Genomic DNA, 56,581 nt, shown 5'->3' on the forward strand with positions numbered 1-56,581 from the left:
CCCCTTGTCAGCACCTCAAAAAAACAAACCTTGCGAACCGCCCTCTTTCGAGTCTGGCAGCTTTGCAAGGCATCGTGCTGTCGATAGACGCTATTGTATAGGCGTTTTCCGACAGCACTTCACGAAATTGCAATTTTTTTCAACTGCAGAGGCGGCTCAGACCTTCCACTTCTCCAGCAGCTTCTCCGGGCGCAACGTGTCGTAGCCTTCGAATGGCTGGTGGATCCAGGGGTTGGTTGCCAGGAAATCCACCGAGTAATCCGGGGTGAAGGTGGAGACACCCTTGGTCCAGATCACCGCACTGCGCAGCTCGGTGATGGGCGCGTAGTTGTTCTTGAGCATGTTGATCACGGCCTTGAGCGTGTGGCCCGAGTCCGCCAGGTCATCCACCAGCAGCACGCGCCCGGCAATCTCGCCCTTGGGCGTCGTGATGAAGCGCGCGATATCGAGATGCCCCTGCTGCGTGCCGGCTTCGGCGCGGTAGGAGCTGGTCGACATGATGGCCAGGGGCTTGTCAAAAATACGGCTCAGGATGTCGCCAGGACGCATGCCTCCACGCGCAAGGCACAGGATGGTGTCGAATTCCCAGCCGGATTGGTGAATCTTGATGGCCAGTTTTTCAATCAGGCCATGGTATTCGTCGTAGCTGACATACAGGTGCTTGCCGTCTTCAGTAAGCATGGGTTTCCTCAATCAAAAGTAGCAACCAGGGCTCAGGCCTGGTAGGGGTTGTGCATCAGGATCGTGTGGTCGCGATCTGGGCTGGTCGAGACAACGGCGATCGGCACGCCGGTGACTTCGGCAATGCGGTCCAGATAACGGCGCGCATTGACAGGCAGCTTGTCGTATTCGGTGACACCCACGGTCGTGTCGGTCCAGCCAGGGATGGCTTCATAGATGGGTTTGCAACGCTCGATGTCGTCTGCACCCAGTGGCAGCAGGTCGATGCGTTCGCCGTCGAGCTCATAGCCCACGCACAGTTGCAGCTCTTCGATGCCATCAAGCACATCCAGCTTGGTGATGCACAGACCGGACAGGCCGTTGATTTGGGCGGAGCGCTTGAGCAACGCTGCATCAAACCAGCCGCAGCGGCGATAGCGACCGGTGGTGACGCCCTTCTCCGCGCCCACGGTGCTCATCACCCAGCCTGGCGTACCTTCCTTTTGCCATTCCAGCTCAGTCGGGAATGGGCCACCGCCGACACGGGTGCAGTACGCCTTGGTGATGCCCAGCACATAGTGCAGCAGGCCCGGGCCGACGCCCGCACCGGCGGCGGCATTGCCAGCCACGCAGTTGGACGAGGTCACATAGGGGTAGGTGCCATGGTCCACATCCAGCAGGGAGCCTTGCGCGCCCTCGAACAGCAGGTTGCTGCCTTCGGCGTGCAGTTGGTTCAGCTCGGACGACACATCGGCAATCATCGGCTTGATCAGCTCGGCGTGTTGCATCGCTTCGTTGTAGACGGCATCGAACTGGATCTCGCCATTCTTCATGTACGGAGCCAGTTGCGGACCGAAGTCAAACTTCTGCGAACCCAGCACGCTCACCAGAATATGGTTGTGCAGATTCAGCAGTTCGCGCAGCTTGGTGGCAAAACGCTCTGGGTGCTTGAGGTCCTGCACACGCAGTGCACGGCGGGCAATCTTGTCTTCGTAGGCGGGGCCAATGCCCTTGCCGGTAGTGCCAATCTTTTGCACACCGCCTTGTTCACGGGCTGCCTCACGGGCCACATCCAGCGCTTGGTGGAAAGGCAGGATCAGCGGGCAGGCTTCGGACACACGCAGACGATCACGGACCTGAACGCCGGCCTTCTCCAGGCCTTCGATTTCTTCAAACAGCTTGCCCACCGACAACACCACACCGTTGCCAATGAAGCACTTGACGCCGGGGCGCATGATGCCGCTGGGGATCAGATGCAGTGCCGTCTTCACGCCATTGATGACGAGGGTGTGGCCCGCGTTGTGGCCGCCCTGGAAGCGCACCACACCTTGTGCGCTCTCCGTCAGCCAATCGACCAACTTACCCTTGCCTTCGTCACCCCATTGAGTGCCAACCACAACAACGTTGCGACCTTTGGAGATAGCCATGTCTTTTCCCATCCAAGAACAAAATACGGTTAAATGCTGCGCACGATCCACTGGCCATCTACTTCGGCCAGTTCGCGGTCGCAATTGAATTCGTCGACTTCATCGTCATGCCCCGGCAACGCGCAGACCACGGTTTCGCCGGTCTGGCGCAAGCGGGCGATGACCTCACGCATGTCGTGGCGGTCCACCCAGGGCGCACGGATTGCGGCCTTCAGCGGGCGCGGCTCGACCACCGGCACCAGCTGCTTGATATCGAGACTGAAACCGACAGCGGGACGGCTGCGGCCAAAAGCAGCGCCCACTTCGTCATAGCGGCCACCACGCACCAGCGCGTCGGTCACCCCTTGCGCATAGATCGCAAAGCGCATGCCGCTGTAGTACGAGTAGCCACGCAGATCAGCCAGGTCAAACGTGACGGCCGGGCTGTCGATGCGGCTGGCCAACTGGCGCAGGTCGGCCAGAATGGGTGCTACACCCGGGATGGCCGCCAGCGCCTTTTCAGCCTCGGCCAGCACCTCCACATCGCCGTACAGCTGGAGCAAGGCGCGCAAACCGTCACGCTGTGCCTGCGGGAAATCGCGGGTCAGCGAGGCAAGCTCGGACGCATCCTTGACCGCGAGCGCCGCATGCACGCGGCGCAGGGTCGGCAGATCCACCAACAGGCCGGCGAGCAGACGCTGAACGATGCGCACATCGGCCAGATCCACGGAGAAGTCATGCAGCTGGGCGACGCGCAGCGACTGGGTCGCCAGCGCAATCACCTCCACATCCGCCTCCACCCCTGCATGGCCGTAGATTTCGGCACCGAACTGCAAAGGCTCGCGGGTGGCATGGGGACGGTCGGGCTTGGCATGCAGCACCGGTCCGCAGTAGCACAGACGCGTGACACCCTTGCGGTTGAGCAAATGGGCGTCGATGCGCGCGACTTGTTGGGTGGTGTCAGGGCGAATGCCCAGGGTGCGGCCCGATAGCTGGTCCACGAGCTTGAACGTCAGCAGATCCAGCGCTTCGCCGGATCCGGATAACAGAGAGTCCAGATGCTCCAGCAGCGGAGGCATCACCAGTTCGTAGCCGTAAGCACAAGCCGTGTCGAGCAGGCCACGCCGAAGCTCTTCGATGTGTCGCGCTTCAGAAGGCAGCACATCGGCAATGTGATCCGGAAGGATCCAAGCAGACATGGGGAATTGGGAGGGCTGTTAAAAACGTGATTCTACAGGGATGACAGCAGGCGATCCGCATTTCCTGCTCTCGGCACTGCGCCTTTGCGGCCATTACCCGGCTGAGTTCCTCGGGGTGCTATAAGAAACCCCAATGAAAAAAGCCACTTTGCGAATGCAAAGTGGCTTGATGAAGGCGCTATGCCGCGCTTACTTGGAGCCCGACGAGCGATAGCCCTTGAAGAAGTCCGAAGACGATGGATCGACCACGATCACGTCCGACTTCTTGTTGAAGCTGGACTTGTAGGCCTCCAGGCTGCGGTAGAACTGCGCGAACTGCGGGTCTTTGCCAAACGCGTCGGCATAGACCTTGGCCGCTTCGGCATCGCCCTCGCCCTTCAGGGCCTGGGCATCCCGGTAGGCATTGGCCACGGTCACTTCGCGCTGGCGATCGGCATCGGCGCGGATCTTTTCACCCACGGCGCCACCGGTCGAGCGCAGCTCATTGGCCACGCGCTTGCGCTCGGCTTCCATACGGCTGTAGACCGATTCGGTGATGGCCTCCACATAGTCGACACGCGTGATACGCACGTCGACAATGTCGATACCCCAGGGCTTGCTGCCCTTGACGGCTTCGAGCACTTCACGCTTGACGTCAGCCATCGTCTGCTCGCGCTTGCCGGAGATCATGTCCTGCACGGTACGGCGGTTGACTTCCTCCTGGAAGGCATTGCGCACCACACGGTTGAGCTGGATCGCGCCCTGGCCTTCGGTCGTACCCACATTGCGGATATAGGCCGATGGGTCGGTGATGCGCCAACGCACATACCAGTCAATCACCACACGCTGCTTTTCAGCAGTCAGCATCGATTCGGTGTCGGTGCTGTCCAATGTCAGCAGGCGCTTGTCCAGGTAGGTCACGTTCTGCAGCGGCGGCGGCAGCTTGAAGTTCAAGCCCGGCTCCGTGATGACTTCCTTGATCTGGCCAAGTGCATACTTGATGCCGAACTGCCGCTGATCGACCACAAACACGGTGGAGCTGAGCAACGCCAGCACCACCAGGACGGTTGAAGCTAAAAATCCCATTCGATTCACAAATCACTCCTAGCGCGACTCGCGGTCACGGGTACGGCTGGTATCACGGGCACGGGCATCGGGCACCGATGGTGCGGGCGCAGGTGCGCTGGTCGTGGACGCGTTCGAGCTGGCAGCAGCATCGCCTGCAGCAGCCCCGCCCTGGGTCTGTTGCATGATCTTGTCCAGCGGCAGGTACAGCAGGTTGGAGCCTTGCTTGGAATCGACCACCACCTTGGTCACATTGCTGTAGACCTGTTGCATGGTCTCCAGGTACAGACGATCACGCGTGACCACCGGCGCCTTCTGGTACTCGGCATAGATCGACGAGAAACGCTGGGCATCACCCTGCGCCTGTGCCACGATCCGCGCCTTGTACGCCGCAGCCTCTTCCATCAGACGCGAAGCCGTACCGGTGGCACGGGGCACCACATCGTTGGCATAGGCTTCGGCCTGGTTCTTGGTGCGCTCACGCTCCTGACCGGCCTTGAGCACATCATCGAATGCCGCCTGCACCTGCTCGGGCGGACGCACGCCGCCTTGTTGCAGATTGACGCCGACCACTTCGACACCGATCTTGTAGCGGTCCAGAATCACCTGCATCAGCTCGCGCACACGGGGCGCAATCTGGTCGCGCTCTTCCGCCAGTGCGGCGTCCATCTTCATCTTGCCGACCACCTCACGCACAGCGGTTTCAGCCACCTGGATGACGGTGTCTGCAGGCGCCTTGCTCTCGAACAGCCAGGCTCGGGCATCGCTCAGGCGGTATTGCACGGCAAACTTGATCTCGACGATGTTCTCGTCTTCGGTCAGCATCGCCGATTCGCGCAGGCCGGTGGTCTTGATGATGCTGTCGCGGCCCACATCGGCAGAGCGGATCTGCGAGACATAGACCAGCTCATGGCGCTGAACCGGGTACGGCAGGCGCCAGTTGATACCGGCATTGACGGTCTTGTGGTACTTGCCGAACTGCGTGATGACCGCCTGCTGGCCTTCCTGCACGATGAAAAAGCCGGTGCCCAGCCAGATCAGCGCAGCGACACCCACGATCAGGCCCAGGCCGACACCGGCGCCCTTGAACTCTGGCGGCTGGCTGGCATTGCCTCGTCCCGAGCCACCGCCTTTGCCACCGCCGAACAGACCACCGAGCTTCTTGTTCAGGTCCTGCCACAGCTCGTCCAGATCCGGCGCACCATTGGTGCTGGGTCGCTGGGCGTTGGGCCGGTTGTTTTGCTCGGGTGGGTTGTAGGGCGGACGGGAAGGCTCTTGACCTGCATTGCTGCTGTCGTCCTTGCCATCATCACCCCGCCCCCAGCGAGGATCGTTCAGGTTGAACATTCCGCGCAGGCCTTGCGGCAGCAAGGCCAGGCGCGGAAAACGTGAATGAAGTTTCATTAGCGATGTCTCTATGAATCAGCGTTACAAGCGCATGCAAGCAACCATTGTGGCACCCTAAGGAGCATTTCCCAGCAATTCGTCATCGGCATCTGGGGCTATCTCCCAGTTGCCGGCTGCATCAAGCGATGCCTGCCGCGCCAGCAAAGCCTGGGCCAGGTGCTCACGCACGGCCTCCAGCCCCTGCCCCTTGGCGGCACTGACAAAGAATCGTGGAACCTGCACCCCATCGAGCTCATAGCTGTCTGCAAGCGCTGGTGGCCGCCGGTCTGGCTCAATGGCATCCAGTTTATTGAATACCAGAACCTGCGGCACGTTTTCTGCCCCAATTTCCCGAAGAACCTTTTGGACTTGTTGTATTTGTTCCGGGTGGGCAGGGTTGGAGGCATCGACCACATGCAGCAGCAGATCTGCATCTACCGCCTCTTGCAGCGTTGCCTCGAAAGCATTGACCAGCCCGTGGGGCAGGTCCCGAATGAAACCGACCGTGTCGGAGATGGAGATGGAGCGCTGTGCCGACTCCAGGTACATCTGCCGCGTCGTCGTATCCAAGGTCGCAAACAACTGGTCAGCGGCATAGGCGCGTGCCTTGACCACGGCATTGAAGAAGGTCGATTTACCCGCATTGGTATAGCCGACCAGCGACACATTGAAGGTGTCATTGCGCTGCCGCTGGCGGCGCTGGGTACTGCGCTGCTTCTTGACCTTGACGAGCCGGTCCTTGGTCCGCTTGATCGCATCGTTGATCATGCGGCGGTCCAGCTCGATCTGCGTCTCACCCGGGCCGCCGCGCGTGCCAATGCCACCGCGCTGCCGCTCCAAGTGCGACCAGCGGCGCACCAGGCGGGTGCTGACGTACTGCAGCTTGGCCAGCTCGACCTGGAGCTTGCCCTCATGGCTGCGCGCGCGCTGGGCAAAGATCTCCAGGATCAGCAAGGTACGGTCATTGACCGGCATCTGCAAATGGCGCTCCAGATTGCGCTGCTGGGCCGGGCTGAGCGCCTGGTCGAACAGAATCTCGGTCGCGCCATAGGTCTGCGCCACCATGCGGATCTCATCGGCTTTGCCACTGCCCACAAACAGTGCGGCATCGGGCACCTTGCGCTTGCACACCAGGCGCGCCACCGGGTTCAAGCCGGCCGTTTGCGCCAGCAGACCCAGCTCTTCGAGTTCCGAATCGAAGTGCGGAAAACCAAAATCCACCCCGACCAGCATGACCGGGGTGGATTTATTGTCGTTGGAATTTTGTTGATTACTCAATGATGTAGAGCTTTCACCCGCGATTGGCGCGAGTGTGTTGCTATCAAAAGCGTTAGGCTGCAGCTTCGTTGTCTTGCGAGTCAGGTGCCGCGAAATTCACAGCACGACCGGGGACAATGGTCGAGATCGCATGCTTGTACACCATCTGGGTAACGGTGTTGCGCAGCAGCACAACGTACTGGTCAAAGGATTCGATCTGGCCTTGGAGCTTGATGCCGTTGACCAAGTAGATGGACACAGGCACATGCTCGCGGCGCAGAGCGTTGAGGAAGGGGTCTTGCAGAAGTTGGCCTTTGTTGCTCACGATATTCTCCGTGTTCGGACAGTGTTGTTGTAAAACGCCACCTTACCACAGTGGCAACCTAACTGAACGATAAATGGTTGTTTCATGTGATGGGTCTGTGGATCAGACCTCATCTCACTTGTACGCTATCAATCTTTGTCAGCGTAAGGGTTATGTGAGGTCTTGAATTCAATCCGCAAGGGGGTACCGATCAAATTAAATTCCTTGCGGAAACGCCCTTCCAGAAAGCGCTTGTAGGCATCGGTGATGTGTTCGAGCGAGTTGCCGTGGATCACGATCACCGGTGGGTTCATGCCCCCCTGGTGTGCGTAGCGCAGCTTGGGGCGGTAAGGCCCGATCTTCTTGGGCGTCTGGTACTGCACCGACTCCAGCAGCACACGCGTGAGCACCGGCGTGGGCATCTTGCAGAGGGCCGACTTGTGCGCCTGGGTCATCGAGGTCCACAACGGGCCCAGACCCTGGCGCTTCTTGGCCGAGATGAAATGCAGCGGGGCAAACTTGAGGAAGGACAGGCGCAGCTCGATCGAGCGCTCCAGCATCTGGCGGCCATAGTCGTCGAGCGCATCCCATTTGTTGACGGCCAGCACCACGGCGCGGCCGCTTTCCAGAATGTAGCCGGCGATGTGGGCATCCTGGTCGGTCACGCCTTGGGTGGCATCGAGCAGCAGCAACACGACGTTGGCGCCTTCAATGGCCTGCAGAGTCTTGACCACCGAGAACTTCTCGATCGCCTCGAACACGCGGCCCTTGCGGCGCAAGCCAGCGGTGTCGATCAGCTGGAACTTCTGGCCATTCTTCTCGAACGGCACCGCGATCGCATCCCGCGTGGTTCCAGCCATGTCGAAGGCCACCAGACGCTCTTCGCCCAGCCAGGTGTTGATCAATGTGGACTTGCCCACATTGGGGCGCCCTGCCACGGCCAGCTTGATGACCTGTTCGTCTTCTTCGGCTTCGGCATCCTCGTCCTGGTTGAGCCAGGGCAACTGCTCGAGCGCCATGTCGATCATCGTCCGGATGCCTTGGCCATGCGCAGCCGAGACCGGGAACACCTCGCCCAGACCCAGCTCGTAGAACTCGGCCAGCTGGCCGCCATCCTTCATGCCTTCGGCCTTGTTGCCCACCAGCATGGCGGGCTTGCCCAGGCGGCGCAGGTAGCCGGCAATTTCATGGTCCTGGGCCGAGAGGCCCAGACGCACATCGACGACGAACAGCACCACATCCGCCTCGGCCACGGCCTGGCGGGTCTGCTTGGCCATTTCCTTGAAAATGCCACTGGTCGCATCGGGCTCGAAACCACCGGTATCGATCACGATGTATTCGTGCTTGCCCTGACGGCCTTGGCCGTAGTGGCGGTCACGCGTCAAACCGGCAAAGTCGGCAACGATGGCGTCGCGCGACTTTGTCATCCGGTTGAACAAGGTGGATTTGCCCACATTGGGGCGCCCCACCAAAGCAATAACTGGCTTCATTCCTGACTACTTTTTCTTTTCTTACTCGGGCCGAAAGCCATACACCGCGCCATCATTCGTCTGCACCACCATGGTGTTGCCCGCCACGACCGGCGCCACGGAAATACCAGAGCTGTTGGTCGAGAAGCGGTTCAGTGGCGAGCCGTCTTTCTTGGACAGCATATGCACCGTACCCGAACTATCACCAAAAATCACAGAGCGGCCCAATACCAGCGGCTGGCTCAGCTTGCGGTAGCGCAGGCGATTGCTCGTCCACACCACGCTGCCGCCATCGTGCGCCCAGGCCGTGATCACGCCGTTGCCATCGGCACCAGCCACCACATCGGCATCACCGGAGATGCCATTGATACCGTCGGCACGCACGGTCCAGCGCAGCTGCGCCGTGGATGCGTCAATACAGCCCACCGCCATCTGGTAGGCACGGGTGCACAGCACCGAGCCCTGGCGCGCAACGCCGCCCACCAGCTCCACCAGACGCTCGACATCATTGGTGCCTCGGGGGCTGGCGATCGGCACTTCCCAGCGCAATGCACCGCTGTTGGGGTCGATACCGACAAAACGGCCCGACACGCCAGCGACCAGCGTGTCCTGGTAGGCGGTCAGCACGCCGCTTTGGCGCAGCACCAGCGCTTCCGTGGTCTTGGCCTGGCTCCACAGCGCCTGGCCGGAGGTCGCATCAAAGGCCTGGACCGAGCGGTCCGCGCTTTGCACAAAGATGCGCTCGCCCGCCACCAGCGGCGCGGTATAGACACGCGCTGTCAGGCGCTTGCGCCACATTTCCTTGCCCTGGCTCAGCGCGACGAGGTTGCCGTCTTCGGTCACCACCGCAGCCCATTTGCCATCGCTGCCTACGCCGGCCGAGAGCTTCTGGCCCACATTGACGCGCCACAGATCAGCACCCGTGTCCGCATTGACGGCGGCCACCTGGCCATCGGCAGAGGCCAAGGTCACCACATTGCCACTGACATTCATCACCAGGGTGGGATTGCTCTTGCCCATACGCTGCGTCCACACCTGCTGCACCGACAGCAGTGCGACATTGGGCTCAAGCTCGGCAGGCTTGCGCTTGTCCGACGAGAACAAAGAGCAGCCCGCAATGGCCAGGGCCACCGCCGATACCGTCAAAACCTTGGCTGCAGCAGCCGCTGCAGCATATGCCTGTTGTTGTTTCATGCGCACTGCCTTCTGCCATCCATCACTTCAGATCTTCGCCCAGCGCATTGAGCTTGACGGAGATCACGTTGCGGTATTCCACGCCCGGTTCGGTCTTTTGCAAAGCCGCCTTGTACGACTCAATGGCTTGCGCCTTGTCGCCCTTGGCCAGATAAACATCACCCTTGTGGTCTGCCACCACGGCATCGAACTCGGTCGGCATCTTGGTGCCCAGCACCTTGAGCGCCTCATCGTAGGCCTGGCTGTTGAGCAGCACCGCAGCCAAACGCACGCGGGCAGTGGCCTTGAGGCCCTCATCCGAAGCATTTTCTGCCACCCAGGTGAGCGCGGCCTTGGCATCGTCCATCTGGCCCTTGTCACCCGCAGCCTTGGCCACCAGCAGGCCGGCATGTGCCGCTTGCATGGTGCTGCCATAGTTGCTGCGCAGGTCGCCAAAGGCCTGGTCGATGCGGGTCTTGTCACCGGAGTTGACTGCAGCCTCGACCGCAGACGACAGCGCACTGGCTTGCGAGGCCTGGCGGTTCTGCCAGTACTGGTAGCCGTTCCAGGCGGCAAAGCCACCCAGCACAATCACCAGCACCGTGGTGATCAAGGTGCCCCACTTGCTCCAGAAGTGCTTGAGCTGGTCTATCTGTTCCTGTTCTTCCAGATCTAAATGCGTAGCCATATTGTTCTAAGGGAGTTGGTTCAAAAAATTGCTTGCAGCCGAGGCTGCACTTATGCGCGCAGTTGCGCTGCCCAGTGGGCCACGGCGTCGATCGCATGTTCGGCCTGGGCCCCCTCGCCATCGCGCAGTTGCTTGACGGTCACCATGCCGCGCTGCATCTCGTCGCTGCCAAAGATCAGCGCGCACGCGGCGCCGCTGGCATCGGCCTTCTTGAACTGCGACTTCATGCTGCCCAGGCTTCCTGCCACGGCCGAGCCATGCATCTGCACCCGCACCCCTGCTTGTCGCAAGGTCTGGATCACACGCATGGCTTGCGGCAGCAATGCTGCGTCCGGCAGGATAGCGTAGGCATCAATAGACGGGCGATCCCACTGGATATTCAGCTCCTTGATCAGCTCCAGAACGCGCTCGATGCCCATGCCCCAGCCCACGGCGGGCGCGGGCTTGCCGCCGATCTGCTCGATCAGGTAGTCATAACGGCCGCCGCCACAGATCGTGCCTTGCGAGCCGAGTTTGTCGGTGATGAACTCGAACACCGTCAGGTTGTAGTAGTCCATGCCGCGCACCAGGCGCGGGTTGACCGACCAGGCCACACCATTGGCGTCCAGAATGTCCTGCACGGCCTTCAAGTGGGCCTTGGAATCCTCACCCAGAAAGTCCAGCAGTTGGGGCGCAGCATTGACCATCGCCTGCATCGCCGGGTTCTTGGTATCGAGCACGCGCAGCGGATTGCTGTACATGCGGCGCTTGCCTTCTTCGTCCATCACATCGGTGTGCTGCTCAAAATAGGCCACCAATGCCTCGCGGTGGGCGCGGCGCTCCTCGGGCTGGCCCAGGCTGTTGAGCTCCAGGCGCACGCCTTCAATGCCCAGGTCCTTCCACAGCTGCGCCGCCAGCAGGATGACTTCGGCATCGAGCTCGGCGCCGCCAAAGCCCATGGCTTCAACGCCGACCTGGTGGAACTGGCGGTAGCGGCCTCGCTGCGGCTTCTCACGGCGGAACATGGCGCCGATGTAGAACAGGCGCTTGCCGCCGTCATAGAGCATGTTGTTCTCGACCACGGCGCGCACCACACCGGCGGTGCCTTCGGGGCGCAGGGTCAGGTGCTCGGCCTGGCCATGCTTGTCGGCCCGGTCTTCGAAGGAATACATTTCCTTCTCGACAATGTCGGTGACCTCGCCCAGACCGCGCACAAACAGCGCCGTGTGTTCCGCCAGCGGCGTGCGGATGTTGCGGTACGCGAAGCGCCCCATCAAGTCGCGCACCTTGCCTTCAAACCATTCCCACATGGCCGAATCGGGCGGCAGGATATCGTTCATGCCTTTGATGGCGGCCAGCTTTTCATTCATGCCCATGGGCTTCAATCTCTCTGTTCAGTATGCTTGCAAACACTTGCCAGGCCAGCAAGTGCAGCTATCAATTATCTACCTTGGCAGCACCGTAGCGGCGCTCCACATAGGCCTGCACGATATCGTGGAACTCCTGCGCAATGCGGTCACCGCGCAAGGTCATGGCCTTTTCGCCGTCAATGAAGACGGGCGCTGCGGGCGATTCGCCATTGCCCGGCAGGCTGATGCCGATATCGGCATGCTTGCTTTCACCAGGGCCATTGACGATGCAGCCCATCACGGCCACCTTCATCTTCTCGACGCCGGGGTACTTCACACGCCATACCGGCATCTGCGAGCGCAGGTGCTGGTCGATGTCGCGCGCCAGCTCCTGGAACGTGGTGCTGGTGGTGCGGCCACAGCCCGGACAGGCGGTGACGCTGGGCACAAAGCTGCGCATGCCCATCGCTTGCAGAATCTCGCTAGCGACCACCACCTCCTGCGTGCGGGCCTCGCCCGGCTGCGGGGTCAGCGACACGCGGATGGTGTCGCCAATGCCATCTTGCAGCAGGATCGACAGCGCAGCGGCCGAGGCCACCGTGCCCTTGGTACCCATGCCCGCCTCGGTCAAACCCAGGTGCAGGGCATAGTCGCAGCGTGCGGACAGGCCGCGGTAGACCGCCACCAGATCCTGCACGCCACTGACCTTGCAGGACAGAATGATCTGGTCGCCGTTCAGGCCCATTTCCTCGGCACGCTGCGCTGAGGAAATGGCCGAGGTGATCAGCGCCTCGTACATCACCTGGCGCCCATCCCAGGGTACGGCGCGGCGGTTGTTCTCGTCCATCAGCTCGGCCAGCAGCTCCTGGTCCAGGCTGCCCCAGTTCACGCCAATGCGCACGGCCTTGTCGTACTGCATGGCCGCCTCGATCATCTGGCCGAACTGCTTGTCCTTCTTGTCGCCCTTGCCTACATTGCCGGGGTTGATGCGGTATTTGGACAGCGCCTTGGCGCAGTCAGGAAACTCGGTCAGCAGGCGGTGGCCGTTGTAGTGGAAGTCGCCCACCAGCGGCACGTTCTCACCCATGCGGTCGAGCTGCTCGCGCACATAGGGCACCGCAGCTGCGGCCTCTGGCGTGTTGACGGTGATGCGCACCATCTCCGAGCCCGCCTGCGCCAGCTCCTTGACCTGGATGGCCGTCTCGATCACATCCACGGTGTCGGTATTCGTCATCGACTGTATGCGCACGGGCGCATCGCCCCCCACCGTCACCACACGGTCACCCCAGACCACACGGGCCTGGCGACTTTTGCGGGCGGCCGGCGCCACCATGGGCACGGGCAACAGGATGTTCTCTTCTTGCACTTAATTCACCTCAAAGCGGGCGGTGCTGCCCTTGGTCACTTTTTTCAGATCAAAAACCGACCCGCGCAGCTGCATCTCCACACCCACCGCATTGCCCACGATGAGCTTGAGCGGCGGCGTGGCCGCGATATCTTCGGTCGCGCCGGCTCGGATGGTCTTCTCAAACACCACCTTGCCACTGGCCTCCTTGACCTGCACCCAGCTGTCCTGGCTGGCCTTGAAATGCAGCAATGGCGCGCCTTCTGCAGGCGCTGCAGCCACCGGTGCCGCTGCTGCCGGGCTGGGCGGGCCTGCCAGCGCAGCGGTGGCGCCGGCTTCGGCTGCGCCATTGGCCGGCGCCTCGGGCACCGGATCGGTCGAGTTGCCCCCCAGCGCAACGGGCTCGGACTGGTCAGCCACACCGGCGACGTTGTTGGAACGCGCTGGCGCCGGAGCGGAAGCTGCGGACCGGCTCTTCCAGTACTCCGCCAGTTGCGGATAGAACAGCACGCCAACGGTCGCCACCATCAGAAGCACGACCACCCCCATCCAGGGGAAGGGCTTGCTGCTGGGGAAGTCATTTTTCTTGCTCTGCGCCGGGCCCACGGCCACGCGGGTCTTGACGCTTTCCACGCCTGGGCTCAGGTCCTTGCCAGGTGGCTTGGGCAGCTGGGCCAGCACGGGCGCGGGGTCGATCTTGAGCACACGGCACACGGCGGAGGCCAGCGCGCGCACAAAGACCACATCCGGGAAGGCGCTCCAGTCGCCCGCTTCCAGCGCTTCGAGCTTGTGGACGGACACCTTCAGGTGCGCTGCCACGGCGGGCAGGTGGTAGCCCAGCTCCTCGCGCGCCTGGCGCAGCATCTCGCCCGCGCTGAGGGGTGCACCCGTGGCTGCATGGTTTGCGTTGGTTGCTTCTTGGATATCAGACTCGATCACAGCACGCCTCCACCAGCAATACGTGCCGCCTCTTTGGAGTCGGGGAAACGCTTTTGCAATTGGGCTGCCAGCGAACGCGCGCTCGCTCCATCACCCAGGGCTTTTTCAATTTGGATACCGAGGAACAAGGACTCGGAGTTGGCCAGCTCGCCATTGTTGAGGCGGCGGATATAGAACTGGGCGCGGCGCGGGTCGCCACGCTGGTTCATCAGCTTGGCCAAATTGAAGCTGACTACCGGGTTGCCCGCATCGTACTCATAGGCCTTGAGCAAGCTCGCCTCGGCCTCGGCAGGCTTGCCGGCGGCCTCATGGCACAGGCCCTGCGCCATCAAGGTCTTGGCTTGTTGAAAATACTGGCGCTGCACCAGAGCCTGGTTGAAGTAGCGGTCTGCCGCGTCGTATTTTTTCTCTTGGCAGAGCAACCAGCCATGGTTGTGCATGATGTTCGCATCAGTGGGCTTGAGCGACTGTGCCTTGCTGAAGCTCTCGTCGGCAATGTCCGGCTCGCCCAGCTGCATGTAGATGAGCCCGCGCATGTTGTAGGCATCGCCATTGGAAGGATCCAGCGCCAGCACCTGCTTGATCTCGTCGAGCGCGATCGTGGCGCGGCCGGTCTGGAAATAGCTCGCTGCCAGTTCCAGCCGGATGCGTGCGCGCCGGTGGATCTCGGTCTCATCGGATTGCGTGACATAGGCGGCATCCTCGCGGGCCGTGTTACTGGCGGTACCGCAGCCCGACAAACCACCTATCAGGGCCAAGCCTAAAAAGGTGGCAGCCGTGAGGCGATGCACCCTCGGTTGCCCTGTTGTCACAGCCTCTTGCATGCACACCCTCCTCAAACTGATTGGACTATTTCTAGACTTGTGCCAGCGGTATGACCCGGTTCTTGGCCATGCGCTCCGCCGCTTTGGTGCGGTCTTTCACATCGCCAGCGAGCTGGCCACAGGCCGCATCGATGTCATCGCCCCGGGTCTTGCGCACGGTGGTCACGACACCGGCATCCGAGAGCATCTTGGCAAATTCGGTCACCCGGTTGGCAGGTGATCGTAACAGACCCGATGCCGGAAAAGGGTTGAATGGAATCAAATTGAACTTGCACCATGCCCCGCCGTTGCCCGCATACTCTCGCACCAGTGCTATCAATTGCTGGGCATGCTCGGGTTGGTCGTTGACGCCATCGAGCATGCAGTACTCAAAGGTGATGAAGTCACGCGGCGCAAACTCCAGGTAGCGGCGGCAGGACTGCATCAGCTCGTCGAGCGGGTATTTCTTGTTCAGCGGCACCAGGGCATCGCGCAGGGGATCGTTGGGCGCATGCAGCGAGACCGCCAGAGCCACCGCACAGTCCTGCGACAGGCGATCCATCATCGGCACCACACCTGATGTGGAAACGGTGACGCGGCGGCGCGACAGGCCATAGCCATGGTCATCGAGCATGGTGCGCAGCGCGGGCACCAGGGCCGTGTAATTTTGCAGGGGCTCGCCCATGCCCATCATCACCACATTGGAGATGATGCGCTCATCGCGCCCCAGGCGCTTGCGCAGCGCGTGTTCAGCAAACCACAGCTGCGCCATGATTTCACCGGTGGTCAGGTTGCGGCTGAAGCCCTGGTGCCCTGTCGAGCAAAAGCGGCATCCCACCGCGCAACCTGCCTGCGAAGAGACGCACAAGGTGCCACGGTCATCTTCGGGAATGAATACGGATTCGACGGCGTTGCCGTCACCCACGTCGAACAGCCACTTGACCGTTCCGTCGGAGGACACATGCTCGGTAATCACGGGCAAGGCCGTGACATGGGCCGTGCCCTTGAGTTTTTCGCGCAGGGACTTGGCCAGATCGGTCATCTGGTCGAAATCGGCTGCACCGCGCTGGTGGATCCAGCGAAAAAGCTGCGTGGCCCGGAAGCGCTTCTCTCCCAGCCCTTCGCAAAAGGCGGTCAAACCAGCCAAATCAAAATCAAGCAAATTGGTGGTCATGGATATACGCTCGGGCCACTTAGCTATGCCACGCGGCCTGAAGGCCGCGCACAAGTCAATTAACGGGAGTAAACGTTCATGCCGGGGAAGAAGAACGCCACTTCCACAGCAGCGGTCTCAGCGGCGTCGGAGCCGTGCACGGCGTTGGCGTCGATGCTGTCAGCGAAGTCAGCGCGGATCGTGCCCTTGTCGGCCTTCTTGGGGTCGGTAGCGCCCATCAGCTCACGGTTCTTCAGGATGGCGTTTTCGCCTTCCAGAGCCTGGATCATCACAGGACCGGAGATCATGAAGTCCACCAGATCCTTGAAGAAAGGACGGGCAGCGTGCACAGCATAGAACTGCTCAGCGTCTTGACGCGACAGTTGCACCAGCTTGGCGGCCACAATCTTCAGGCCAGCAGCTTCAAAGCGGGCGTAGATTTGACCGATAACATTCTTAGCCACTGCATCGGGCTTGATGATCGAGAGGGTACGTTCGATTGCCATAATAAATTTCCTGTTGATGGTTTTTTTGCTCTGAAAGCAAACCTTTGATTGTACGGTGTCCTGGAAGTCAGCGGCGTGACTACGACCTTCCACCGCGCTTGAATCCGCCACCGCTCTTGCGTTGGCCCTGGCGCTGACGCGTCAGGCTGTCATGACCGATGTAGCCCAGCGAGGTCTTCATCGGATCGGGCTGGGTATTGCGCTTCTCGGGTGCCTTGCGCAAGCCGCCACCGCGGGTGTTCTTGGCCGGGCCGACCGATGGGCGCGGGCCGTTGTGCTGGGGACGGTTGTCACTGCGCCCTCCCCGGCCAGCCGCATTCTGCTCACGGGGCTTGCGCTCGACCACACCGCCGGCAGCCACCGTCAGCGCCTGGATGTCGCGCTGATCGAGCTCCACCCAGGAGCCCCGGCGCAAGCCGCGCGGCAGCACCATGGCACCGTAGCGGATACGGATCAGGCGGCTGACCGCGTGACCGACCGACTCGAACATGCGGCGCACTTCGCGGTTGCGGCCTTCGGAGATGGTGACCCGGTACCAGCAGTTGGCGCCCTCGCCACCGCCATCGTCGATGGAGCCGAAGCTGGCCACGCCGTCTTCCAGGTTCACACCGGCCAGCAGCAAGGCCTTTTCTTCATTGGTCAGCGCGCCCAGCACGCGCACCGCGTACTCACGCTCCAGACCGAAGCGCGGGTGCATCAGGTTGTTGGCCAGCTCACCGGAGTTGGTGAACAGCAGCAGACCTTCGGTATTCAGATCAAGACGGCCAATGGACTGCCACTTGCCGTGCGAGACGCGCGGCAGCTTGCGGAACACCGTGGGGCGGTTCTGCGGATCGTCATGCGTCACCACCTCGCCCACGGGCTTGTGGTAGGCCAGCACGCGCGCTGGCGGCTGCTCGATGCGGAACGTGATCAGCTTGCCGTTCACACGGATCTTGTCACTGTGCAAAATGCGCTGACCCACGTGGGCCGGCTCATTGTTGACGGAGATGCGGCCTTCCAGAATCAGGCGCTCCATCTCCAGGCGCGAGCCCATGCCGGCCTGCGCCAGCAGCTTGTGCAGCTTGGGCGCTTCCACATGGGGCTGGAGCACGCGCTTGACCGGAGCCGGTGCATCCGAGTCTTCCGCCGCCTCCAGCGCGCCAGCCACCACGTCCTCGAATGCATAGCCTTCCGGCTCGGCATGGCGTTGCGGACGGCCCGCCGGACCGCGGCCACGGGCGGCAGGCGCATCGCCTTCTGCGCCCTGCGCATCACGCGGCTGTCCATCACGCTCACGGAAACGGCGAGCCCGGGCCGGGTAACGGCTCACGCGCTGCTCGCCATCACGGCGTGCACGAGGCTCGGCAGCCGGCTGCGCCGACCCTTCACCCTCGCCGTCGTGGGCCGCTGCCGCGTCGGCCGTATCTGCCGGCACGGCTTGCGCGGGCACGGCACGCTTGCGCGGCGCACGGCGCTTTTCAGACGGCGCAGCACCTTCTTGCAAGGCCTTATCTCCGTCCTGGGGCGCATTCATATCGCTGGTATCACTCATCATCTTTTTGCTTTTCTACCCCGCCTGCTGCGGAATTATGTGCATCGTCATCACGGACCAAAGGATCCGCATCTTTGTCTTCAACCCCGGCAGTGGCGGCATCTGCATCACCACCTACCTGCGGGGACTCTGCCGCCGTCACGGCGGCCGCATCTTCATCATCAGCAGACCCAGCCTCAGGCAAAGTCTGCGCATCCTCTGCGTCTTCCAACGCCTCGCCATCGGCAACCGGCGCTGCCATGGCCATGGCCTCGCCCACCAGCTCGAATGCCTCGGCATCCGCTGGCCCGGCATCCTGCTGCTCGGCCTCGCCTTGCGGCGCCTCTAGCGGCAGGCTGTCAAACATCGCCTGCGTCTGGTTGCTGCTGTCCAGCTCGGGCAACTGGTCCAGCGACTGCAGGCCCAGATCATCCAAAAACTGCCGGGTGGTTGCCAGCAGCGCAGGCCGCCCGATGGTCTCCCGGTAGCCAATCACTTCCACCCAGCCCCGGTCTTCGAGCTGCTTGATGATCAAGCTGTTGACCGTCACACCCCGGATATCTTCGATATCGCCACGGGTCACCGGCTGCCGATAGGCAATGATGGCCAAGGTCTCCAGAGTCGCACGCGAGTACTTGGGCGGTTTTTCCGGGTGGAGGCGATCGAGGTATTCGCGCATCTCCGGCCGGCTCTGAAAGCGCCAGCCCGATGCCACCTGCACCAGTTCCACCCCCCGGTGCGCCCAGTCCAGTTGCAGCTCCTGCAACAGCACCTTGAGCGTGTCCGTTCCCAGATCATCCGCAAACAATCCCCGCAGCTCACGCACGGTGATGGGCTGGGGCGCGCAGATCAGCGCAGTCTCCAGCACCCGTTTTGCTTCCAAAGTATGCATGCGATAAATCCCTGTTTTCACGCCAGCGCGCAGCTGCGTGTTGAGACAAAGGAATGCGTATCAAGAGGGCCGCGTTTGCATGGCCAAGATCACGGCGCAGGCATAAGCGCCCATAGCCGCCGGCACTGGGCGCCACCGATGCAGTGTGCAAACCGGGTGTTTGCGCTGGCTGAAAAACCAGACCTGCAGGGGCAGCGCTTAGGCCAATTCCGCCAAATTATACCGAAGATCCCAATTTTCCATCGCCGAGGTGATATCGGCGGGCGGCATCGCGAACCAGGACATGCTCTGCCCGGTGACCGGATGGACAAAGGCCAGCCGCAGCGCATGCAGGGCCTGGCGCTCCATGCCAGCCGCCGGCGTGCCGCCATAGAGCGTGTCGGCCAGCAGTGGGTGCTGGAGCGAAGCCATATGCACGCGGATCTGGTGGGTGCGCCCGGTATGCAGGCTGCAGAACACCGCGCAACCTTGCTGGCCGTTGACCAGCAGGCGGATATCGGTACGCGCCGGTTTGCCTGGGTGCTGGGCCAGATCGACCGCCGCCATGCGCAGGCGGTTGCGCGGATCGCGGCCAATGGGCAGGCTGACCGAGATCTGCGCCGCGCCCTGCCAGGGCTTGTGGCCCAGCGCCAGGTAGTTACGGCGCACATCGCGTGCAGCGATCAGCTTGACCAGCGCGTCCATCGTCTGGCGCTCGCGCGCCACCACCATCAGGCCGCTGGTGTCCTTGTCCAGCCGGTGCACGATGCCTGCGCGCGGCAGCTGGGCCGCCTTCGCGTCGTAGGCCAGCAGCGCATTGAGCAAGGTACCACTCCAGTTGCCAGGCGCCGGGTGCACCACCATGCCGGCAGGCTTGTTGATGATGAGCAGGTGCTCATCCTGGTAGACCACGTCCAGCGGAATATCCTGCGGCAAGAACGCCTGGCTTTGCTGTGTGGGGCGCAGCTCGACCACCGCCTGGTCACCGGCCTTGACCTTGGCACTGGGCTTGAGACCGGATTTGCCATTGACCAGCACTGCGCCTTGCAGCAGCAAGGCCTGCAGATAGCTGCGCGAGAACTCAGGCACCCACAGCGCCAGCGCCTTGTCCAGGCGCATGCCGTGCGCATCCACGCCAGCGGTGACCGTCCGGCTTTCCCAGCTCTGCGACTCGACCTCCGCCGGCTCTTCATCCCCTTCCGGCGACACCAGGGCGGTGTCCTCCAAATGGGAAAAGCCGACATCGTCGGCGGGCGGCGATGTCGGCTTCAATGAAGGACCTGGCATCAGCGGGAAGGCAGGTAGCGCGATGGATCGACCGGCTTGCCCTGGCGGCGCACCTCGAAGTGCAGCTTCACGCGGTCGGCGTCGGAGCTGCCCATCTCGGCAATCTTCTGGCCCTTCTTGACGACCTGGTCGTCCTTGACCAGCAAGGTTTGGTTGTGCGCGTAGGCGGTCAGGTAGGTGTTGTTGTGCTTGATCAGAATCAGGTTGCCGTAGCCGCGCAGGCCCGCCCCCGAGTAGATCACGCGGCCATCGGCGGCTGCCACGACGGGGTCACCCGCCTTGCCACCGATGTCCAGACCCTTGTTGCGCGCGTCGTCAAAGCCCGCAATCACGGCGCCCGACGAGGGCCAGATAAAGCCCAGGTTGCCATCGGCTGCAGCGGGTGCAGACGCTGCAGCAGCAGGCGCCGGGGCCGGTGCAGGCGTCGCCGCTGGCGTGTTGGCGCCGGTTACCGCAGGTGCAGTAGCTGCCGGGGCAGCGGCGGCGGTGGCCGTGACCGGTGGCACCACGCGCAGCACCTGACCCACTTCGATGACATTCGGATTTTCCAGATTGCTCCAGCGCGCGATGTCACGCCAGTTCTGGCCGTTGTCGGCGGCAATGCGCATCAAGGTCTCGCCGGGCTTGACGGTGTAGTAACCAGGCTTGCCCGCGTTTTCGGCACCCGGCAGGGTTGCTGGATCAATGCGGTTCGGGGTGGCCGTGGTCGACGTCGGTGCGCGACCTGCCGACAAGCCCCGATCTTCCACGGGCGCCTGGTTCAGCGATGTACTACCGCATCCTGCCAGCACCATGGCTGCCACCACACTGGCACCCCACGTCAAAACACCACGTGAATCCAACATACCTATCCTTCTTAACCAAGCCCCGATTTTAGGGGCACGAAATGAACATGCTCCAGAACCGTGCGCTGAAACCCATCAGCACTGCGGTCCACGACGAGCAAAACCTGTTGCTGGCCCGGTCCCATCACCGGGGCCACGAGCCGGCCGCCTTCCGCCAGCTGGTCGCACCATGCCTGCGGGACGGAATCCCCACCAGCCGCTGCGATGATCCCGGCGTAAGGCGCGCCTTTTTCAAAACCCAGCATGCCATCGCCCAGGATCAGGTGCACATTGGCCAGCCGCAAAGGCCGCAGGTTGACCCGCGCCTTTTCATGCAACGCACGCAGCCGCTCAATGGTATACACCTCCTTGGCCATCAGGCTCAAAACCGCCGCCTGGTAGCCGCAGCCGGTGCCAATCTCCAAAATGCGCCCCAGCCCCATTTTGCCTGCCGGAGATTGCAGCAGCAGCTCGCACATCCGTGCCACCACGCTGGGCTTGGAGATGGTCTGCCCCAATCCTATAGGCAAACTGGTGTCTTCATAGGCTTGAACGGCCAGTGCACTGTCAACAAACTGATGGCGCAGCACCGAATTCATCACCTTCAGCACCCGGGTGTGCTCCACCCCCGATGCGGCCAGGCGCTGCACCATGCGCAAACGCGCCGATGTGAAATCCACGCTTTCGGGGCCGAGCGATTCACGCACGGCCATCGGCACCGGTGACAGCTCCGCCGGCAGCCTGGCCCATTGTCGGTGCACGCTGCTCGCCTGGGGCTTGGTGCTCACAGGCAGGGCACCACGGGCAGGAAAGCCTGGCTTGCGCAAGGTCACCCTGGCACCTCCAGGTCGTTGCTGCGCAAGGTGGTGGCCGTCTGCGCCCAATAGGCCAGGCTCTCATGGTCGGTCAAATCCACCTTCAGCGGTGTCACCGCCATATGGCCTGCCGCCGTCGCATGGAAGTCGGTGCCCTCTGCATCATCCATGGCCAGGCCGGCATTGCCGATCCAGTACATGGTCTCGCCCCGGGGGCTGGTCTGGGTGATGACTTTCTCTGCCGCATGCCTGCGCCCCAGGCGGCACAGCTTGAGGGGCTTGATCTGCGCAAACGGCAGATTGGGAATATTGATATTGAGCAGCCAGGGCTTGAGCGTGACGAGCTTGGAGGCCTCGAACTGCTGCACCAGCTCGCAGGCCTTTTTGGCGGCTGACTCCAACTCGCCCCAACCCTTGTCGATCTGGGAGAAGGCCATCGCCGGGATGCCGAACAGATAGCCTTCCATCGCAGCGCCCACGGTGCCCGAGTAGATGGTGTCATCGCCCATATTGGCACCGTTATTGATACCGGAGATGACCAGATCGGGCCTATAACCTAACAGCCCCGTCAGCGCGATATGCACGCAGTCCGCCGGCGTACCATTGACGTAGCGAAAGCCATTGGCGGCACGCTGCACGTACAACGGCGAATGCAAGGTCAGTGCATTGGATTTGGCACTGTTGTTGTGTTCTGGTGCGACCACCTCGACATCGGCCACTGCCTGCAATGCATCATGCAACGCCACGATGCCGGGCGCTTGATAACCATCGTCGTTACAAAGCAGTATCTTCATGTCATTGAACCAGTTGCACTGCATTGTAGGGGTGCCAACACAGAACCCGAGCGGAGTGTGGCAGCAAAGCGACCTGCAGGCCCTTCGGCGCCCGCAGCCCATGGCGCGCAAGGGCGCCTTGTCAAGCCTCCGCATTGTAGTGAGCGCGGCGGCACTGACTCCGTGCAGCAGTGCATTTGCTACACAAATTTACGATGAAGCGCCTAGGCCAGCGGCTCACCTGCAGCATTCGCAGCCAGTTCGGCCTTTTTGCACACCTGGGTGGCCAGCTCATGCAGCACAGCAGCTGTGCAGCGCAGCAACGGTGTGGCCTTGCGCTTGGCCGATTGGGCCATGAACAGAGGGATCATCACCGCAGGCGTCTCGATCGGTGCCACGACGAGTTGGTCACCCACTTCATGCCCGTCAAGGGCGCTGCGCGTCAACGCAGCAAACCCATAGCCGCCGCGCACCAGGTCCAAAATGGCAGGAACACTGGACACCTCCCAGACAACATTGAGTTTGACCTGGGAGAGCCTGGCCTGTGCTTCCATCAGCTTGCGGAAGATTTGGCCGTACTGGGGCATGATCAGCGGAAACGCAGACAGTCCCTCAAAGCCCAGCGTCCCCAGCCCTCCCAGCGCCGAGGCGGGGCCCACCAAACAGAGCCGCTCCTGCAGCACTGGCGTGGTTTCAATATGGGGATGGGGTTCGGGTGCATAGACCAGACCCAGATCCATGCGGCCGGAGGCCAGCCATTCGGCCATCTGCACCGAAAACCCTTCGACGATGGCGATGCGCGCCTTGGGCATCGTGCAGCTGAAGGCATCGATCAGTGGCAAGGTCAAACGCCGGGCCAGGCTCGGGGGCAGGCCCACGACGATGCGGCCTACCGGTTCATTGCGCTCGCAACCCAGATCCTCCTTGGCTTGGGCCACATGCTGCAAGATCGCATGGCTATGTTCGAGCAACCGGCGCCCTGCCTCCGTCAAGGTCACACCCCGCCCGGTACGGATCAGCAGCGTCTCGCGCAGTTCCATCTCGAGCGCCCGCACCTGACGGCTCAGTGCCGGCTGCGCTGAATCGGACAACATCGCCGCTTTGCTGAAACTGCCGGTCTCGGCAACGGCGACAAAAGTTTCGATTTGCTGCAAATTCATAGCCACCCTCTTTAGTGCATTGAATATTAATAATTTTTAGCTATTATTATGCCATTTTGCTATAGCTGCTAGCTATACGGGCACCTAGGTCGTTGGGGACATCTTCCACAGAATGAAGTTTCACATCCCCCACACATAGAGCCAAGGAGACCCTGCATGCCGTTCCCCCCCACCACCGCCTGGCCAGGCATTGCGTCTCCGCGCTGTCTCAGTCGGAGTTGGACGCGCAAACCTGACAGACACCCCTCCCCCCGACAGTGACGGCAGCGTCTTCGGCTGCCCTGCCCCCCCCGCTCTCCGGTGACCTTCATCAGTCCGGGCTGCATCCGCTTGGCGCCATCGCCAGCCTTGCCCTCTTTCCATTTCCTATTCCGCTATTCAAGGAGCACAACCATGGTCGAAAAAGCCAGCAGCGAGTTTTGGCAAAGCCTCAGCCCCATCGCCAACCCCTTCATGCCCGATGCACTGCCAGAGGTGTACACCCCCAACGCCGTGCCCGAAGACGAACGCCTGTATGTGCCGTTCACCGACACCGTGTTCTCGCGGCCTCTCTGGATCTCGCCATCCCAGAACAAGTGGTGCGACATCCTGATGGCCAAGCAAGCCGGCCTGGTCAACCGCCACTACCACCCCCATGAAGTCTTTGCCTACACGATCTCCGGCAAATGGGGCTATCTGGAGCATGACTGGACAGCGACCAAGGGCGACTTCGTCTACGAGACCCCCGGAGAAGGCCATACCTTGGTGGCGTTCGACCATCCCGAACCCATGCGGGCCTTCTTCATCGTCAAGGGTCCGCTGATCTGGCTGGACGAGCAGGGCAAACCGGACGGCTACTTTGATGTCCATTCCTACATCGCCATGTGCAAGGCCCATTACGAAAAAGTGGGTCTGGGCGCCGAGGCCGTGGAAAAGCTCTTCCGCTAACGGCCACCGACTCTGGAGAACACCATGCACCCAACCCCCTCTCGCTCCTTGTGGACCTACGAGAATCGGCTGTTGCTGATCCTCTTCCTGACCTTTGGCTTTGTCTTCTTTGACCGCCTGGCCCTGTCGTTTCTGTTCCCGTTCATGCAGGATGAGCTCGACCTGAGCCAAACCCAGCTGGGCATGATCTCATCGGCCCTGGCGCTGACTTGGGCCATCTCCGGGGCCATCGCAGGTGCCTGGTCCGATTCGCGCTCCAAGCGCAAGGCGCTGCTGGTGGTGTCCGTGCTGGGGTTTTCCATCTGCTCGGCCATGTCCGGGCTGGTGGGCGGCTTCGTCAGCTTGCTGGTGTTCCGCGCGCTGATGGGCCTGGCTGAAGGGCCGGTGCTGCCCATTGCCCAGTCTTTGATGATCCAAAGCTCCACCCCAGCGCGGCGCGGCCTGAACATGGGCCTGCTGCAGGGCTCGTCTGCGGGCTTGATTGGCGCAATGATTGGCCCGCCCGTGGTCATTGGTCTGGCTACGAATTTCGGCTGGCGCGTCGCCTTCTATGTCACTGTCATTCCTGGCATTTTGATCGCCCTGTCCATCTGGCGCTGGGTCCATGAGCATCCAGGCCAAGCCCCGGCGGCTGCCCAGGCCAAGGCGCCTGCCATCAACCGCTGGGCGCTGCTGCGGGAGCGCAATGTATTGCTGTGCATGCTGATCAGCTGCTTCTTCCTCACCTGGTTCATCATCATCATCTCGTTTGCACCCACCTTCCTCGTCAAGTACCGCGAGTTCTCGGCCGCTGACATGGGCTTTGTGATGAGCTGCCTGGGCGCCGCCTGGGTATTCTGGGGCTTTGCGGTGCCAGCCATCTCCGACCGCATCGGACGCAAACCCACCCTGGTCATCTTTGCGCCGATTGCGGCACTGTGCCCCATCGCCCTGATCTACGGAGACTCCGTCCTCGCACTGGGTATGGTGGTGTTCTTCACCTATACCGGCCTGGGCTGCTTCACGCTTTTCATGGCCACCGTCCCCGCAGAAACCGTTCCGCCCCAAGTGCTGACGGGCGCGCTCGGTCTCATCATGGGCGCGGGCGAACTGGTAGGCGGCTTCCTCGCCCCCACGATTGCGGGCTTTGCGGCAGACCATTACGGCCTGCCCGTCGCAATGTGGATGTCGGCAGGCGGCGCATTGATCGCCGGTGCGCTTGCGCTGGGTTTGAAGGAAACCGCACCGCTGGTGCTGCAACGCCGTGCGGCGGCAGGAGCAACGCCATGATGCGCGCACTGCGCTGGCACAGCGCCCAGGACCTGCGCGTGGAGCAGATCCCGACCCCGAAGCCCGGACCTCAGGAAGTACGCATCGCCGTGCAATACTGCGGCATCTGCGGCAGCGATCTGCACGAATACGAATCGGGGCCGCATGCCATCCCCGTTGGAACCCCCCACGCGGTCTCAGGCCGTACCGCGCCACTGACCTTGGGCCACGAGTTCTGTGGCACGGTGGTCGAGCTGGGGAGCGCGGTCAGCAGCCTGCAGGTGGGCGACCGCGTCGCGGTGGAACCCGAATACCGCTGCAGCCACTGCGCCTACTGCCGCAGCGGCGCCTACAACCTCTGCGCCGATATGGGCTTCGCCGGGCTGATGGGCGATGGCGGCATGGCCGACTTTGCCGTGGTGCCCAGTTATATGCTGCACCGCCTGCCCGAAGGGGTAAGCCTGGAGCAGGCTGCCGTGATGGAGCCCGCCGCCGTCGCACTGCATGCGCTGCGCCGCAGCCAGCTGCCGGCTGGCGGCAGCTGCGCCATCTTTGGGCTGGGCCCCATCGGATTGCTGCTGGTCCAGCTCGCCAAACTGCAGGGAGCAGGCACCATCATTGCGGTGGATGTATCGCCGCAGCGCCTTGAAATGGCACGACAGGCTGGTGCCAGCCTGGTCATCGACGGCAAGGGCCTCACTCCTCGCGCGTTGCGGCACACCATTGCCTCGGCCACCGACGGCTTGGGCGTGGACATTAGCTTTGAGGCCGCAGGTCTGCAAGCCACCTTTGAAGGGGCGTTGCGCGCACTGCGCAAAGGCGGAAACATGGTCATGGTCGGCCTGATGTCCGAGGCCCGCCTCGACGCATTCGACGCTGTCAACCGCGAGTTGAGCCTGGTCGCCAGCGTCGGTTACCGCGATGTCTACCAAGAGCTGATGGGCCTCATCGAAGCGGGCCGCTTCGACCCCACCTGGATCATCACGAAGACAGTTCCGCTGGAGCACGCAGTCAGCGAAGGCTTTGCAGCACTGGTGCAGGACCGTTCGCAGATCAAGATTCTGGTCAGCCCGCCGATGGGCCGCAACCACAAGCGTTAGGACACCGCAATGAACAACTCCCAGGAACAAAGAACCATCCTCGTAACTGGAGGCACCTCCGGCATCGGCGCAAGCACGGCGCTGCATTTTGCCGAGGCCGGCGCGTCCGTGCTTGCGCTGGGGCTGGATGCGCAGGGGCGGCATGCCCCGCGCCATCCCCGCATCCGGTGCATCGAGCTGGATGTCTGCGACAGCGGCCAACTGCAGCAGACCATCGCCGCGTTACCCCGACTCGATGCGCTGATCAACGCAGCAGGCATCAGCCGGCATGCGCAGGAGTACGAACCGGAGGCCTTCCTGCAAGTGCTGCATACCAACCTCACTGCGGTCATGCGGGCATCGATGGCCGCAGCCCCACACCTGTTGCAAAGCAGCGGCTGCATTGTCAACGTGGCCTCGATGTACAGCTATTTCGGCAGCAAGGACCGCCCCGCTTACAGCGCCAGCAAGGGTGGCATCATGCAACTGACGCGCTCCCTTGCACAAACCTGGGCGCATGAAGGCGTGCGCGTCAATGCGGTAGCGCCCGGCTGGATCGCTACGCCGCTGAGCGAGGGGCTGATGGCCGACCCAGCCGCCTCGGCAACGATTCTGTCCCGCACACCGCTGCAGCGCTGGGGCCAGGCCGCCGAAGTGGCGGCAGTCATCGGGTTTCTGTGCTCGCCAGCGGCATCTTTTGTCAACGGTGCCGTCATCCCCGTCGATGGTGGTTATCTGACCGTGTAACAGCAGTCCAGGATGGGCTACAGGCAGCCAAAGATGGCAGAGCCTGCAGGCAGCGTGATCTGCCTCAGGCTCTGCGTGCGCTACCAGCCGTCTATCAGCCTGGCATCAGCGCTGCTCAAACGCGTATTTCTCGGTATCCACCTCGCGCTGCGAGGCCAGCGCATAGCGGTCACCACGGATCGCCTCGGGTGCAAACAGCGCGTCAAGCTCGGCCAGCAACGCAGCATCCAAGGCCACCCGGCTACCGCGCAGATTTTCATGCAGGTGATCGATACGGGTGGTGCCTGGCAATGCCACCACATGCTCGCCCTGGTGCAGCACCCAGGCAATGGCCAGTTCGGCCAGGCTGCAGTCTGCGCGCTCCGCAATGGTTTGCATGGGGGCCAGCAGCCGCAGATTCGCTGCATAGGCCTCGGGCTGAAAGCGTGGCATGCCGGCACGGATGTCTCCTGGCACCCAGGTGGTGCCGGCGGGCAATTTGCCCGACAGAAAAGCCCGGCCCATCGGACTGAAGGCCACATAGGCAATGCCCAGTTCGCGGCTGGCCTGCAAGGTGCCCAGCTCGGCATTGCGTGACCACAGCGAATACTCGCTCTGCAAGGCTGCAATCGGGTAAGTGGCATGGGCACGGCGCAAGGTGTCGACGCCGACCTCTGACAAACCTAGCGCCCGCACCTTCCCCTCCTCCACCAGGCGTGACATTTCACCGACCGACTCTTCGATCGGCACCCGGGGATCCCAGCGGTGCAGGTAATACAGGTCGATGACATCGGTCCCCAGGCGCTTCAGGCTGTCTTCGCAGTTGCGGCGCAATGTTCTGGGATGGCCATCGATCACACGGCGCATGATGCCATCGTCCCCCCGCACGCCTGCCATGCCGCCCTTGCTGGCCAGCGTGATCCGGCTGCGGTGGGGCCTGAGGATCGGCCCCACCAACGACTCGTTGGCGCCAAAGCCATACAGCGCTGCGGTATCGAACAGGTCGACGCCAGCATCCAGCGCTGCATGCAGCAGCGCCTGGGATTGCTCGGCCGTGGCCGGGTGGCCATAGGCATGGCTCAGGTTCATGCATCCCAGCGCGACGGGACCAACCTGGAAGGGGCCTATAGAACGCTCACTCATCATCTCTCCTCAAAAACCAAACCGCCCGCTGAAACTTGTGCGGGCGGTCAGCGGCGGCTTGGGTGGATATTACTGCAGCTGCTGCTCCAATGCATGCAGAACCTGGTAGCAAGGCAGTACCTGGGAGATGCTTGAGCGCGGTTGGCGGCCCTCCCGGATCGCCGCAAAAAACTCACGGTCCTGCAGTTCAATGCCATTCATCGATACATCCACCCCGGATACATCGATGGCCTCATCCTTGCCATTGACCAGCCCATCGTAGCGGGCCACATAGGTCCCTGTATCGCCGATATAGCGAAAGAAGGTTCCCAAAGGACCATCGTTGTTGAACGACAGGCTCAACGTGCAGATGGCGCCGTTGGCGGCTTTGAGCACGATGCCCATGTCCATCGCAATGCCCAGCTCCGGGTGCAGCGGCCCCTGCACCGCATTGGCCTGGACAATGGGGCTGGCTGCCTGGTGGGCGAACAGATCCACGGTGTGGGCCGCATGGTGCCAAAGCAGATGGTCCGTCCAGCTGCGCGGCTGGCCCAACGCATTCATATTGCTGCGCCGGAAGAAGTAGGTCTGCACATCCAATTGCTGGAGTTTGAACCTGCCCGCCTGCACCCGTTGCTGAACCCACTGGTGGCTGGGGTTGAAGCGGCGGGTGTGCCCGCACATGGCCACCAATCCACTGGATTTTTGCAGGGCCACCACGGCCAGCGCATCCTCGAGCCGGTCGGCCAGCGGAATTTCGACCTGCACATGCTTGCCGGCCAGCAGACACTGGCGGGCCTGGCTGGCGTGCATCTGCGTGGGCGTGCACAGAATGACCGCATCCACCTCCGGTCGCGCCAGGCTGTCCTGCAGATTGGTGGCCACATGCCCAATCCCATACTGCTCGGCCAGCTCGCGCGCCTTGGACAGATCCGGGTCGACGAGGGAGACGACTTCCGCCCCGGGGATCTGGCGGATGCCCTCAAGGTGTTTGAGGCCGAAGGCGCCCGCTCCTGCGAGCGCCACTTTGAGCTTGCGAAGTGTCATGACATCCTCCAGAAAGTCTGGGTGCCCCAGAGAGCGCCGGGGCGATACATACCGAAAATCAGCGGCATAAGTGTTTTTCAACCGTTCTCTAGAATCAGGTGACCCACAGCGGTGTTGGAGGCCGGCACGTGGTAGAAGCGGTGTTTGACCGTCGGCGTTCTCGCCGGGTCATCGACATCCGCCATGGCACCCCGCGCAATCAGCCACATGACCAGCTCGATGCCTTCCGAGCCTGCTTCACGTACATAGTCGATATGGGGTACCTTGGCCAAGGTCGCAGGGTGATGGACGAGCTGGTCCAGAAAGCAGTTGTCCCATTCCTGGTTGATCAGCCCCGCGCGTGCACCTTGCAGTTGGTGGCTCATGCCTCCCGTCCCCCAGATCTGAACATTGAGGTCCTCGTCAAAGCTCTCCACGGCTTTGCGGATCGAACGGCCCAGGTTGAAGCAGCGTTGGCCCGAAGGCACCGGGTACTGCACCACATTCACCGCAAAGGGAATCACCGGACAAGGCCAGGCTCCGTCCACCGGCTGCTCTCCGCACATCAAAGACAGCGGAACCGTCAGCCCATGGTCCACGTCCAGTTGGTTGACGATGGTCAGGTCAAAGTCCTGCTGGATCACCGACTGCGCAATATGGGATGCCAACTGGGGATGCCCCACCACCTTGGGCACGCGGCGCGGCCCCCAGCCTTCATCGGCGGGGAAGTACTCGGCCCCGGTCCCTATCGCAAAGGTGGGAATGAGATCCAGGCTGAAAGCCGTGGCGTGGTCGTTGTAAATCAGAAAAATGACATCGGGCCGGTTATCGCGCATCCACTGGCGCGAGTATTCATAGCCTTTGAAAAGCGGCTGCCAATAAGCCTCCTGGGTCTTGCCCTGGTCGATGGCCACGCCAATGGCGGGCACGTGCGACGTAAATACCGATGCGCTGATGCGTGCCATGTCAGACACCCTCCTTGCCGGCGCCTGCGCCTGTGGTCTGGGCGGGTGTGCCCGCTGCCTCATGCATGAACCGGTTCCCCTCCACCGACCGACCACCGGCCACCATCATCGCGCGGTAGGCCTCCTCGCTCATCCCCGTCATGGATCCGGCCATCTGCTGAAAGCTCTTGCCGTCGGTGGCGCCAATCTTGGCGAGGAAATAGATATTGCCCCCGGTGCGTATGCACCAGTTCAGGTCCCGGGCCATCACCGCCTGCCTCTGCTCCTCGCTCATCTCCCATTCTTCCAGATAGGCGCGCTCGTCCGCTTTGAAACGCGCGCGGTTTTCAGGCTTCATCAAAGACATGCAAAACTGGTTGAGCCAGTACCCTTTGCGTGACTGGTCGGCATCAAAAATAACGGTGCCGGGCACATCGAGATAGGGTTTTTCCAATGCCATATTTATCTTTCCAAGTTTGTTATTGATTCCTGGCCTGCACGGAGGCAGCCAACCCAAGACAATTGCATCTCTGGATTTACGCGTCCTCGGGCCAATACAAGCGCAGCGGGTTGTCCACCAGCAACTGCTGCCGCAGGGCGGGCGTGGGGGCGATCTGGCTGATGAAATCCACCAGCAGACCGTCATCGGGCATGTGGTCCTTCAGGTTGGGATGCGGCCAGTCCGTGCCCCAAAGCACGCGGGTGGGAAAGGCCTCGACCACCCGGCGCGCAAAAGGCACGACATCCTGGTAGGCGCGCTGTTCACCCTGCAGCGCCTGCGGGCCCGTCAGCGACAGCCGCTCCGGGCAGCTGACCTTGCACCAGACGTTGTCATGCGCCTGCATCAGTTGCAGAAACAGACCGAACTCGGGCCCATGCGCGGGCTGGCTGACATCGGGCCGCCCCATGTGGTCGACCACTACAGGGGTGGGCAGGCGGCTGAAGAAGTGCCACAAATCTCGCAGGTCTTCCGCTTCAAAATAGACCACCACATGCCAGCCCAGGTCAGCGATGCGCTCGGCAATCTCCTGCAACTCATCCTGCGGCGTCACGTCCACCAGCCTTTTGACAAAATTGAAGCGCACGCCCCGCACGCCGGCCAGGTGCAGCGCTTCCAGCTCCCGGTCGCTGACGTCCCGCCTTACCGTGGCCACGCCCCGGGCCCTGCCTTCCGAGGCCTTGCAGGCATCGACCATCGCCCGGTTGTCCGCACCATGGCAGGTGGCTTGCACGATCACATTGCGCGAGAAGCCCAGATGGTCGCGCAACGCAAAAAGCTGCTGCTTGCTCGCGTCGCAAGGGGTGTACTTGCGCTCTGCGGCAAAGGGGAACTCTGCCGCCGGGCCAAACACATGGCAATGCGCATCCACCGCACCTGGCGGCAATACCAAGCGCGGCTTCGCGGGCTTGGGATGCCAGTCCAGCCAGCCGGGGGTTTTAGGGGGGAGTGACTGCATGCTGCGCTCCTCAGTCGATGTAGCGCAAGCCGGAGCCGGCCAGCGGGCCGCGCATCTGGTACAGGTCCAGACCCAGTACCCCGGCAGCGAGCTGGGCCCGTTTGCTGCGCTCGAGCCGCTCACGCTCCAAGCCGGTCTCCAACGTGGTAACGGCCCTGTCCGCAGGGACGCAGACCACTCCATCGTCATCGGCCACGATCACATCCCCAGGGGTCACCCACATGCCGGCACACACAATCGGGATATTGACGGAGCCTAACGTCGCCTTGATCGTGCCCTTGGACGACACGGTGCGGCTCCAAACAGGAAAGCCCATGTCCTGCAAGGTCTTGGTATCGCGCACCCCCGCGTCAATGACCAGGCCCCGCGCGCCGCGCGCCTGGAAGCTGGTGGCCAGCAGATCGCCAAAATAGCCATCGCTGCATGGGGAGGTCACCGCCGCTACGACGATGTCGCCAGGCTGGATTTGCTCGGCGGCGACATGCAGCATCCAGTTGTCGCCCGGCTGCAGCAACACGGTGACGGCCGTCCCGGAAACTTGCTGACCCGTTGCGATGGGGCGCAGCGCTGGCTGCAGCAGCCCCACCCGCCCCAAGGCCTCGTGCACGGTAGCCGATCCCAAACAGGCCAGCCCGTCGGCAGCCGCACGATCCGCACGCTGGATATGGCGGTACACAACGCCGAGTTCATACATAAGCATTTCCTTGTCTGTGGGCGGGCGCTTTACCGCCCTTGGTTGCGAAGTACGGCATCCAGACGCGGAAACACGCGGCGCGCGTTGCCCTCGTACACCAGGCGACGGTCTTCCTCACTGAGGTAAGGCGTGGCCTCGATATAGCGTTTGGTGTCGTCGAAGTGGTGGCCGGTCAGCGGATCCATGCCGCGCACCGCGCCGACCATCTCGCTGGCAAACAAGATGTTCTTCGTCGGAATGACACGGGTCAGCAGGTCAATGCCGGCCTGGTGGTAAACGCAGGTATCGAAAAACAGGTTGTTCAGCAGATGGGTCTCCAGCGGTGGCGTGTTCAGCGCCTGCGCCAAACCCCGAAACCGCCCCCAGTGGTAGGGCACGGCCCCGCCGCCATGGGGAATCACGAACCGCAGCGTCGGAAAGTCCTGGAACAATGCGCTGTTCAGGCACTGCATGAAAGCCGTGGTGTCGGCATTCAGGTAATGGGCGCCAGTGGTGTGAAAGCAGGCGTTGCAACTGGTGGAGACATGCACCATCGCAGGAATGTCGTACTCCACCATCTTTTCGTAGATCGGGTACCAGAAGCGGTCGGACAGCGGCGGGGCCGTCCAGTGCCCGCCGGAGGGATCTGGGTTCAGGTTGATCGCCACATTGCCGTAGTGCTCGACGCAGCGGACCAGCTCGGTGATGCAGCTGCGCGGATCGACGCCGGGAGACTGCGGCAGCATCGCGGCAGGCACGAAGTGCTCGGGGAACAGTTCGCTGACGCGAAAGCACAGCTCATTGCAGACCTCGGCCCAGGCGCTCGAGGTGTCGAAATCCCCGATGTGGTGGGCCATGAAGCTGGCACGTGGACTGAAAACGGTCAGGTCCAGCCCCCGCTCCCGCATCAGCCTGAGCTGGTTGTTCTCGATCGTCTCGCGGATTTCGTCGTCGCTGATGCGCAGATCGGTGGCGGCAGGTGCCTTGCGCGGGTCCCGCAGGCCGGCCATCTGCAGATCGCGCCACTGGCCCAAGGCTGCCGGTGCAGTGGTGTAATGGCCATGTACATCAATGATCATGCGGAATGTCTCCTTGCGTGTAGGGGGGTGTAGGCGCGGGCCGTTCGGCGGCGCCCGGTGCGAGCCGCCTCATGCGGGCCCTTTCCAGACGGTGCTGGGCACCATCACCTCGCCGCGCATCAGCACGCGGGCCGTGCGCAGCAGGGCCACCTTCGGCAACGCGGGGTTCTGCGCCGCTGCATCGCTGAGGTTCATCGCCAGCGCCCCGGAGGGATGCTCGATCGACAGCCGCTCGGTGCCAGGACCTGGACAGCGCACCGCCAGTCCGTCGCAGACCGTACCGGGCAAGGTGATGGCCGTGGCAACGGTAACGGCGGCCAATACGCCAATGCTCTCGTGGCAAACATGGGGAATGAAGCTGCGGGTGGTCAGCGCGCCACCATGGCGGGGCGGCGCGATCATCGTCATCTTGGGATAGCTCTTGGCGCTCACATCGCCCAGGCCCATCGCGACGGCGGCCTGCAGGCGCAGCGCTTCCACCCGGCGGCGCAGATCCATGTGGGCATCCAGCTCGGCGACCGTCTCATAGCCGGTCGCGCCGACATGGGCAGCCTCGAAGATGACCAGTGGCATGCCGTTGTCGATACAGGTCGCATCGAGAATGAACGGCGCAAACCCCGCACCCCGGACGTTGAAGCGGTCGCGCGGATTGCCGGTCGGCAGCAAGCGCTTGCAGACCGAGCCGGCCGTCTCCAGAAAACGGACCTCGATCGGTGCTGCGCTGCCGGGCACGCCATCGATATGCGCATCACCAAGCTCGGCGAGCTGGCCCTTGTCCAGCGGAACCGTGATCTCTGTACGCATGCCGGTATTGCGGCTCAGCACGCAGTAGGTGGCGCGATCGCCGCGGGGCTGCAGCATGCCGGTCTCCAGCGCAAATGGCACCGCTGCGGCCAGCATGTTGCCGCAATTGGGGCGGGTATCGACGGCATCCTGGTCGGGCTGCACCTGGGCAAACAGAAATTCCAGATCCACCCCGGGCTGCGTCGACAGGCTGACGATGCCGATCTTGCTGCTCAGCGGATGCGCCCCGCCCAGGCCATCGATCTGCCTGCGGTCGGGCGAGCCCAGCGCGGCCAGCAGCACGCGGTCGCGGGTGGCCACATCGTCGGGCAGATGGGCGGCGTTGAAGAACGGCCCCTTGGAGGTGCCGCCTCGCATCAGCAGACATGGAATGGCCGTTGGCATGCATTTCTCCCGGTGTGGTCTCGTGCCATCCATTCTGGAGAGAGACATGCCAAAGAGCCACGTACGCGCCCGCCTAGCAGCTATAACCTCTGAGCATATCTAAGCCAAGCCCCGGGGCCGCACCAGAACACGCTGCCATCGGGCGCCGGCAGGTGCTTTGCGCGTCTTGGCTGCGGCGCGGCCATGAATACTGTCCCGTCCTACGGGCGCTGCAAGCGGGCACCTTCAATGCGGTGCAGACCGCGCCGATAGCATCGGAACCATGTTTATCCACCGTTTGAACACCGCCATTTTCCTGAGGGCTGGCACCTTGGCGATCACGGCCGCAGCACTGACCACGGCCACCAGCGTCTCGGCGATGAGCGCCGAAGAGGCCCGTGCAGAAACCCAGCGCATCGCGTTGCAGTATGAGCAGACGATGGCGCACTGCCGCACGCTGCAGGGCAATATGCGTGAGATATGCGAAGAAGATGCCAAGGGCAGCCGGCGCGTGGCGCAGGCCGAGCGCGATCTGAAGCTGCAAGGGGGCGCCGAGCACGAATACCAGGTGAGGCTCGCCCGGGCCCAGGCGGACTACCGCGTCGCCCATGAACGCTGCAACGACATGCGCGGAGAGGCAGTGAAGGTTTGCAAGCGAGACGCGGAACAGGCCTACCTGCGCGCGCAGCAAGATGCACGCATTCGCCAGGTGGAAGCGCCTCCTGCGGTCTCGACCGACTCCACGTTGGCACCCATGCAGACACCTCCGCAGGCGCCGCTGGACAACGCAGCACCGCTGCCGCCGCCCGCACGCTGATGCAGCGGCCGCGCGGCTGCGATGGTATGGGCGCGATGGATCAGATGACCATGTGAAAGAAAACCAAAGCCCCTGGCTGATGCACCCCTTGAAGAGGGCATCGGCCAGAGGCCTTTGTTCTACACGCAGGGAAGCGCAATGGCCTCCGTCCGATCACTGCCTACCGATCTAGCGCCGGCAGACTGCATAGCCCAGCACCACCCCGATGGCCAGGGCCGCGCCTGCAAACCGCCAGGGCTCATCATGCGCATATTTGTCCGTGCAGGCAGCGGTGTGTTTGGTCTGGGCAATCGCGCGGGCGGCCGAATCCTTGGCGATCCCCATCCCTTCGTCCATGCGCTCACGGATGCGCTTGATTTCAGGGATCGCGTCGAGCTCCTTGACCGACAGCAGCGACCGCACATCGTCCACCAGCTTGTCGACATCGCCCTTTACATCCGACAGGCTGACCTGGTGCTTTTTGAAGAACATGCTTTTTCCTTTCTTGTGCGCACGTCCACAACGTGCTTCGGTCATTACCTTATCCAAAGCCATGCACCGGCCATGTAGGAATGCGGCCCGCCTGCATGTGCTGACCGCAGCACAACGCAGCGCCAGATACAGTTGCCGCATTGCCGTACATGGACTGAGATAGGTTTTCCTACAGGGGCAGGAAGGCTGATGGGTGACGATGGTGGCACAGCGGCCCCGCTGTTGGAGGACCTATGAAAGACAAAGAACTGAAGAACCCCCCGCCCAGTGAAGAGACCCAGATCAACACCACCCGCAAGCAGCATCCCCAGGATCCGGGGGTCCACGCGAAGATGCCCCATGAACGGGACCAGTCTGTCGGAGAGGTGAATCCCGAGCCTTCCCCGCCGATCGAACAGGCCCACCAAGACCTGAAAGACGGTTTGGTGGACACCGATGAGCGGGCTGCTGACGGGCGTCCCAAGGGCAGCAAAAAACCCACTGCCTAGAGCTTCAGAGGAGAGAATGAAGCTTCAAAGAGGCACTGCCCTGCAATCAAGCGCATGCGAAAACAGGCATCAAGCGGTAACAATATAGATTTATTGCCAAACCCTATAGGACAATTCCTGCATAACGGTTAACCTAACCATGTTAGTGCCCATGTACGTGGCGCTGACAGGAAGGTATGCCGTGTTGCAACGAAAGCAAGAGGATGCCGCCAGAGACGAGTACCTAGACCAGCTCAAAGCTGAGGGCGCCCGTCTCTTGATGCGCAATCCACAGGAAGGTACGCCTGAGCACGCCAAGATGATGCTGATTGATGCCAAGATTGACCAACTCACCAGCCCCATAACGGTCCCCCACTGGAAGGACACAGGCTCCTGAGACGCCGCCCGCTTCAAGCGGGCTTTTTATTGCCCGAGCCATCGCCACGCACGGGCACCGCACTGCACACCCGCCCCCGCAGACCGGGCATGATGGGGCGCCCTCCCGGTCTGCGTCCCTGCCGCCCGGCATGGCGATGAGAGATCCAGCGCAGGCGCCCCCCGTTCATGCGCCGGTCTGCAGCGTCTCTTGCTGTTCCTGGGCGCTCGGCAGAGTCACCCAGCGGGCCAGCTTGGGCCGCAGCCAGTTCTCGAAATCATCCATCACCGCGTAGACCACCGGCACCAGCACCAGTGACAGCGCCGTTGACGACACCAGCCCGCCGATGACGGCGACGGCCAGCGGCTGGCGGAACTCCGAACCGCTGCTCACGCCCAGCGCCGTCGGCAGCATGCCCATGGCCATCGCAATCGTCGTCATGATGATCGGCCGGGTGCGCTCATGCGCGGCTTCCAGCAAGGCCTCCGTCTGGCTCTTGCCCATGCGCTCGGCCTCTACCGCATGCTCCACCAGCAGGATTGAGTTCTTGGCCGCCAGGCCCATCAGCATCAGCAAGCCAATCAGCACCGGCAGGTTCAGCTCCCCACCCGTTGCCAGCAAGGCCAAAAAGGCGCCTGCCAGTGACAGCGGCAGCGCCGCCAGGATGACCACCGGTTTGACAAAACTGCGGAACAGCAGGATCAGCACGCCAAAGATCAGCCCCACCCCCGCCATGATGGCCAGGCCAAAGCTGGCAAACAGCTCCTGCATGCCCTCGGCATCGCCATACAGCGGGCGCGATACCCCTGCGGGCAGGTTCTTCAGGAACGGCAGCGCATCCACGGCCGCATTGGCCTGGCCCAGCGACACGCCATTGACCTCCGCCTCCAAGGTGATGCGGCGCTCGCGGTCAAAGCGGTCGATGTGCGATTCGCCCACCTGGAAATGCATGTCCGCCACCGCCGACAGGGGCACCGTGCCACCCTGCCCCGTGGGCACCCGCAGCGCGCCAATGCTGTCCAGATCGCGCAGCGCATCCTGCGGCAGGCGCACCCGCACCGACAGGCGCTGGCGCCCGGTGTTGAACTTGGATGCCGTCGCATCCAGATCGCCCAGGCTGGCCATGCGTGCCACCTCGGCCACCACATCGGGGGTCACGCCCAGGCGGGCGGCTGCATCGGGCTTGAGCCGTATTACCAGCTCGGGGCCGGGGTTGGGCGCCACCTGGTGCACATTGGCCAGCATCGGCAGGCTGCGCAGCTGCCGCTCAGCATCTGCGGCCGTGCGCCGCAGCAGCTCGCCATCGTGGCCGCCCAGGATCACCTGCAAGTTCTGCGTGCCGCCGCCTTCGCTTTCGCTGTAGCTCAGCCGCACATCCGGCACCTGCAGCAGCAAGGGCCGCATATGGTCCTGGAAGGCCTTGGTCGTCATCGAGCGCGGCGACTTCAGCTGCACAATCACCGAGCCCTTGCGCGGATCGCCATCGCGCTGGCTGCTGCCCACGCTGACAAACACATCCTGCACATCACCTTGCTGGCGCAGCAAGCGGGTCAGGCTGGCGGCCGAGGTGCGCATGTCCTCGGTGGTGGCGCCCGGCGGGCCTTGCAGGCTGATCTGCACCGTGCCGCCATCGCCCTTGGGCGCAAAGCCGGTGGGCAACAGCGAGGCCAGCATCAGCGAGCCGACAAAGATCAGCACACCGGCCGCCAGCGACAGCCAGCGGTGCGCCAGCGCCCATTCCAGCAGCCGGCGGTAGCGGCCCACAAAGGGCTTGTGCGGATGGGGCTGCGCCGAGGGCTTGAGCAGATAGGCGCACATCAGCGGCGACAAGAGGCGCGCCACCAGCAGCGAGAACATCACCGACACGGCCACCGTCACCCCGAACTCGCGGAAGTACGGCCCGGCATAGCCGCCCATGAATGCCACCGGCAAAAACACCACGGCAATCGCCAATGTGGTGGCCACCACCGCCAGACCAATGGCGTCCGCCCCTTCCATGGCGGCACGCCAGGGCGATGCCCCCGCCTGCACCCGCTTCTGGATGTTCTCCACCTCGACGATGGCGTCATCGACCAGCACGCCGATCACCAGGGTCAGCGCCAGCAAGGACAGCATGTTGAGCGAATAGCCCAGCCAGTGGATCACCGCAAACGTCGGGATCAGCGAGATCGGCATGGCCACGGCGGCAATCACCGTCGCGCGCCAGTCGCGCAAGAACATGAAGACGACCACCGCCGCCAGCAGCATGCCTTCGAGCAAGGTCGCGACCGTGGCATCAAAGCTCTCGCGGGTGTTCTTGGCGCCCGACGACACCAGCTGGAAGGAGACACCCGGCTGCTCCTTGGCCAGGGCCGCCACCGCCTTGGCCACCGCCCTCTCCACATCCACATCCGATGCGGCCTTGGTCTTCATCACCTGAAAACCCACCACCGCCTCGCCATTCAAGGCCGCAAAGCCGCGCCGGTCGCTGGCGCCGCTGGCCACCGTGGCCACATCGCCCAGCCGCAGATGGCGGCCATCGCGCGTGGCAATCACCAGCTGCTCGAGCTCCTGCACCGAGGGGGCAGCAGCGAGGATACGCACCTGCTGCTCCTGCGCGCCAATCTGCGTGCGGCCGCCCGATGCATCCAGGTTGTGGGCGCGCAGCGCATCGTTCACGGCCACGGCCGTCAGGCCCAGCGCCTGCAAACGGGCGGGGTCCAGAGTCACCGTGATATCACGCGCCACACCGCCCACCTGGGTGACCTGGCCCACCCCTGGCTGGGCCACCAGCTTGCGCGCCACCACATCCTCGATGAACCAGTTCAGTTCCACATCGTCCATGCCCGGCGCTGCAACCGCATAGGTCAGCAACGGCAGCGCATCAAAATCCAGCCGCTCCACAATCGGCGGCTCGATGCTGGCTGGCAGGTTGGCACGCACCCGGTCAATGGTGGCCCGCACCTCGTCCACAGCCCGCTGCGGGTCCAGCCCGATCTCGAACTCCACCACGGTCAGGGACATGCCCTGGGTGACGGTAGAGATCACATGCTTGACCCGGGCCACATTGGCCACGCCGTCTTCCACGACCCGGGTGACCTGGGTTTCCACCTCGGTGGCCGCCGCGCTGGGCAAGGCGACGGCCACCTGCACGATCGGAAAGGACACATCCGGGTAGAGCTTGATCGGCATGACCCGGTAGGCCATCAGGCCGGCCACCATGATGGCGATGAACAGCACCACCACGGGGATCGGGTTCTGGATGGACCAGGCGGAGATACGCAGCTTCATGGCTGGCCTCCGGCCGCTGCAGCACTGCCTGCGGCCTGAGCGGCTGGCGCTGCAGCGGGCTTAGCCGCCGGCTCGGCTGCTGTGCTGACCTGTACCCGGTCGCCATCCAGCACAAAGGCGCCGCCACCCAAGGCCAGGCGGGTGCCCACCGGTGGGCCATCGCGCAAGGCCACCCAGCCCTGGGCGCGGGCGCCCAGGCTCACCGGCAGCTTGCGGATGCGGCTGTCCGCATCGATGGTGGCCAGTTGCGGGCCACCGGCTTCAAAGTGGATGGCTTTTTCCGGCACCGCCGCCACCGGGGCCGCGGCCTGCGCAAAACGCGCCTGCGCAAAGCCGCCCGGGCGCAGATCGGCCCGCACCGGCAGTACCACGCGCACCTGGGCCAGCTTGGTCTTGTCGTCCACGCGGCGCGACAGCAGGCGCACCTTCCCTTCCAGCTCCACGCCTGATGCCAGCGCCACGTCCACCTTGTCGCCGGGCTGGATGCGGTCCACCTGGTCCTCGGGCACCTCGGCGGCCAGCTCCACCATGCCGTCCCGCGCCAGGCGGAACATGGCCTCGCCGCCGGGGCTGGCCACATCGCCACGGCGCACATTGCGCTGCAGTACCACACCGGCCACCGGCGCGCGCAGCACCATGCGCTCGGCCTCCACGCGCAGCCCGGCCAGGTTGGCAGCGGCCACATCGGCATTCGCAGTGGCACTGGCTGCGGCCGTGCGGCGCTGCTGGATCTGCTCGTCCGACAGCACGCCCTGGCCGTCCAGCCCTTCGACCCGCGCCGATTCGGCCTGGGCCTGCTTGGCCTGCGCCCGGGCCTGCACCAGGCTGGCCTGCGCCTGGGCGATCTTGGCCTGCAGCAGGCCATCGTCCAGCCGCGCCAGCGCTTGGCCGGCGCGCACCGTATCGCCCTCATCGGCCAGCAATGCCGCCACGCGGTAGCCACCCAGCTCCGGGCCAATGGCAATTTCTTCGCGCGCCACCAAGAGGCCCGATGCCTGCTGCACCCCGCCCATGGGCCGCAGCTCCACCTGCGCCACGCTCACCGTGCGCACCACCTCGGCCACCGGCTTGGGGGCTTTGTTTGCACTGCCGTCGGAGCAGGCCACCAGCCCCAGCAGCGCGACCGACCCCAGGCCCAGCCTCACACCCACACGCCATCCGCTTTTCTTTGATTGCCGCATTGCATCCCTCTCAATTCGTCTTCTGTGTGTCGGCGCCCAGCGCATCCCGGGGCCAACCGCCGCCCAGCGCCTGGAACACCTGCACCGCATGCGCCAGCGCCTCGGCGCGCGCCTGGGTCAGGCCCCCGCGTGAGTCGCGGTAGACCTGCTCGGCATCGAGCACCACGACCAGGTCAAAAAAACCGGCCTCATAGCCTTTGCGTGCCGCTTCATAGGCGGTCTGCGCGCGTGCCTCGGCCTGCGCCAGCACCTGCAGCCTTTGCCGGTCCGGCGCCATGCGCAGCAGCGCCTGGTCCGTTTCGGAGAACGCGCGCTGCACCACCTGCTCATAGGCAATCACCGCCTGCTCGGCCCGGGCGCCCTGGGCGCGGGCATTGGCCAGCAAACGCGGCCGGTCCAGCACCGGCATGGCCACATTGCCTGCCAGCGACCACAGCCCGGTGCTGAGCGACGCGCCCTGCTTTTGCCAGTTCAGCCCCAGCCCGGGGGTCAACGTGATGCTGGGCAGCAGCGCCAGGCGCGACAGCTCCAGCCCGCCAGCGGCCGCATCCATCTGGGCCTGGGCCTGCAGCACATCGGGGCGCCGTGCCAGCAAATCCGCCGGCAAGGCCTGCGGCAGCGCTGGCGCCTGGGTCTGGCTGTCATCGAGCACCAGCGCGGACAAGGGCTGGTCGCCCTGCCCCACCAGCACCAGCAACGCGCGGCGTGCGGCATCCAGCTGCGACTGCAGCACCAGCGCATTGGCCTGGGCCGCCAGCAAGCTGGCATCGACCCGCGCCACATCGGCCAGCGCCACCAGGCCACGCTCGAGCTTGCGCGCCAGCACCTGCTGCAGCCGCGTCTGGATGGTGATCGTCGCCTGCGCATCGGCCAGCGCGGCGGTCAGGCGCTGCGCCTCAAACAGGCTGCGCGCCACTTCGGCGACCAAGGTGGCGCGCTCGCCATAGGCGCCATAGAGCGCCGCGCCGTAGTCGCCATCGGCCTGGCGCGCCAGCGCATCGCCCCGGCCCAGCACATCGAGCTCCCAGGACACCTGAAAGTCCAGCCCGGCGCTGCTTTGCCGGCCCAGGCCGGCGCCGCCCGCCGCAGCACCGCCCAGGCGCTGCACGTTGCGGTGGTCGCCACTGGCACGCAGCCCCCCTTGGGGCTGGTACTGCCTCAGCGCGGCTTCGCGCAGCGCCCGGGCCTCGCGCACCCGTGCCAGGCCCATGCGCACCTCGGTGCTGGCGGCCAAGGCCTGGTCCACCAGGCGGTTGAGCAGCGGCTGCTCGAACAAGGTCCACCAGGTATCGAGTTGCGGCGCGGCCTGCACAGCCTGGGGGCCGGCCGCAGCAGGCGCGACCGAAAACTGCGCGGCCACCACCGGGGCCGGCGCGCGCGCATCGGGCACCGAGGAGCAGCCCGACAAAGCCGCCAGGCACAGCGGCGCTGCCGCCCATAGAACGTGTTTCATTGCAGGGGCCTCAGTCTTTGGTGGTGCGGCGGGCTGCAGTGCTGCGCGCTTTGCGCGCTTTCGGTGCTGCCCCAGGGGCTGAGGCAGGAGCCCCTGCCTTCCGCTTGGCCGGCACCGCTCGGGTGGCCTTCTGCGTTTGCCGCTCAGCCAGCTTGGCCAGCAGCTCCTGCAAGGTCTGGGCCGTCACCGCATGGAAATCCTGCGCCTGCTGCAAGCGCGCAGTGGCGTCAGCAGGCAATGGGCTGGCTGCCAGCAACTCGTCCACATAGGTCGTAAAGCGCTGGCAATCGGCAATGCTCTGCTCCAGCACAATCAAGAAGGGGTTGGCGCGCAGACTGAAAAAATCCTGCCGCTCACCGCGCATCGCCACCCGCTCAATGATGCCCAGGCGCTCCAGCAGACGGGTATTGGTGCTCACGCTGGCCCGGCTGGCCTGCATGCGCTCGGCCAGCTCGGCAAAGCTGATGGGCCCGCCATCGAGCAAAAAAATGCCGATCAGGCGCCCCGCGATCCGGGGCAGACCGCTGGTCTCCGCCTGGATCGCATTGCGCTCGATGAACAGCTCGCGCGCCTCCAACGCCGCTTTCGCCTTGTCCTGCTGGGTCACAGCCACCATCCTTCATTCATATTGTTCAGTCACCGCTGAACAATATAAACGAATTCGGGTTGACCCTGGTTTTCAAAAGTAACGCTGGATTGGAAAAAGAGGCCGAGGTAAACGGCCCTTGCGTTCGGAGCGTCAGGACTGGCGCAAAGCCAGCCGCGCGGTCAGCAGGGTGCGTCCCGGCTCGGAATCGATCTCCAGCACACCGCCGACCCGGCCCATACGCACGGCCATCGAGCGCATGCCAATGCCCAGACCCGAGGCATCCACCGCAGCCACATCAAAGCCTACGCCATCGTCCTCGATCTCCAGCACCAGGTCGTCAGCCTCGGGCTGCAGGAAGGACAGGCGCACATGGCGCGCCTGGCTGTGCTTGATCACATTGGTGAGCGCCTCCTCGACCAGGCGCGTCATCGCCAGGTACTGCAGCGCATCGGGCGGCGTGCGCCAGGCGGGCGCGTACTGCCAGTCGCAGCGGATGTCGAGTGCATCGAACAGGTTGGCAAAGCGGTGGCGCAGCGGTGCCAGCCATTCCTGCGGAGAGCCAGGCACGCGCACCTGGGCCGAAGAATTGCTGTCGATGGTCTGGCGCAGGTCATCGCGGATGTGCTTGAGCATGGACAGCACCTGCGGCCGGGTCAGGCCGCCATCGCCGCCCTGCTCCACGGCGGCAATCATGTGTACCAAGGAGCCGCCCAGTCCGTCATGCAGGTCATGGGTCAGGTTCAGGCGCTCCTGCAGGCGCGCATTCGACAGCTTTTGCGCATCCAGCTCGGCGCGCAGTTGCTCGGCCTTCTTCTGCTCGCTGATGTCAAAGGTGAAACCGATCAGCCCCGTGGTCTCGCCCTGCGCATCGCAAAGCACATGCACCACCTCGCGCACCCAGACAAAGTTGCCATCGCTGGTCAATGCCCGGTACTCGGCTTCATGGTCAACCCCTGCCAGACACAGTTCCACGCAGCGGTTGACCGTGGTGTCGCGCTCGTCGGGGTGGATGCGCTCGGCCCAGTCGTTCACCGTCTGCCAGCTGTCCTGGGTCCAGCCCAGCAGCGCCTCGATCTGCGGCCCCACATAGGTGTACTTTTTGCTCGCCCAATCGATGCGGAACGGAATCGCCAAGGTGGACTCCAGCAGCGTCTGGTAGAGACCGTTGTGGGTGTCAGGCTCCAGGGTGCGTAGACGGGGCTGCGTATCGAGCATAGAGGTGTCAGCGTTACTTCAACAAAGGGTGAACCGTCGGCAATGCATTCCAGAACCAGTAGAAGTAGCCACTGTCCTTGGGCAGCAAGGTCAGGGTCTGCACGCTGGTTTGCGTGCCACCCCGCCAACAGGCCAGCGCGGAATTGCGATTGCCGTGCAGATCGATATAGGCCGCATGGGGATTTCTGGGCCTGGGCGGAATGTACAGGGCCATGCCTTGCGGCACCCAAAGATCGGCGAGAAAGATTTTAGCCCGCTGCGGCCAATAGCGCCCGACCGAAATCACCAGCGGAAGCTGGGGATCCACCGAAGAGAACACATGCGGAAAATCATGGTGCTCCAGATCAGTGCATACCGTGGGCTGCAGCTGGTTGCGGTGCGCCTCGTCCAGATAGGGGCACTGCTGACCGGCAAACATGCCGTACTCGAACGGGGTGTTCTCCAGATGGCGGATCGGGCTTTGCATGCGCAGCCCCTGCCCCGGCTCGATCAACGTGATGCCAAAGGCAGCTGCTGCGTCCCGCGTGGCCCACAGCGGCTCGTACACCACCTCGGTGGCGAGCAACTCCAGCTTGGTCTCCTCACCAAATTTTGTCGGCGGCTGGCTATGCGTGCCACTGACCTGGTAACCGCGCCCCCAGGAAGGCTCAAGCGTCCCGGCCACCGGGGTGCCGGCCACCGGAGTGCCGGCCACCGGACTGCCGGCCACAGGCTGCAGCTCCTTGACGCCTGCAGGAAGTGCTTCGTTGAATTGGGGCATGCCGTCGATATTGCAGACATAAGGCGTCGTCTGCGTATCGACCCCTGTGCCCATGCCGTCTCGAATCAGCAAAGGCGGATCAAAATAAGTGTGGGGCACGGTCAGTCACTCCAGATCGGATGGGCGGGCGATTACGGGGACAGCGAGACAGGGCTGAGCGCTGCGCGGCTCAATCCACCAGGCGGCGCCGGCGCGCTTCCTGCGCCGCCTGGGTGCGCGAGGACACCGACAGCTTGCGGTAGACATTCTTGATGTGCGACTCCACCGTGTAGCGCGACAAAAACAGCCGCTCGGCAATCTCGCGGTTGCTCAGGCCTTCGACCACCAGCTGCAGGATGGTGTGCTCACGGGCGCTCAGGCCGGGGTCATCTGCCGCCTGCACGGCAGGCGGGGCTTGCAGCGGCAGCTCCTCAATGATGCGCCGCGCAATAAAGGGGTCGATGGGCGCGCCGCCGCGCAGCACGCTGCGCAAGGCCATGGCCATTTCCATGTCATCGCGCTCCTTGAGCACATAGCCCACGGCGCCAGCGCGCAACGCGGCCCAGATCATCTCCTGCGTGCTCCAGGCCGATACCACCAGCATCGGCAGGTTGGGCGCCTGGGCATGCAGCTCTTCAATCAACTCCACACCGCTGCCATCGGGCAGGCCCAGGTCCACCAGCACCAGCGATACCGTGTGCGCCTCGCCCGCCAGGTAAGCGCGCGCTTCGGCCAGCGATCCGGTCATCACCAGCGCATCGCTGCTGTAGCCCAGTTGCTGCAGCAGGCCCTGCAGCCGGTTGCGCACCAGCGGGTTGTCCTCCACCACCAGTACCGGTGCGGGCAGTGCGAGATCGGCGGTGAGCATCTGGGTGGGCATGGGGTCCGTTCATATTCCAAGTGCTGCAATTATTCCGCAAGCCCAGGCCCTTGCCCCTCACTGAAAATGGTGAATTTCAGCGCCATGACAGTTTCACGACCACCGCATGGCAGCGGCCAGCATGGAGCTATCAGGTAAAGCGCTTCTCCAGCGCATCCCAGGCGGGCTTGCCCACCAGGCGCTGGCGCTCGGCAAAGGTCGCCACCCAACCGCTGGATTCCTGCACCGCCTTCTCGTCGCGCAGCACGGTCAACGTTTTCTGCATGCCAGCCACAGCGCCCTGCAGCGCCGCATTGGCATAGAGCACGATGCCGTAGCCCAGTTCGCCCAGCTGCTCCGCATCAAAAATAGGGGTCTTGCCGCCAATCACCATGTTCATCAGCTGCGGGGTGGCCAGCCGGGTCGGCAGCGCGCGGATCTCTTCGGCCGTGGTGACGGCCTCCACAAACAGAATATCGGCCCCGGCTTCGGCAAAGCGCTGGGCACGCTCCACGGCCGCCTCAAAACCATGGGTGGCCGCCGCATCGGTGCGCGCCATGACCAGCAGGTTCGGATCGCGCCGGGCATCAACGGCGGCCTTGATCTTGCTCACCGCCTCTTCGGTGGAGATCACCTCCTTGCCGTTGAAATGTCCGCAGCGCTTGGGCGCCACCTGGTCCTCCAGCTGGATGCAATCCGCACCGGCGCGCTCCAGGGTGCGCACCGTGTGGTAGACGTTGAGCGCATTGCCAAAGCCGGTATCGGCATCGACCAGCAAGGGCAGGCTGACCGTGTCGCGGATGCGCGCCGTGTGGTCGGCGATCTCGGCCAGCCCCATAAAGCCCTGGTCTGGCATGCCAAACCACATATTGGTCACGCCCGCCCCGGTCACATAGATGGCCTCAAAGCCCAGGTCCTCGATCACCTTGGCCGACAGCGCATTGAAGGCCCCCGGCACCAGCACGCCCCGGCGGGCCGCCACCATGTCTTTCAGCCATTGCTTGGTATCCATTCCACAGTCCCCTGTTCAAAAACAATCGCCTGGCACCCGCACGGTGCCTTCCATCAGAATGCGTGCGCTGCGGCTCATCAGCGCCTTGGCCACCACCCACTGGCCATCCTGCAAGCGTGCCTCCGCCCCCACCCGCAGGCTGCCCGAGGGGTGGCCAAAGCGCACCGCGTTGCGCTCGCCCCCGCCAGCGGCCAGATTGACCAAGGTGCCCGGCACCGCCGCTGCGGTGCCAATCGCCACCGCTGCCGTGCCCATCATCGCGTGGTGCAGCTGGCCCATCGACAGCGCCCGCACCAGCAAGTCCACATCCTGGGCCTCCACCGCCTTGCCGCTCGATGCCGTGTAGCTGGCCGGAGGCGCCACAAAGGCAATCTTCGGTGTGTGCTGGCGGCTGGCGGCCTCGGCCAGGTCCTGGATCAGGCCCATCTTCAGCGCACCATAGGCACGAATGGTCTCCAGCCGCGCCAGGGCCTGGGCATCGCCGTTTATATCGCTCTGCAGCTCCCGGCCGCTGTAGCCCAGGTCGTGCGCATTCAGAAAGATCGTCGGAATGCCCGCGTTGATCAAGGTGGCGGCAAAGCTGCCAACCCCGGGCACATCGAGCCGGTCCACCAGCTGGCCGGTGGGGAACATCGCGCCGCCATCCTCGCCCTCGTCGGCGGGGTCGATAAAGGCCAGCTGCACCTCGGCGGCAGGAAAGCTCACGCCATCCAGCTCAAAATCGCCGGTCTCCTGCACCTCTCCGTTGCGGATGGGAACCTGGGCAATGATGGTCTTGCCAATATTGGCCTGCCAGATGCGCACCGTGCAAACGCCGTCCTGCGGGATGCGGGCCGGGTCGATCAAGCCCATCGCGATCGCGCAAGGGCCGACGGCGGCCGACAGGTTGCCGCAGTTGCCGCTCCAGTCCACAAAGGGCTTGTCGATAGCGACCTGGCCAAAGAGGTAGTCCACATCATGGTCCGGCTGCGTGCTCCTGGCCAGCAGCACCGCCTTGCTGGTGCTGGACGACGCATTGCCCATGCCATCGATCTGCTTGCCATAGGGGTCGGGGCTGCCCAGGGTGCGCAGCAAGATGGCATCGCGCGCCGCGCCGGGCTGCTGCGCGGGCAGCGGCAAATCCGGCACATGGAAGAACACCCCCTTGCTGGTGCCACCCCTCATATAGATGGAGGGAATCTTGATCTGGGGAGGATGGGCGGTCAGGGTTGTCATGGTCGTTCAGAAAAAAACTGGGCATTCACACCGGGGCGGCTTGCACAGCGCGGGATGCCAGAAAATCCTGCGCAAAGCGCTGCAGCACACCGCCTGCCTCGTAGACAGACACCTCCTCGCCGGTATCCAGGCGGCAGGTCACCGGCACGCGGTCAATCTGGCCATTGCGGCGCCGGACCACCAGGCTCAGCGTGGCCAGCGGTGTGCGTTCACCTTCCACATCATAGGTCTCCGTGCCATCCAGTTGCAGCGTCTTGCGCGTGGTGCCGGGCTTGAACTCCAAAGGCAGCACGCCCATGCCGATCAGGTTGGTGCGGTGGATGCGCTCAAAGCCCTCCGCCACCACCGTCTCCACCCCCGCCAGTCGCACGCCCTTGGCGGCCCAGTCGCGGCTGGAGCCCTGGCCGTAGTCGGCGCCGGCAATGATGATCAGCGGCTGGCGGCGCGCCAGATAGGTCTCCATCGCCTCCCACATGCGCACCACCCGGCCCTCAGGCTCAATGCGGGCCAGCGAGCCCTTTTGCACCTGACCATCGACCACGGCCATCTCGTTGACAAGCTGGGGGTTGGCAAAGGTGGCGCGCATCGCCGTCAGGTGGTCGCCCCGGTGGGTGGCGTAGGAGTTGAAGTCCTCTTCGGGCAGGCCCATCTTGGCCAGGTACTCCCCAGCGGCCGAGCTGGCCAGAATGGCATTGGAGGGCGAGAGGTGGTCGGTGGTGATGTTGTCCGGCAGCAGCGCCAGCGGCCGCATGCCCTGCAGGCTGCGCGGATGCGCGGCCAGCGCGCCCACACCTTCGGTGTCCCAATACGGCGGCCGGCGGATATAGGTGGACTGGGGGCGCCAGGCATACTGCGCCTCGGCCTGCTCGCCATCGTCCACGCGCAGCGCAAACATGGGCTCGTAGACCGCACGGTACTGCGCTGGCTTCACGGCCTGGGCCGCCACGGCATCGATCTCTGCGTCGCTGGGCCAGAGGTCTTGCAGACGGATCTCCCGCCCATCGACGATGCCCAGCACATCCTTCTCGATATCAAAGCGCACCGTGCCCGCAATCGCATAGGCCACCACCAGCGGGGGCGACGCAAGGAAAGCCTGCTTGGCATAGGGGTGGATGCGCCCATCGAAATTGCGGTTGCCCGAGAGCACGGCCGTGGCATACAGGTCGCGATCGATGATCTCCTGCTGGATGCGGGGATCGAGCGCGCCGCTCATGCCATTGCAGGTGGTGCAGGCAAAGGCGACAATGCCAAAGCCCAGCGCCTCCAGGTCTTCCAGCAGCCCAGCCTCTTGCAGGTACAGCTCCACCGCCTTGGAGCCGGGCGCGAGCGAGGTCTTCACCCAGGGCTTGCGCACGAGGCCCAGGCGCCGCGCATTGCGCGCCAACAGCGCCGCGGCCATCACATTGCGCGGATTGCTGGTGTTGGTGCAGCTGGTGATGGCGGCGATGATGACGGCGCCATCGGGCAGCAGGCCCTGCGCCTCCTGTGCGCGCGCCAGCGCCAGGGGCTGGGCGCCGGCAATGCCGCGCTCGGCCAGCTGCGAGGTCGGCAGGCGGCGGTGCGGGTTGGAGGGGCCGGCCATATTGCGCACCACGGTCGACAGGTCAAATTGCAGCACCCGCTCGTAGCTCACCTGGGCCAGGCTGTCAGCCCAGAAGCCGGCGGTCCTGGCATAGGTCTCGACCAGCTGCACCTGCTTTTCATCGCGGCCGGTCAGCCGCAGGTAGGCCAAGGTCTGCTCATCCACCGCAAACAGCGCGGCAGTGGCGCCGTACTCCGGGCACATATTGGCGATGGTGGCGCGGTCGCCAATCGAGAGGCTGCGCGCACCCTCGCCATAAAACTCCACATAAGCGCCCACCACCTTTTGCTGGCGCAAAAACTCCGTCAGCGCCAGCACGATGTCGGTCGCGGTGATGCCCGGCTGGGGCCGGCCGCTCAAGGCCACGCCGACAATGTCGGGCAAGCGCATCCACGAGGCCCGTCCCAGCATCACGTTCTCGGCCTCCAGGCCGCCCACGCCCACCGCAATCACGCCCAGCGCATCCACATGCGGGGTATGGCTGTCCGTACCCACGCAGGTATCAGGAAAGGCCACACCATGCTGCACATAGACCACCGGCGACATTTTCTCCAGATTGATCTGATGCATGATGCCGTTGCCCGCCGGGATCACGTCCACGTTCGCAAAGGCCTTCTTGCTCCATTCGATGAAATGGAAGCGGTCCTCGTTGCGGCGGTCTTCGATCGCGCGGTTCTTCTCAAAGGCCTCGGGGTCAAACCCGCCGCATTCCACGGCCAGCGAATGGTCCACGATCAGCTGCACCGGCACCACCGGGTTGACGGCGGCCGGGTCACCGCCCGCCTGGGCAATCGCATCGCGCAGGCCCGCCAGGTCCACCAAGGCGGTCTGGCCCAGGATGTCATGGCAGACCACGCGTACCGGAAACCAGGGAAAGTCGATGTCGCGCCTGCGCTCGATCAGCTGGCGCAGGTAGTCCGGCAACTGGGCCGGGTCGGCGCGGCGCACCAGGTTTTCGGCATGCACCCGCGCCGTGTACGGCAGGCGCGCCCAGGCGCCGGGCGCCAGCGCATCGACTGCCGCCTGCGCATCAAAATAATCCAGGCCGGTGCCGGCCAGTGCTTGTCTGTAATCGGTGTTCATGGGGCAGTGCAAACCGGCGGGCAGGCCACCCGCACGGTGTCGCTATTTCTATAGGGATCGGGAGAAGTCGGATCAGCCGGCAGTTGATCATCCGCGCTGGTCGATGGGCTGGAACACCTGGTCTTCCGGCCCCGTGTAATGCGCGCTGGGGCGGATGATCTTGTTGTCCACGCGCTGCTCGATCACATGCGCCGCCCAGCCGCTGGTGCGCGCAATCACAAACAGCGGCGTGAACATCGCAGTGGGCACGCCCATCATGTGGTAGCTCACAGCGCTGAACCAGTCGAGGTTGGGGAACATCTTCTTGACCTCCCACATCACCGTCTCCAGGCGCTCGGCAATGTCGTACATCTTCGTGGAGCCGGCCTCCAGCGACAGCTCCTTGGCGACGCCCTTGATGACAACGTTGCGCGGGTCGCTGACGGTGTAGACGGGGTGGCCAAAGCCGATCACCACCTCCTTGTTCTCCACCCGGCGGCGGATATCGGCCTCGGCAGCATCGGCGCTGTCGTAGCGCTTCTGGATCTCGAAGGCCACCTCGTTGGCGCCGCCGTGCTTGGGGCCGCGCAGCGCGCCAATCGCGCCGGTGATCGACGAATACATGTCGCTGCCGGTACCGGCCACCACACGGGCGGTGAAAGTCGAGGCGTTGAACTCATGCTCGGCATACAGATTGAGCGAGGTGTGCATGGCCCGCTCCCACAGCGCGCTGGGCTTCTTGCCATGCAACAGGTGCAGAAAATGCGCGCCGATGGAGTCGTCATCGGTCTCCACATCGATGCATTTGCCCGAGGTGCTGAAGTGGTACCAGTACAGCAGCATCGAGCCCAGCGAGGCCATCAGGCGGTCGGCAATGTCGCGGGCGCCGGGCAGGTTGTGGTCGTCCTTCTCGGGCAGAGTGCAGCCCAGCACCGATACGCCCGTGCGCATCACATCCATCGGGTGGCTGGCCGCCGGCAGCTGCTCCAGCGCCTGCTTGACGCTGGCGGGCAGGCCGCGCAGTGCTTTGAGCTTGTCCTTGTAGGCCCGCAGTTCCGCCCGGTTGGGCAGCTTGCCATGCACCAGCAGGTGGGCAATTTCCTCAAACTCACAGACCTGGGCCATGTCCAGAATGTCATAGCCCCGGTAGTGCAGGTCATTGCCACTGCGGCCCACGGTGCACAAGGCGGTGTTGCCCGCCGTCACGCCTGAGAGCGCAACCGATTTCTTGGGTTTGAAGGTCGAAGGAGTGGTGGGCGCTGCGGCCTCGGTGGTCGTGGTGGTCATAGCGGGGTTTCCTGGTTCAAATACGCGCAATCAACAGAGACGGGCCGGCCTTTGGCATCGACGGCCACCATTTCAAACAAACCTTTGAGCACCTCTTCGGGCGGTGTACCGGGCAGGTCCGCCAGGCCGGTGACGCAGACGGTCATCGAGCTGCGCCCCACCCGGCTGACCCAGGCACGCAAGGTCAGCCCATGGCCTACCGGTGCCGGTGCCACAAAGTCCACCCGGCTGACTGCCGCCATCACCACCTCACGTTGCGCGAGGCTGCGGGCCGCCAGAAACGCGGCCTTGGCCATCAACTGCAGACCCTGGCCCGCAAACAGCGTGCCGTGGTGGTTGGCCAGCGCCGGCAGTACCAGTTCCTGCAGTTCAACAATGCCGATGGGTTGTGTCATGCTTCGCAATTTACGCAAAATGCCATGCCGTGGATAGCACTGAAATGGCGAATTTCTGCGAATGAAAAGTGCCATTTTGCGAATTTTGCAAATTGATAGAATCCGCAAAATTGGCAAACCCTCGTCGCGACTACTACCCCGGATGAAACAAGAGATCTGGCTATGAAAAAAACCTTCATGGGCGTGAAGCTGCGCAAGCTGCGTGCCGAGCGCAACCTGTCGCAGATTGCGCTGGCCCACGCGCTGGGCCTGTCGCCCAGCTACCTCAACCAGCTGGAGCAAAACCAGCGGCCCTTGACGGTGTCGGTGCTGCTCAAGCTGCACCGCAGCCTGGGGGTGGACATCCAGCAGTTTTCCGAAGACGAGGAGGCACGCCTGGTGGCGGGGCTGCGCGAAGCCCTGGCCGATGCACCCGAGGCCATCGCCCTGCCCGAGCTGCAAGAAGTGGCCGCGCAAATGCCGGCGCTGGGCGCGGCGGTGGTGGCGCTGTACCGCCGCCATCTGGACACCATGCAGCGGCTCGAAGCGCTGTCGCTGCAGTTGGGTGACGACCGCAGCGATGAACGTGCCCATGCCAAAGGGCCGGCCGCGATGCCATTCGAGGTGGTGCGCGATTTCTTCTTCTCGCACCAGAACTATTTCGATGCGGTGGACCGCGCAGCCGAAGACCTGGCGATGCAGGCGCAGGCCCAGGGCGGTCCGCTGGTGGGCTGGCTGGTGCAGCGCCTGGAGCGCGAGCACCAGGTTCAGGTGCAGCAGGTGCAAAGCGCAGGCGCCAGCAAGCGGCAGTTTGACCCGGCCTCGCGCCTGCTGCAGCTGTCACCCACGCTGGCGCCGGCGCAGCAAGCCTTTCAGTTGGCCACGCAGCTGGCGCTGCTGGAGATCGGCCCCCAACTCGACAGCCTCATCCGCGTGCCCGCGCTGGCCGGCGACCCTTCCGCGCAGCGGCTGGCGCGCCTGGGCCTGGCCAACTACTTTGCCGGTGCGCTGCTGCTGCCCTATGGCCCGTTTTTGCAGGCCGCCCAGGCGCTGCGCTACGACATCGACCTGCTGGGCCAGCGCTTTGCCGTCGGCTTTGAAACCGTCTGCCACCGGCTCAGCACCTTGCAGCGGCCCGACAACCCCGGCGTGCCCTTTTTCTTTGTACGCGTAGACCGGGCCGGCAATATCTCCAAGCGCCAGTCGGCCACGCATTTCCATTTCAGCCGCACCGGTGGCACCTGCCCGCTGTGGAATGTCTACGAGGCCTTTGGCCAGCCAGGCCAGGTACTCGCGCAGCTCGCCGCCATGCCCGATGGCCGGCGCTATCTGTGGTTCGCCCGCAGCGTCTCCGGCGGGCAGCGCGGCTATGGCGCCCCCCGCAAGACCTTTTCCATCGGCCTGGGCTGCGACCTGCGCCATGCACCGCAGCTGGTCTATGCCAAGGGCATCGCGCTGGAAGACCCGGAGGCCGCCACCCCCATCGGCATGGGCTGCAAGGTCTGCGAGCGCACGCAGTGCCCGCAGCGGGCGTTTCCGTATGTGGGCACCAAGCTGGCGGTCGATGAAAACACGAGCCACTCAACGCCGTATGGCTCAGCACTTTGACACTGTAGATCTGCTTGTAAACGCCTGGCCAAAGGCCGCAAGCACACGAGATCCGCTGCAGTCATCCCGTTGAAGAGTGAATCTGCTGATTGCCTCTCTATTCGCAGCTGATTTATGCAACAATCGCTGAGCTTTATCTATTTTCATGAAGGAAATGCATGAATGGCCCGTGACCACTACAGCGGATTGCTTGCCTTTGTCGCTGTCGTACGTGAAGGCAATTTCACACGCGCTGCAGCTCGCCTAGGCGTATCCCAATCCGCGCTGAGTCACAGCATCCGGACACTGGAAACCAATCTTGGCATTCGCCTGCTGACACGGACCACCCGCAATGTGTCTCCCACAGAGGCTGGCGAGAGGCTGTACCTGAACATCTCACCGCAGTTGGCAGAAATCGATACGCAGGTACAGGCCTTGAGTGACTTCAGGGACAAGCCCAGCGGCACCATTCGCATCACGGCCACCGATTACGCCATCCGCTCCATCCTCTGGCCCAAGATAGGCAAGTTCCTGCTCCAGTACCCGGATATCAAGATTGAACTAGTGAGCGACTACGCCATGAGTGACATCGCCGCGGACCGCTACGATGCCGGTGTTCGTTTTGGCGAGTCCCTGGCGCAAGACATGATCGCTGTGCGGATTGGGCCAGACATGCGCTTTGCACTGGTAGCAACCAAGGGCTACTTCCATAAAAAGCCAGCTCCCAGTACACCGCACGACCTGGTGCAGCACCAATGCGTGAATTTGCGCCTGCCTACACACGGAGGCCTGTATGCCTGGGAGTTCAAGAACCCGGAAGGCCGAGAGTTCAGCGTGCGCGTCGATGGGCAACTGATCGTCAGCAGCATCTACGAAGCAGTGGAAGGTGCCCTGGCCGGGTTCGGATTGGCCTACGTGCCTGAACCCATGGTCGAGTCCTATCTGGCCAAGGGACGGCTGGTCCGCATTCTGGAGGACTGGTGTCCGCTGTGGTCTGGATACCATTTGTACTATCCCAGCAGAAGACAACCCTCCCAGGCTATGAAACTGCTGATCGATGAGTTGAGGTACCAGCCATAGCGGCCGAAACTAGGTAGCAAGCATGGGCCGCCGCCACAGCCGAGCGGCGATAGCAGCAGTGCACAGCACCACCAACGCGCTGGCAAGATAAACCGCAGCAAGCCCGGCCTGACCCGCCACCCAGCCCAGTGCGGGACTGCCAATAGCCATGGCCACATCCAGGAATGCCGTGTAGATGCCCATGGCCAGCCCCCGGTTCTCCGGCGATGTTCCGCGCACAGCCTCAACCCCAAGACCCGGGTAAACCAGCGAATAGCCAAATCCCGCAATGGCCGCGCCTGCAGATGCGGCAACAGGACTGCGCGCCAGCCACATGAGCAGCAAACCACCCGCCTGCACCAGCACGAAGACCAGCGCAACCTTTGCGCCACCTATTCTGTCGGGCAGATGCCCCGCGACGATGCGCGCAAAAATAAGTGCCACACCGAAGGCGCTGAAGGCCAGCCAGATGGGCTGCCATTGCTGCTCAGCGTAGAACAAGGAGCTGAACGCCAGAATCGCGCAGTAGCCGATGCTGGCCGTGGCGGCGCCCAGTCCGGGCAACCAGACCGACCCCAGCACTGATTTCAGCGCAGATTGCGCTTTGAGCGGATG

Annotated in this window: 54 protein-coding genes (1 of these 54 cut by a window edge); 9 read left to right on the forward strand and 45 right to left on the reverse strand. The window is 63.6% G+C overall.

The features are described from left to right. Positions 1–156 precede the first annotated feature (156 nt). The 23 genes from ACHWUQ_RS17600 to ACHWUQ_RS17710 form a co-directional block, all read right to left on the reverse strand. Positions 157–681, reverse strand: a complete 525-nt coding sequence (locus ACHWUQ_RS17600; protein WP_239812392.1) for a phosphoribosyltransferase — start codon at positions 679–681, stop codon at positions 157–159. A 32-nt stretch (positions 682–713) separates the two neighbouring features. Then, a complete protein-coding gene (locus tag ACHWUQ_RS17605; protein WP_239812393.1) occupies positions 714–2,087 on the reverse strand; it encodes an adenylosuccinate synthase in 1,374 nt (457 codons plus the stop codon). A gap of 29 nt (positions 2,088–2,116) precedes the next feature. After that, positions 2,117–3,265, reverse strand: a complete 1,149-nt coding sequence (locus ACHWUQ_RS17610) for an ATP phosphoribosyltransferase regulatory subunit (protein ID WP_313335620.1) — start codon at positions 3,263–3,265, stop codon at positions 2,117–2,119. 189 nt (positions 3,266–3,454) lie between these two features. Further along, positions 3,455–4,339 (reverse strand): protease modulator HflC, encoded by an 885-nt coding sequence (hflC, locus tag ACHWUQ_RS17615; RefSeq protein WP_230776001.1) that lies wholly within the window; start codon positions 4,337–4,339, stop codon positions 3,455–3,457. A gap of 9 nt (positions 4,340–4,348) precedes the next feature. Then, complete coding sequence (hflK, locus tag ACHWUQ_RS17620) at positions 4,349–5,713, reverse strand: FtsH protease activity modulator HflK (RefSeq protein WP_239812395.1); 1,365 nt, start codon at positions 5,711–5,713, stop codon at positions 4,349–4,351. A gap of 57 nt (positions 5,714–5,770) precedes the next feature. After that, positions 5,771–6,928 (reverse strand): GTPase HflX, encoded by a 1,158-nt coding sequence (hflX, locus tag ACHWUQ_RS17625; RefSeq protein ID WP_394682015.1) that lies wholly within the window; start codon positions 6,926–6,928, stop codon positions 5,771–5,773. Positions 6,929–7,025: 97 nt separating this feature from the next. After that, positions 7,026–7,277 carry an RNA chaperone Hfq gene (gene hfq, locus ACHWUQ_RS17630; protein WP_369460124.1) on the reverse strand — a complete coding sequence of 84 codons (252 nt, stop codon included), beginning with the start codon at positions 7,275–7,277 and terminating at the stop codon, positions 7,026–7,028. Between the two features lie 128 nt (positions 7,278–7,405). Next, positions 7,406–8,746, reverse strand: coding sequence for a ribosome biogenesis GTPase Der (der, locus tag ACHWUQ_RS17635; RefSeq protein ID WP_239812396.1), 1,341 nt, complete (start codon positions 8,744–8,746; stop codon positions 7,406–7,408). 21 nt (positions 8,747–8,767) lie between these two features. Beyond that, positions 8,768–9,919 (reverse strand): outer membrane protein assembly factor BamB, encoded by a 1,152-nt coding sequence (gene bamB / locus ACHWUQ_RS17640; RefSeq protein ID WP_394681910.1) that lies wholly within the window; start codon positions 9,917–9,919, stop codon positions 8,768–8,770. A gap of 22 nt (positions 9,920–9,941) precedes the next feature. Then, on the reverse strand, positions 9,942–10,586 hold the full coding sequence (locus ACHWUQ_RS17645; protein WP_394681911.1) for a YfgM family protein: 645 nt from the start codon (positions 10,584–10,586) through the stop codon (positions 9,942–9,944). 50 nt (positions 10,587–10,636) lie between these two features. After that, positions 10,637–11,941, reverse strand: a complete 1,305-nt coding sequence (gene hisS / locus ACHWUQ_RS17650; protein ID WP_312461931.1) for a histidine--tRNA ligase — start codon at positions 11,939–11,941, stop codon at positions 10,637–10,639. A 61-nt stretch (positions 11,942–12,002) separates the two neighbouring features. Further along, positions 12,003–13,247, reverse strand: coding sequence for a flavodoxin-dependent (E)-4-hydroxy-3-methylbut-2-enyl-diphosphate synthase (gene ispG, locus ACHWUQ_RS17655; protein ID WP_312416116.1), 1,245 nt, complete (start codon positions 13,245–13,247; stop codon positions 12,003–12,005). 33 nt (positions 13,248–13,280) lie between these two features. Continuing rightward, entirely contained in the window at positions 13,281–14,198 is a 918-nt protein-coding gene (locus tag ACHWUQ_RS17660; RefSeq protein WP_394681912.1) for a helix-turn-helix domain-containing protein, read from the reverse strand. Next, complete coding sequence (pilW, locus tag ACHWUQ_RS17665; RefSeq protein WP_312416033.1) at positions 14,195–14,956, reverse strand: type IV pilus biogenesis/stability protein PilW; 762 nt, start codon at positions 14,954–14,956, stop codon at positions 14,195–14,197. Before pilW ends, ACHWUQ_RS17660 begins: the two co-directional genes overlap by 4 nt. A 97-nt stretch (positions 14,957–15,053) precedes the next feature. Beyond that, positions 15,054–16,175 carry a 23S rRNA (adenine(2503)-C(2))-methyltransferase RlmN gene (gene rlmN, locus ACHWUQ_RS17670; protein WP_239812402.1) on the reverse strand — a complete coding sequence of 374 codons (1,122 nt, stop codon included), beginning with the start codon at positions 16,173–16,175 and terminating at the stop codon, positions 15,054–15,056. Between the two features lie 59 nt (positions 16,176–16,234). Beyond that, positions 16,235–16,660 (reverse strand): nucleoside-diphosphate kinase, encoded by a 426-nt coding sequence (gene ndk, locus ACHWUQ_RS17675; protein ID WP_021027513.1) that lies wholly within the window; start codon positions 16,658–16,660, stop codon positions 16,235–16,237. A 79-nt stretch (positions 16,661–16,739) separates the two neighbouring features. Beyond that, positions 16,740–18,194, reverse strand: coding sequence for a pseudouridine synthase (locus ACHWUQ_RS17680; protein ID WP_394681913.1), 1,455 nt, complete (start codon positions 18,192–18,194; stop codon positions 16,740–16,742). Then, complete coding sequence (scpB, locus tag ACHWUQ_RS17685; protein WP_394681914.1) at positions 18,187–19,065, reverse strand: SMC-Scp complex subunit ScpB; 879 nt, start codon at positions 19,063–19,065, stop codon at positions 18,187–18,189. The genes ACHWUQ_RS17680 and scpB overlap by 8 nt, the downstream gene beginning before the upstream one ends. A 198-nt stretch (positions 19,066–19,263) precedes the next feature. Beyond that, positions 19,264–20,331 carry an RluA family pseudouridine synthase gene (locus ACHWUQ_RS17690; protein WP_394681915.1) on the reverse strand — a complete coding sequence of 356 codons (1,068 nt, stop codon included), beginning with the start codon at positions 20,329–20,331 and terminating at the stop codon, positions 19,264–19,266. Next, positions 20,331–21,176, reverse strand: a complete 846-nt coding sequence (locus ACHWUQ_RS17695; protein WP_312526661.1) for a peptidoglycan DD-metalloendopeptidase family protein — start codon at positions 21,174–21,176, stop codon at positions 20,331–20,333. The genes ACHWUQ_RS17690 and ACHWUQ_RS17695 overlap by 1 nt, the downstream gene beginning before the upstream one ends. Before the next feature lie 11 nt (positions 21,177–21,187). After that, positions 21,188–21,988: a protein-L-isoaspartate(D-aspartate) O-methyltransferase gene (locus ACHWUQ_RS17700; protein ID WP_394681916.1), complete on the reverse strand. Its 801-nt coding sequence runs from the start codon at positions 21,986–21,988 to the stop codon at positions 21,188–21,190. After that, complete coding sequence (surE, locus tag ACHWUQ_RS17705) at positions 21,985–22,764, reverse strand: 5'/3'-nucleotidase SurE (protein ID WP_312461927.1); 780 nt, start codon at positions 22,762–22,764, stop codon at positions 21,985–21,987. The genes ACHWUQ_RS17700 and surE overlap by 4 nt, the downstream gene beginning before the upstream one ends. 203 nt (positions 22,765–22,967) lie before the next feature. After that, positions 22,968–23,903 (reverse strand): LysR family transcriptional regulator, encoded by a 936-nt coding sequence (locus tag ACHWUQ_RS17710; RefSeq protein ID WP_394681917.1) that lies wholly within the window; start codon positions 23,901–23,903, stop codon positions 22,968–22,970. A 393-nt stretch (positions 23,904–24,296) separates the two neighbouring features. Between ACHWUQ_RS17710 and ACHWUQ_RS17715 the strand changes: the two genes are divergently transcribed. From ACHWUQ_RS17715 to ACHWUQ_RS17730, 4 genes are read left to right on the forward strand one after another with little or no spacing between them, the layout of a single operon-like run. Beyond that, the gene (locus tag ACHWUQ_RS17715; protein ID WP_239812408.1) at positions 24,297–24,830 is read left to right on the forward strand and encodes a 2,4'-dihydroxyacetophenone dioxygenase family protein; all 534 of its coding nucleotides are present in this window, start codon (positions 24,297–24,299) and stop codon (positions 24,828–24,830) included. Positions 24,831–24,854: 24 nt separating this feature from the next. Further along, positions 24,855–26,099, forward strand: a complete 1,245-nt coding sequence (locus tag ACHWUQ_RS17720; RefSeq protein ID WP_394681918.1) for an MFS transporter — start codon at positions 24,855–24,857, stop codon at positions 26,097–26,099. Next, positions 26,099–27,178: a 2,3-butanediol dehydrogenase gene (locus ACHWUQ_RS17725; protein WP_394682016.1), complete on the forward strand. Its 1,080-nt coding sequence runs from the start codon at positions 26,099–26,101 to the stop codon at positions 27,176–27,178. Before ACHWUQ_RS17720 ends, ACHWUQ_RS17725 begins: the two co-directional genes overlap by 1 nt. A 9-nt stretch (positions 27,179–27,187) precedes the next feature. Continuing rightward, a complete protein-coding gene (locus ACHWUQ_RS17730) occupies positions 27,188–27,904 on the forward strand; it encodes an SDR family NAD(P)-dependent oxidoreductase (RefSeq protein WP_394681919.1) in 717 nt (238 codons plus the stop codon). Positions 27,905–28,009: 105 nt separating this feature from the next. Here the strand turns inward: ACHWUQ_RS17730 and ACHWUQ_RS17735 are convergent, their stop codons facing one another. The 8 genes from ACHWUQ_RS17735 to ACHWUQ_RS17770 form a co-directional block, all read right to left on the reverse strand. Continuing rightward, complete coding sequence (locus tag ACHWUQ_RS17735) at positions 28,010–29,026, reverse strand: aldo/keto reductase (RefSeq protein WP_394681920.1); 1,017 nt, start codon at positions 29,024–29,026, stop codon at positions 28,010–28,012. 69 nt (positions 29,027–29,095) lie between these two features. Continuing rightward, positions 29,096–30,052 (reverse strand): Gfo/Idh/MocA family oxidoreductase, encoded by a 957-nt coding sequence (locus ACHWUQ_RS17740; RefSeq protein WP_239812412.1) that lies wholly within the window; start codon positions 30,050–30,052, stop codon positions 29,096–29,098. A 77-nt stretch (positions 30,053–30,129) separates the two neighbouring features. Beyond that, positions 30,130–30,996 (reverse strand): class III extradiol dioxygenase subunit beta, encoded by an 867-nt coding sequence (locus ACHWUQ_RS17745; RefSeq protein ID WP_239812413.1) that lies wholly within the window; start codon positions 30,994–30,996, stop codon positions 30,130–30,132. A 1-nt stretch (position 30,997) separates the two neighbouring features. Further along, the gene (gene ligA, locus ACHWUQ_RS17750) at positions 30,998–31,435 is read right to left on the reverse strand and encodes a protocatechuate 4,5-dioxygenase subunit alpha (RefSeq protein WP_239812414.1); all 438 of its coding nucleotides are present in this window, start codon (positions 31,433–31,435) and stop codon (positions 30,998–31,000) included. Between the two features lie 76 nt (positions 31,436–31,511). Further along, the gene (locus ACHWUQ_RS17755; protein ID WP_394681921.1) at positions 31,512–32,432 is read right to left on the reverse strand and encodes an amidohydrolase family protein; all 921 of its coding nucleotides are present in this window, start codon (positions 32,430–32,432) and stop codon (positions 31,512–31,514) included. A 10-nt stretch (positions 32,433–32,442) separates the two neighbouring features. Next, positions 32,443–33,126, reverse strand: a complete 684-nt coding sequence (gene ligK, locus ACHWUQ_RS17760) for a 4-carboxy-4-hydroxy-2-oxoadipate aldolase/oxaloacetate decarboxylase (protein WP_239812416.1) — start codon at positions 33,124–33,126, stop codon at positions 32,443–32,445. Between the two features lie 29 nt (positions 33,127–33,155). Further along, positions 33,156–34,184 (reverse strand): amidohydrolase family protein, encoded by a 1,029-nt coding sequence (locus ACHWUQ_RS17765; RefSeq protein WP_394681922.1) that lies wholly within the window; start codon positions 34,182–34,184, stop codon positions 33,156–33,158. 69 nt (positions 34,185–34,253) lie between these two features. Further along, entirely contained in the window at positions 34,254–35,372 is a 1,119-nt protein-coding gene (locus ACHWUQ_RS17770) for a 4-oxalomesaconate tautomerase (RefSeq protein ID WP_312461919.1), read from the reverse strand. Between the two features lie 262 nt (positions 35,373–35,634). Between ACHWUQ_RS17770 and ACHWUQ_RS17775 the strand changes: the two genes are divergently transcribed. Next, positions 35,635–36,168, forward strand: a complete 534-nt coding sequence (locus tag ACHWUQ_RS17775; RefSeq protein WP_394681923.1) for a hypothetical protein — start codon at positions 35,635–35,637, stop codon at positions 36,166–36,168. Between the two features lie 168 nt (positions 36,169–36,336). On the opposite strand, the gene ACHWUQ_RS17780 is transcribed toward ACHWUQ_RS17775, so the two are convergent. Continuing rightward, complete coding sequence (locus ACHWUQ_RS17780; protein WP_239812420.1) at positions 36,337–36,639, reverse strand: YqjD family protein; 303 nt, start codon at positions 36,637–36,639, stop codon at positions 36,337–36,339. Positions 36,640–36,872: 233 nt separating this feature from the next. Between ACHWUQ_RS17780 and ACHWUQ_RS17785 the strand changes: the two genes are divergently transcribed. Beyond that, positions 36,873–37,127, forward strand: coding sequence for a hypothetical protein (locus ACHWUQ_RS17785; protein WP_239812421.1), 255 nt, complete (start codon positions 36,873–36,875; stop codon positions 37,125–37,127). A 139-nt stretch (positions 37,128–37,266) separates the two neighbouring features. After that, a complete protein-coding gene (locus ACHWUQ_RS17790) occupies positions 37,267–37,503 on the forward strand; it encodes a hypothetical protein (RefSeq protein WP_394681924.1) in 237 nt (78 codons plus the stop codon). A gap of 165 nt (positions 37,504–37,668) precedes the next feature. On the opposite strand, the gene ACHWUQ_RS17795 is transcribed toward ACHWUQ_RS17790, so the two are convergent. The 12 genes from ACHWUQ_RS17795 to ACHWUQ_RS17850 all read right to left on the reverse strand — a co-directional run bounded on the left by ACHWUQ_RS17795 (position 37,669) and on the right by ACHWUQ_RS17850 (position 53,341). Next, positions 37,669–40,752, reverse strand: coding sequence for an efflux RND transporter permease subunit (locus tag ACHWUQ_RS17795; RefSeq protein ID WP_394681925.1), 3,084 nt, complete (start codon positions 40,750–40,752; stop codon positions 37,669–37,671). After that, the gene (locus ACHWUQ_RS17800; RefSeq protein WP_394681926.1) at positions 40,749–41,933 is read right to left on the reverse strand and encodes an efflux RND transporter periplasmic adaptor subunit; all 1,185 of its coding nucleotides are present in this window, start codon (positions 41,931–41,933) and stop codon (positions 40,749–40,751) included. The genes ACHWUQ_RS17795 and ACHWUQ_RS17800 overlap by 4 nt, the downstream gene beginning before the upstream one ends. 10 nt (positions 41,934–41,943) lie before the next feature. Beyond that, entirely contained in the window at positions 41,944–43,386 is a 1,443-nt protein-coding gene (locus ACHWUQ_RS17805; protein ID WP_394681927.1) for an efflux transporter outer membrane subunit, read from the reverse strand. A gap of 10 nt (positions 43,387–43,396) precedes the next feature. After that, complete coding sequence (locus ACHWUQ_RS17810) at positions 43,397–43,993, reverse strand: GbsR/MarR family transcriptional regulator (RefSeq protein ID WP_394681928.1); 597 nt, start codon at positions 43,991–43,993, stop codon at positions 43,397–43,399. 132 nt (positions 43,994–44,125) lie between these two features. Then, positions 44,126–45,190, reverse strand: coding sequence for a PAS domain-containing protein (locus ACHWUQ_RS17815; protein ID WP_394681929.1), 1,065 nt, complete (start codon positions 45,188–45,190; stop codon positions 44,126–44,128). A 13-nt stretch (positions 45,191–45,203) separates the two neighbouring features. Next, positions 45,204–46,049 carry a hypothetical protein gene (locus ACHWUQ_RS17820; RefSeq protein ID WP_394681930.1) on the reverse strand — a complete coding sequence of 282 codons (846 nt, stop codon included), beginning with the start codon at positions 46,047–46,049 and terminating at the stop codon, positions 45,204–45,206. A gap of 70 nt (positions 46,050–46,119) precedes the next feature. Further along, on the reverse strand, positions 46,120–46,809 hold the full coding sequence (locus ACHWUQ_RS17825) for a response regulator (RefSeq protein ID WP_394681931.1): 690 nt from the start codon (positions 46,807–46,809) through the stop codon (positions 46,120–46,122). 130 nt (positions 46,810–46,939) lie between these two features. Next, positions 46,940–47,800, reverse strand: coding sequence for an oxaloacetate decarboxylase (locus tag ACHWUQ_RS17830; protein WP_394681932.1), 861 nt, complete (start codon positions 47,798–47,800; stop codon positions 46,940–46,942). Positions 47,801–47,815: 15 nt separating this feature from the next. Continuing rightward, positions 47,816–49,015 carry a 2-methylaconitate cis-trans isomerase PrpF gene (gene prpF, locus ACHWUQ_RS17835; protein ID WP_394681933.1) on the reverse strand — a complete coding sequence of 400 codons (1,200 nt, stop codon included), beginning with the start codon at positions 49,013–49,015 and terminating at the stop codon, positions 47,816–47,818. 25 nt (positions 49,016–49,040) lie between these two features. Next, complete coding sequence (gene acnD, locus ACHWUQ_RS17840; RefSeq protein ID WP_394681934.1) at positions 49,041–51,680, reverse strand: Fe/S-dependent 2-methylisocitrate dehydratase AcnD; 2,640 nt, start codon at positions 51,678–51,680, stop codon at positions 49,041–49,043. A gap of 87 nt (positions 51,681–51,767) precedes the next feature. After that, positions 51,768–52,946 (reverse strand): 2-methylcitrate synthase, encoded by a 1,179-nt coding sequence (gene prpC / locus ACHWUQ_RS17845; protein ID WP_394681935.1) that lies wholly within the window; start codon positions 52,944–52,946, stop codon positions 51,768–51,770. Continuing rightward, on the reverse strand, positions 52,943–53,341 hold the full coding sequence (locus ACHWUQ_RS17850; protein ID WP_313336007.1) for an acyl-CoA thioesterase: 399 nt from the start codon (positions 53,339–53,341) through the stop codon (positions 52,943–52,945). The genes prpC and ACHWUQ_RS17850 overlap by 4 nt, the downstream gene beginning before the upstream one ends. Positions 53,342–53,503: 162 nt before the next feature. Between ACHWUQ_RS17850 and ACHWUQ_RS17855 the strand changes: the two genes are divergently transcribed. Continuing rightward, a complete protein-coding gene (locus ACHWUQ_RS17855; RefSeq protein ID WP_394681936.1) occupies positions 53,504–54,928 on the forward strand; it encodes a short-chain fatty acyl-CoA regulator family protein in 1,425 nt (474 codons plus the stop codon). 162 nt (positions 54,929–55,090) lie between these two features. Next, positions 55,091–55,987 (forward strand): LysR family transcriptional regulator, encoded by an 897-nt coding sequence (locus tag ACHWUQ_RS17860; protein ID WP_312526703.1) that lies wholly within the window; start codon positions 55,091–55,093, stop codon positions 55,985–55,987. A 9-nt stretch (positions 55,988–55,996) separates the two neighbouring features. Here ACHWUQ_RS17860 and ACHWUQ_RS17865 read toward each other — a convergent pair whose 3' ends face one another. Further along, positions 55,997–56,581: the final stretch of an arabinose transporter gene (locus ACHWUQ_RS17865; RefSeq protein WP_394681937.1), read on the reverse strand. Its footprint extends 609 nt past the window's final position; the window shows 585 of its 1,194 coding nt (coding positions 610–1,194); its start codon lies off the right edge, out of view; its stop codon occupies positions 55,997–55,999.

Source organism: uncultured Comamonas sp. (assembly GCF_964277875.1).
Classification (GTDB): domain Bacteria; phylum Pseudomonadota; class Gammaproteobacteria; order Burkholderiales; family Burkholderiaceae_C; genus Comamonas; species Comamonas sediminis.

What these genes read in the sequence shown, in the direction of transcription:
- ACHWUQ_RS17775 (WP_394681923.1), top strand. Translation starts at nt 35,635, where the DNA reads ATGTTTATCCACCGTTTGAACACCGCCATTTTCCTGAGGGCTGGCACC.
- ACHWUQ_RS17695 (WP_312526661.1), bottom strand. Translation starts at nt 21,176, where the DNA reads ATGTTGGATTCACGTGGTGTTTTGACGTGGGGTGCCAGTGTGGTGGCA.
- acnD (WP_394681934.1), bottom strand. Translation starts at nt 51,680, where the DNA reads ATGAACACCGATTACAGACAAGCACTGGCCGGCACCGGCCTGGATTAT.
- hflK (WP_239812395.1), bottom strand. Translation starts at nt 5,713, where the DNA reads ATGAAACTTCATTCACGTTTTCCGCGCCTGGCCTTGCTGCCGCAAGGC.
- rlmN (WP_239812402.1), bottom strand. Translation starts at nt 16,175, where the DNA reads ATGACCACCAATTTGCTTGATTTTGATTTGGCTGGTTTGACCGCCTTT.
- ACHWUQ_RS17800 (WP_394681926.1), bottom strand. Translation starts at nt 41,933, where the DNA reads ATGCGGCAATCAAAGAAAAGCGGATGGCGTGTGGGTGTGAGGCTGGGC.
- ACHWUQ_RS17755 (WP_394681921.1), bottom strand. Translation starts at nt 32,432, where the DNA reads ATGCAGTCACTCCCCCCTAAAACCCCCGGCTGGCTGGACTGGCATCCC.
- ligA (WP_239812414.1), bottom strand. Translation starts at nt 31,435, where the DNA reads ATGGCATTGGAAAAACCCTATCTCGATGTGCCCGGCACCGTTATTTTT.
- ACHWUQ_RS17645 (WP_394681911.1), bottom strand. Translation starts at nt 10,586, where the DNA reads ATGGCTACGCATTTAGATCTGGAAGAACAGGAACAGATAGACCAGCTC.
- scpB (WP_394681914.1), bottom strand. Translation starts at nt 19,065, where the DNA reads ATGCATACTTTGGAAGCAAAACGGGTGCTGGAGACTGCGCTGATCTGC.
- ndk (WP_021027513.1), bottom strand. Translation starts at nt 16,660, where the DNA reads ATGGCAATCGAACGTACCCTCTCGATCATCAAGCCCGATGCAGTGGCT.
- ACHWUQ_RS17745 (WP_239812413.1), bottom strand. Translation starts at nt 30,996, where the DNA reads ATGGCACGCATCAGCGCATCGGTATTTACGTCGCACGTGCCCGCCATT.
- ACHWUQ_RS17790 (WP_394681924.1), top strand. Translation starts at nt 37,267, where the DNA reads ATGTTAGTGCCCATGTACGTGGCGCTGACAGGAAGGTATGCCGTGTTG.
- prpF (WP_394681933.1), bottom strand. Translation starts at nt 49,015, where the DNA reads ATGACAACCCTGACCGCCCATCCTCCCCAGATCAAGATTCCCTCCATC.
- ACHWUQ_RS17765 (WP_394681922.1), bottom strand. Translation starts at nt 34,184, where the DNA reads ATGATCATTGATGTACATGGCCATTACACCACTGCACCGGCAGCCTTG.
- prpC (WP_394681935.1), bottom strand. Translation starts at nt 52,946, where the DNA reads ATGACCACCACGACCACCGAGGCCGCAGCGCCCACCACTCCTTCGACC.
- ACHWUQ_RS17855 (WP_394681936.1), top strand. Translation starts at nt 53,504, where the DNA reads ATGAAAAAAACCTTCATGGGCGTGAAGCTGCGCAAGCTGCGTGCCGAG.
- ACHWUQ_RS17710 (WP_394681917.1), bottom strand. Translation starts at nt 23,903, where the DNA reads ATGAATTTGCAGCAAATCGAAACTTTTGTCGCCGTTGCCGAGACCGGC.
- ACHWUQ_RS17740 (WP_239812412.1), bottom strand. Translation starts at nt 30,052, where the DNA reads ATGACACTTCGCAAGCTCAAAGTGGCGCTCGCAGGAGCGGGCGCCTTC.
- ACHWUQ_RS17815 (WP_394681929.1), bottom strand. Translation starts at nt 45,190, where the DNA reads ATGCTCGATACGCAGCCCCGTCTACGCACCCTGGAGCCTGACACCCAC.
- ACHWUQ_RS17605 (WP_239812393.1), bottom strand. Translation starts at nt 2,087, where the DNA reads ATGGCTATCTCCAAAGGTCGCAACGTTGTTGTGGTTGGCACTCAATGG.
- ACHWUQ_RS17770 (WP_312461919.1), bottom strand. Translation starts at nt 35,372, where the DNA reads ATGCCAACGGCCATTCCATGTCTGCTGATGCGAGGCGGCACCTCCAAG.
- ACHWUQ_RS17785 (WP_239812421.1), top strand. Translation starts at nt 36,873, where the DNA reads ATGAAAGACAAAGAACTGAAGAACCCCCCGCCCAGTGAAGAGACCCAG.
- bamB (WP_394681910.1), bottom strand. Translation starts at nt 9,919, where the DNA reads ATGAAACAACAACAGGCATATGCTGCAGCGGCTGCTGCAGCCAAGGTT.
- ACHWUQ_RS17600 (WP_239812392.1), bottom strand. Translation starts at nt 681, where the DNA reads ATGCTTACTGAAGACGGCAAGCACCTGTATGTCAGCTACGACGAATAC.
- ACHWUQ_RS17825 (WP_394681931.1), bottom strand. Translation starts at nt 46,809, where the DNA reads ATGCCCACCCAGATGCTCACCGCCGATCTCGCACTGCCCGCACCGGTA.
- ispG (WP_312416116.1), bottom strand. Translation starts at nt 13,247, where the DNA reads ATGGTGGCGCCGGCCGCCCGCAAAAGTCGCCAGGCCCGTGTGGTCTGG.
- ACHWUQ_RS17680 (WP_394681913.1), bottom strand. Translation starts at nt 18,194, where the DNA reads ATGAGTGATACCAGCGATATGAATGCGCCCCAGGACGGAGATAAGGCC.
- ACHWUQ_RS17730 (WP_394681919.1), top strand. Translation starts at nt 27,188, where the DNA reads ATGAACAACTCCCAGGAACAAAGAACCATCCTCGTAACTGGAGGCACC.
- ACHWUQ_RS17805 (WP_394681927.1), bottom strand. Translation starts at nt 43,386, where the DNA reads ATGAAACACGTTCTATGGGCGGCAGCGCCGCTGTGCCTGGCGGCTTTG.
- der (WP_239812396.1), bottom strand. Translation starts at nt 8,746, where the DNA reads ATGAAGCCAGTTATTGCTTTGGTGGGGCGCCCCAATGTGGGCAAATCC.
- hflX (WP_394682015.1), bottom strand. Translation starts at nt 6,928, where the DNA reads ATGCTGGTCGGGGTGGATTTTGGTTTTCCGCACTTCGATTCGGAACTC.
- ACHWUQ_RS17860 (WP_312526703.1), top strand. Translation starts at nt 55,091, where the DNA reads ATGGCCCGTGACCACTACAGCGGATTGCTTGCCTTTGTCGCTGTCGTA.
- ACHWUQ_RS17715 (WP_239812408.1), top strand. Translation starts at nt 24,297, where the DNA reads ATGGTCGAAAAAGCCAGCAGCGAGTTTTGGCAAAGCCTCAGCCCCATC.
- ACHWUQ_RS17795 (WP_394681925.1), bottom strand. Translation starts at nt 40,752, where the DNA reads ATGAAGCTGCGTATCTCCGCCTGGTCCATCCAGAACCCGATCCCCGTG.
- ACHWUQ_RS17830 (WP_394681932.1), bottom strand. Translation starts at nt 47,800, where the DNA reads ATGGATACCAAGCAATGGCTGAAAGACATGGTGGCGGCCCGCCGGGGC.
- ACHWUQ_RS17780 (WP_239812420.1), bottom strand. Translation starts at nt 36,639, where the DNA reads ATGTTCTTCAAAAAGCACCAGGTCAGCCTGTCGGATGTAAAGGGCGAT.
- ACHWUQ_RS17725 (WP_394682016.1), top strand. Translation starts at nt 26,099, where the DNA reads ATGCGCGCACTGCGCTGGCACAGCGCCCAGGACCTGCGCGTGGAGCAG.
- surE (WP_312461927.1), bottom strand. Translation starts at nt 22,764, where the DNA reads ATGAAGATACTGCTTTGTAACGACGATGGTTATCAAGCGCCCGGCATC.
- ligK (WP_239812416.1), bottom strand. Translation starts at nt 33,126, where the DNA reads ATGTATGAACTCGGCGTTGTGTACCGCCATATCCAGCGTGCGGATCGT.
- ACHWUQ_RS17690 (WP_394681915.1), bottom strand. Translation starts at nt 20,331, where the DNA reads ATGCCAGGTCCTTCATTGAAGCCGACATCGCCGCCCGCCGACGATGTC.
- ACHWUQ_RS17610 (WP_313335620.1), bottom strand. Translation starts at nt 3,265, where the DNA reads ATGTCTGCTTGGATCCTTCCGGATCACATTGCCGATGTGCTGCCTTCT.
- ACHWUQ_RS17850 (WP_313336007.1), bottom strand. Translation starts at nt 53,341, where the DNA reads ATGACACAACCCATCGGCATTGTTGAACTGCAGGAACTGGTACTGCCG.
- ACHWUQ_RS17735 (WP_394681920.1), bottom strand. Translation starts at nt 29,026, where the DNA reads ATGAGTGAGCGTTCTATAGGCCCCTTCCAGGTTGGTCCCGTCGCGCTG.
- ACHWUQ_RS17720 (WP_394681918.1), top strand. Translation starts at nt 24,855, where the DNA reads ATGCACCCAACCCCCTCTCGCTCCTTGTGGACCTACGAGAATCGGCTG.
- hisS (WP_312461931.1), bottom strand. Translation starts at nt 11,941, where the DNA reads ATGGGCATGAATGAAAAGCTGGCCGCCATCAAAGGCATGAACGATATC.